This is a genomic window from Actinoplanes sp. NPDC051343, assembly GCF_044455125.1.
Classification (GTDB): domain Bacteria; phylum Actinomycetota; class Actinomycetes; order Mycobacteriales; family Micromonosporaceae; genus Actinoplanes.
In genome coordinates this window covers 111,511-168,234 of record NZ_JBITEL010000011.1, presented here as the reverse complement: position 1 = coordinate 168,234, position 56,724 = coordinate 111,511, and the positions used below count along the sequence as shown (strand labels likewise).

General features: G+C 70.9%; 50 protein-coding genes and 3 pseudogenes (2 of these 53 cut by a window edge). 28 read left to right on the top strand and 25 right to left on the bottom strand.

The genetic code is table 11. The annotated features are described in order from the left end of the window. The 6 genes from ACIA5C_RS32940 to ACIA5C_RS32915 all read right to left on the bottom strand — a co-directional run. Nucleotides 1-91, bottom strand: partial view of an HAD-IA family hydrolase gene (locus tag ACIA5C_RS32940; protein ID WP_396061956.1) — the beginning only. It extends 665 nt beyond the left edge of the window; only the first 91 of its 756 coding nucleotides appear in the window; its start codon is at nt 89-91; its stop codon lies beyond the left edge, outside the window. Continuing rightward, nucleotides 88-948 (bottom strand): class II fructose-bisphosphate aldolase, encoded by an 861-nt coding sequence (locus ACIA5C_RS32935; protein WP_396061954.1) that lies wholly within the window; start codon nt 946-948, stop codon nt 88-90. The genes ACIA5C_RS32940 and ACIA5C_RS32935 overlap by 4 nt, the downstream gene beginning before the upstream one ends. A 55-nt stretch (nt 949-1,003) precedes the next feature. Beyond that, the gene (locus ACIA5C_RS32930; RefSeq protein WP_396061952.1) at nt 1,004-2,179 is read right to left on the bottom strand and encodes a LuxR C-terminal-related transcriptional regulator; all 1,176 of its coding nucleotides are present in this window, start codon (nt 2,177-2,179) and stop codon (nt 1,004-1,006) included. A gap of 340 nt (nt 2,180-2,519) precedes the next feature. Then, the gene (locus ACIA5C_RS32925) at nt 2,520-3,320 is read right to left on the bottom strand and encodes an EamA family transporter (protein WP_396061950.1); all 801 of its coding nucleotides are present in this window, start codon (nt 3,318-3,320) and stop codon (nt 2,520-2,522) included. Between the two features lie 23 nt (nt 3,321-3,343). Continuing rightward, on the bottom strand, nt 3,344-3,877 hold the full coding sequence (locus tag ACIA5C_RS32920) for a hypothetical protein (protein WP_396061948.1): 534 nt from the start codon (nt 3,875-3,877) through the stop codon (nt 3,344-3,346). 39 nt (nt 3,878-3,916) lie between these two features. Then, on the bottom strand, nt 3,917-6,031 hold the full coding sequence (locus ACIA5C_RS32915) for a glycoside hydrolase family 3 C-terminal domain-containing protein (RefSeq protein ID WP_396061946.1): 2,115 nt from the start codon (nt 6,029-6,031) through the stop codon (nt 3,917-3,919). A 79-nt stretch (nt 6,032-6,110) separates the two neighbouring features. Here ACIA5C_RS32915 and ACIA5C_RS32910 point away from each other — a divergent pair, with 79 nt between their 5' ends. Then, complete coding sequence (locus ACIA5C_RS32910; protein ID WP_396061944.1) at nt 6,111-6,686, top strand: TetR/AcrR family transcriptional regulator; 576 nt, start codon at nt 6,111-6,113, stop codon at nt 6,684-6,686. A gap of 21 nt (nt 6,687-6,707) precedes the next feature. On the opposite strand, the gene ACIA5C_RS32905 is transcribed toward ACIA5C_RS32910, so the two are convergent. Further along, nucleotides 6,708-7,592, bottom strand: a complete 885-nt coding sequence (locus ACIA5C_RS32905; RefSeq protein ID WP_396061942.1) for a LysR family transcriptional regulator — start codon at nt 7,590-7,592, stop codon at nt 6,708-6,710. A gap of 74 nt (nt 7,593-7,666) precedes the next feature. On the opposite strand from ACIA5C_RS32905, the gene ACIA5C_RS32900 reads away from it, so the two are divergent. Both ACIA5C_RS32900 and ACIA5C_RS32895 read left to right on the top strand, forming a co-directional pair. Then, nucleotides 7,667-8,443 (top strand): inositol monophosphatase family protein, encoded by a 777-nt coding sequence (locus ACIA5C_RS32900; protein WP_396061940.1) that lies wholly within the window; start codon nt 7,667-7,669, stop codon nt 8,441-8,443. Beyond that, a complete protein-coding gene (locus ACIA5C_RS32895; RefSeq protein WP_396061938.1) occupies nt 8,440-9,114 on the top strand; it encodes an NAD(P)-dependent oxidoreductase in 675 nt (224 codons plus the stop codon). The genes ACIA5C_RS32900 and ACIA5C_RS32895 overlap by 4 nt, the downstream gene beginning before the upstream one ends. Nucleotides 9,115-9,123: 9 nt before the next feature. Here the strand turns inward: ACIA5C_RS32895 and ACIA5C_RS32890 are convergent, their stop codons facing one another. From ACIA5C_RS32890 to ACIA5C_RS32880, 3 genes are all read right to left on the bottom strand, one after another. Next, nucleotides 9,124-9,561 carry a GNAT family N-acetyltransferase gene (locus ACIA5C_RS32890; RefSeq protein ID WP_396061936.1) on the bottom strand — a complete coding sequence of 146 codons (438 nt, stop codon included), beginning with the start codon at nt 9,559-9,561 and terminating at the stop codon, nt 9,124-9,126. Between the two features lie 109 nt (nt 9,562-9,670). Then, on the bottom strand, nt 9,671-9,907 hold the full coding sequence (locus ACIA5C_RS32885) for a hypothetical protein (protein WP_396062286.1): 237 nt from the start codon (nt 9,905-9,907) through the stop codon (nt 9,671-9,673). 150 nt (nt 9,908-10,057) lie between these two features. After that, nucleotides 10,058-10,987: an NAD-dependent epimerase/dehydratase family protein gene (locus ACIA5C_RS32880; RefSeq protein WP_396061934.1), complete on the bottom strand. Its 930-nt coding sequence runs from the start codon at nt 10,985-10,987 to the stop codon at nt 10,058-10,060. Nucleotides 10,988-11,043: 56 nt separating this feature from the next. Here ACIA5C_RS32880 and ACIA5C_RS32875 point away from each other — a divergent pair, with 56 nt between their 5' ends. The 3 genes from ACIA5C_RS32875 (at nt 11,044) to ACIA5C_RS32865 (ending at nt 12,978) form a co-directional block, all read left to right on the top strand. Next, complete coding sequence (locus ACIA5C_RS32875) at nt 11,044-11,466, top strand: MarR family winged helix-turn-helix transcriptional regulator (protein ID WP_396061932.1); 423 nt, start codon at nt 11,044-11,046, stop codon at nt 11,464-11,466. Between the two features lie 91 nt (nt 11,467-11,557). Next, complete coding sequence (locus tag ACIA5C_RS32870; protein WP_396061930.1) at nt 11,558-11,761, top strand: hypothetical protein; 204 nt, start codon at nt 11,558-11,560, stop codon at nt 11,759-11,761. A 143-nt stretch (nt 11,762-11,904) separates the two neighbouring features. After that, nucleotides 11,905-12,978: a hypothetical protein gene (locus tag ACIA5C_RS32865; protein ID WP_396061928.1), complete on the top strand. Its 1,074-nt coding sequence runs from the start codon at nt 11,905-11,907 to the stop codon at nt 12,976-12,978. Between the two features lie 487 nt (nt 12,979-13,465). Here ACIA5C_RS32865 and ACIA5C_RS32860 read toward each other — a convergent pair whose 3' ends face one another. Both ACIA5C_RS32860 and ACIA5C_RS32855 read right to left on the bottom strand, forming a co-directional pair. Then, nucleotides 13,466-14,191 carry a TIGR03943 family putative permease subunit gene (locus ACIA5C_RS32860; protein ID WP_396061926.1) on the bottom strand — a complete coding sequence of 242 codons (726 nt, stop codon included), beginning with the start codon at nt 14,189-14,191 and terminating at the stop codon, nt 13,466-13,468. Further along, nucleotides 14,188-15,189, bottom strand: a complete 1,002-nt coding sequence (locus ACIA5C_RS32855) for a permease (RefSeq protein ID WP_396062284.1) — start codon at nt 15,187-15,189, stop codon at nt 14,188-14,190. Before ACIA5C_RS32855 ends, ACIA5C_RS32860 begins: the two co-directional genes overlap by 4 nt. Before the next feature lie 833 nt (nt 15,190-16,022). On the opposite strand from ACIA5C_RS32855, the gene ACIA5C_RS32850 reads away from it, so the two are divergent. The 5 genes and pseudogenes from ACIA5C_RS32850 to ACIA5C_RS32830 all read left to right on the top strand — a co-directional run. Further along, nucleotides 16,023-16,871: a class I SAM-dependent methyltransferase gene (locus tag ACIA5C_RS32850; protein ID WP_396061924.1), complete on the top strand. Its 849-nt coding sequence runs from the start codon at nt 16,023-16,025 to the stop codon at nt 16,869-16,871. A gap of 89 nt (nt 16,872-16,960) precedes the next feature. Further along, nucleotides 16,961-17,884 carry a metal ABC transporter substrate-binding protein gene (locus ACIA5C_RS32845; RefSeq protein WP_396062282.1) on the top strand — a complete coding sequence of 308 codons (924 nt, stop codon included), beginning with the start codon at nt 16,961-16,963 and terminating at the stop codon, nt 17,882-17,884. Between the two features lies 1 nt (nt 17,885). After that, the gene (locus tag ACIA5C_RS32840) at nt 17,886-18,584 is read left to right on the top strand and encodes a metal ABC transporter ATP-binding protein (protein ID WP_396061922.1); all 699 of its coding nucleotides are present in this window, start codon (nt 17,886-17,888) and stop codon (nt 18,582-18,584) included. Beyond that, nucleotides 18,581-19,417, top strand: a complete 837-nt coding sequence (locus ACIA5C_RS32835; protein WP_396061920.1) for a metal ABC transporter permease — start codon at nt 18,581-18,583, stop codon at nt 19,415-19,417. Before ACIA5C_RS32840 ends, ACIA5C_RS32835 begins: the two co-directional genes overlap by 4 nt. Further along, nucleotides 19,414-20,178, top strand: a pseudogene (locus tag ACIA5C_RS32830) (metal ABC transporter permease); the annotation flags it as partial. The gene ACIA5C_RS32835 and the pseudogene ACIA5C_RS32830, both read left to right, overlap by 4 nt. 60 nt (nt 20,179-20,238) lie before the next feature. Here the strand turns inward: ACIA5C_RS32830 and ACIA5C_RS32825 are convergent. Then, nucleotides 20,239-20,907 (bottom strand): MBL fold metallo-hydrolase, encoded by a 669-nt coding sequence (locus tag ACIA5C_RS32825; protein ID WP_396062280.1) that lies wholly within the window; start codon nt 20,905-20,907, stop codon nt 20,239-20,241. A gap of 193 nt (nt 20,908-21,100) precedes the next feature. Between ACIA5C_RS32825 and ACIA5C_RS32820 the strand changes: the two genes are divergently transcribed. Continuing rightward, nucleotides 21,101-21,337, top strand: a complete 237-nt coding sequence (locus ACIA5C_RS32820) for a CGNR zinc finger domain-containing protein (protein WP_396061918.1) — start codon at nt 21,101-21,103, stop codon at nt 21,335-21,337. A 28-nt stretch (nt 21,338-21,365) separates the two neighbouring features. Continuing rightward, nucleotides 21,366-21,595: pseudogene (locus tag ACIA5C_RS32815) on the top strand (transposase); the annotation flags it as partial. 124 nt (nt 21,596-21,719) lie between these two features. Here the strand turns inward: ACIA5C_RS32815 and ACIA5C_RS32810 are convergent. From ACIA5C_RS32810 to ACIA5C_RS32800, 3 genes are read right to left on the bottom strand one after another with little or no spacing between them, the layout of a single operon-like run. Beyond that, nucleotides 21,720-23,624: a potassium transporter Kup gene (locus tag ACIA5C_RS32810; RefSeq protein ID WP_396061916.1), complete on the bottom strand. Its 1,905-nt coding sequence runs from the start codon at nt 23,622-23,624 to the stop codon at nt 21,720-21,722. Nucleotides 23,625-23,673: 49 nt separating this feature from the next. Beyond that, nucleotides 23,674-24,420, bottom strand: coding sequence for an HpcH/HpaI aldolase/citrate lyase family protein (locus tag ACIA5C_RS32805; RefSeq protein ID WP_396061914.1), 747 nt, complete (start codon nt 24,418-24,420; stop codon nt 23,674-23,676). Beyond that, on the bottom strand, nt 24,417-25,304 hold the full coding sequence (locus tag ACIA5C_RS32800; protein ID WP_396061912.1) for a 2-hydroxy-3-oxopropionate reductase: 888 nt from the start codon (nt 25,302-25,304) through the stop codon (nt 24,417-24,419). Before ACIA5C_RS32800 ends, ACIA5C_RS32805 begins: the two co-directional genes overlap by 4 nt. A 162-nt stretch (nt 25,305-25,466) precedes the next feature. Between ACIA5C_RS32800 and ACIA5C_RS32795 the strand changes: the two genes are divergently transcribed. Continuing rightward, nucleotides 25,467-26,294 carry an NAD-dependent epimerase/dehydratase family protein gene (locus ACIA5C_RS32795; protein WP_396061910.1) on the top strand — a complete coding sequence of 276 codons (828 nt, stop codon included), beginning with the start codon at nt 25,467-25,469 and terminating at the stop codon, nt 26,292-26,294. Between the two features lie 32 nt (nt 26,295-26,326). Next, complete coding sequence (locus ACIA5C_RS32790; RefSeq protein ID WP_396061908.1) at nt 26,327-28,630, top strand: NACHT domain-containing protein; 2,304 nt, start codon at nt 26,327-26,329, stop codon at nt 28,628-28,630. Here the strand turns inward: ACIA5C_RS32790 and ACIA5C_RS32785 are convergent. Beyond that, a complete protein-coding gene (locus ACIA5C_RS32785) occupies nt 28,627-29,415 on the bottom strand; it encodes an IclR family transcriptional regulator (RefSeq protein WP_396061906.1) in 789 nt (262 codons plus the stop codon). The genes ACIA5C_RS32790 and ACIA5C_RS32785 overlap by 4 nt on opposite strands. 126 nt (nt 29,416-29,541) lie before the next feature. Between ACIA5C_RS32785 and ACIA5C_RS32780 the strand changes: the two genes are divergently transcribed. Genes ACIA5C_RS32780 through ACIA5C_RS32755 form a run of 6 tightly spaced genes read left to right on the top strand, consistent with a single transcriptional unit; the run spans nt 29,542 to nt 36,458 of the window. Continuing rightward, on the top strand, nt 29,542-30,867 hold the full coding sequence (locus ACIA5C_RS32780) for an extracellular solute-binding protein (RefSeq protein WP_396061904.1): 1,326 nt from the start codon (nt 29,542-29,544) through the stop codon (nt 30,865-30,867). Continuing rightward, entirely contained in the window at nt 30,867-31,805 is a 939-nt protein-coding gene (locus ACIA5C_RS32775; protein WP_396061902.1) for a carbohydrate ABC transporter permease, read from the top strand. The genes ACIA5C_RS32780 and ACIA5C_RS32775 overlap by 1 nt, the downstream gene beginning before the upstream one ends. Next, complete coding sequence (locus tag ACIA5C_RS32770) at nt 31,802-32,668, top strand: carbohydrate ABC transporter permease (protein ID WP_396061900.1); 867 nt, start codon at nt 31,802-31,804, stop codon at nt 32,666-32,668. The genes ACIA5C_RS32775 and ACIA5C_RS32770 overlap by 4 nt, the downstream gene beginning before the upstream one ends. Continuing rightward, nucleotides 32,665-33,918: a glucarate dehydratase family protein gene (locus ACIA5C_RS32765; RefSeq protein WP_396061898.1), complete on the top strand. Its 1,254-nt coding sequence runs from the start codon at nt 32,665-32,667 to the stop codon at nt 33,916-33,918. Before ACIA5C_RS32770 ends, ACIA5C_RS32765 begins: the two co-directional genes overlap by 4 nt. Continuing rightward, the gene (locus tag ACIA5C_RS32760) at nt 33,912-35,006 is read left to right on the top strand and encodes a hypothetical protein (RefSeq protein WP_396061896.1); all 1,095 of its coding nucleotides are present in this window, start codon (nt 33,912-33,914) and stop codon (nt 35,004-35,006) included. Before ACIA5C_RS32765 ends, ACIA5C_RS32760 begins: the two co-directional genes overlap by 7 nt. 9 nt (nt 35,007-35,015) lie before the next feature. Beyond that, nucleotides 35,016-36,458 carry a glycosyl hydrolase family 79 C-terminal domain-containing protein gene (locus tag ACIA5C_RS32755; RefSeq protein ID WP_396061894.1) on the top strand — a complete coding sequence of 481 codons (1,443 nt, stop codon included), beginning with the start codon at nt 35,016-35,018 and terminating at the stop codon, nt 36,456-36,458. On the opposite strand, the gene ACIA5C_RS32750 is transcribed toward ACIA5C_RS32755, so the two are convergent. Together ACIA5C_RS32750 and ACIA5C_RS32745 are read right to left on the bottom strand one after the other, a co-directional pair. Then, on the bottom strand, nt 36,455-37,270 hold the full coding sequence (locus tag ACIA5C_RS32750; protein ID WP_396061892.1) for an SAM-dependent methyltransferase: 816 nt from the start codon (nt 37,268-37,270) through the stop codon (nt 36,455-36,457). The two genes, ACIA5C_RS32755 and ACIA5C_RS32750, sit on opposite strands and share 4 nt — an antisense overlap. A gap of 27 nt (nt 37,271-37,297) precedes the next feature. After that, the gene (locus tag ACIA5C_RS32745; RefSeq protein WP_396061890.1) at nt 37,298-37,912 is read right to left on the bottom strand and encodes a LuxR family transcriptional regulator; all 615 of its coding nucleotides are present in this window, start codon (nt 37,910-37,912) and stop codon (nt 37,298-37,300) included. A gap of 153 nt (nt 37,913-38,065) precedes the next feature. Between ACIA5C_RS32745 and ACIA5C_RS32740 the strand changes: the two genes are divergently transcribed. Continuing rightward, a complete protein-coding gene (locus ACIA5C_RS32740) occupies nt 38,066-40,765 on the top strand; it encodes an AAA family ATPase (RefSeq protein WP_396061888.1) in 2,700 nt (899 codons plus the stop codon). A gap of 135 nt (nt 40,766-40,900) precedes the next feature. Continuing rightward, entirely contained in the window at nt 40,901-42,256 is a 1,356-nt protein-coding gene (locus tag ACIA5C_RS32735; RefSeq protein ID WP_396061886.1) for a beta-xylosidase, read from the top strand. Between the two features lie 3 nt (nt 42,257-42,259). On the opposite strand, the gene ACIA5C_RS32730 is transcribed toward ACIA5C_RS32735, so the two are convergent. Further along, complete coding sequence (locus ACIA5C_RS32730) at nt 42,260-42,679, bottom strand: MarR family winged helix-turn-helix transcriptional regulator (protein WP_396061884.1); 420 nt, start codon at nt 42,677-42,679, stop codon at nt 42,260-42,262. Nucleotides 42,680-42,696: 17 nt separating this feature from the next. Here ACIA5C_RS32730 and ACIA5C_RS32725 point away from each other — a divergent pair, with 17 nt between their 5' ends. Further along, nucleotides 42,697-44,373: an FUSC family protein gene (locus ACIA5C_RS32725; RefSeq protein WP_396061882.1), complete on the top strand. Its 1,677-nt coding sequence runs from the start codon at nt 42,697-42,699 to the stop codon at nt 44,371-44,373. A gap of 531 nt (nt 44,374-44,904) precedes the next feature. Here ACIA5C_RS32725 and ACIA5C_RS32720 read toward each other — a convergent pair. The 3 genes from ACIA5C_RS32720 to ACIA5C_RS32710 form a co-directional block, all read right to left on the bottom strand. After that, entirely contained in the window at nt 44,905-45,375 is a 471-nt protein-coding gene (locus ACIA5C_RS32720) for a DUF2157 domain-containing protein (RefSeq protein WP_396061880.1), read from the bottom strand. Next, entirely contained in the window at nt 45,372-48,116 is a 2,745-nt protein-coding gene (locus ACIA5C_RS32715) for an ATP-binding protein (protein WP_396061878.1), read from the bottom strand. The genes ACIA5C_RS32720 and ACIA5C_RS32715 overlap by 4 nt, the downstream gene beginning before the upstream one ends. A gap of 445 nt (nt 48,117-48,561) precedes the next feature. Further along, on the bottom strand, nt 48,562-50,172 hold the full coding sequence (locus tag ACIA5C_RS32710) for a methyl-accepting chemotaxis protein (RefSeq protein ID WP_396061876.1): 1,611 nt from the start codon (nt 50,170-50,172) through the stop codon (nt 48,562-48,564). A 139-nt stretch (nt 50,173-50,311) separates the two neighbouring features. On the opposite strand from ACIA5C_RS32710, the gene ACIA5C_RS32705 reads away from it, so the two are divergent. After that, the gene (locus tag ACIA5C_RS32705; protein ID WP_396061874.1) at nt 50,312-50,929 is read left to right on the top strand and encodes a VC0807 family protein; all 618 of its coding nucleotides are present in this window, start codon (nt 50,312-50,314) and stop codon (nt 50,927-50,929) included. Here ACIA5C_RS32705 and ACIA5C_RS32700 read toward each other — a convergent pair. Further along, the gene (locus ACIA5C_RS32700; protein ID WP_396061872.1) at nt 50,911-51,858 is read right to left on the bottom strand and encodes a hypothetical protein; all 948 of its coding nucleotides are present in this window, start codon (nt 51,856-51,858) and stop codon (nt 50,911-50,913) included. The genes ACIA5C_RS32705 and ACIA5C_RS32700 overlap by 19 nt on opposite strands. Before the next feature lie 44 nt (nt 51,859-51,902). Here ACIA5C_RS32700 and ACIA5C_RS32695 point away from each other — a divergent pair, with 44 nt between their 5' ends. Then, on the top strand, nt 51,903-52,487 hold the full coding sequence (locus tag ACIA5C_RS32695; protein ID WP_396061870.1) for an O-methyltransferase: 585 nt from the start codon (nt 51,903-51,905) through the stop codon (nt 52,485-52,487). A gap of 388 nt (nt 52,488-52,875) precedes the next feature. On the opposite strand, the pseudogene ACIA5C_RS32690 reads toward ACIA5C_RS32695, so the two are convergent. Further along, a pseudogene (locus ACIA5C_RS32690) lies at nt 52,876-53,249 on the bottom strand (IS5/IS1182 family transposase); the annotation flags it as partial. Nucleotides 53,250-53,511: 262 nt separating this feature from the next. Between ACIA5C_RS32690 and ACIA5C_RS32685 the strand changes: the two are divergent. Together ACIA5C_RS32685 and ACIA5C_RS32680 are read left to right on the top strand one after the other, a co-directional pair. Further along, a complete protein-coding gene (locus ACIA5C_RS32685; protein WP_396061868.1) occupies nt 53,512-54,462 on the top strand; it encodes a patatin-like phospholipase family protein in 951 nt (316 codons plus the stop codon). A gap of 45 nt (nt 54,463-54,507) precedes the next feature. Then, nucleotides 54,508-56,724 carry the 5' portion of an NACHT domain-containing protein gene (locus ACIA5C_RS32680; protein ID WP_396061866.1) on the top strand. 237 nt of this gene lie beyond the right edge of the window, so 2,217 of the gene's 2,454 nt are visible here — the first part of the coding sequence; its start codon is at nt 54,508-54,510; its stop codon lies beyond the right edge, outside the window.

Genomic DNA, 56,724 nt, shown 5'->3' with positions numbered 1-56,724 from the left:
ACTGGGCGAAGGTCGCGTTGAAAGCGGGGAGATGGCCATACCGTTCGGTATCGGCCAGCACCCCGTCGCAGTCGAAGATCAGGGCGCTCACCAGGCCCGCCCCGAACCGCCGAAGAGCCGGATGTGCCGCGCCGCCATGTCGGCGACCGCGGCCCGCTGATGCCGGAACAGCGACGGCGGATCCCACTTGTCGTTCTCGGCGGACGAACGCAGGAATTGCAGCCCCGACTTCATGAAGGTCTCCTTCAATGCGGTCGAGATGTTCACCTTGGCGCAGCCGCGCGCGATCAGGTCGGTGAACTGTTCGTCCGACAGCCCGGTGCCGCCGTGCAGGGCCATCGGAATGCCGGTCGCCTCGACCAGGTCGGTGACGCGCTGGGCGTTCAGAATGGGGGCCTGCTTGTATTGCCCGTGCGCGTTGCCGATCGCCGGCGCGAAACAGTCGACGCCGGTCGTGGTGATGAATTCGACCGCGGTTTCCAGGCTCTGAACGGTGGACGCGTCGTCCGATCCGATGTCGTCCTCGACGCCCTGAATGCCCTCGATCTCGCCTTCGACGTGCGCACCCGTCCGGCGCGCCTCGGCGACGACCTCGGTGGTCTGCCGCCGGTTCTCGGCGACGTCGAGTTCGTGGGCGTCGAAAAGGACCGAGTTCCAACCTCCGGCCAGGCAGTCGGAGATGACCGTCCGATCCGGGCAATGGTCCAGATGTAAGGTGACCGGCACATCGACGTCTTCGACCAACGCCTCGAAGATGCCGAAAAGCCGCGGCCGGCCGTACTGCCGCACGGTCTTGACCGACGTCTGCAGAATGACCGGCGCGCGCTCCTGCACGGCGGCCGCCAGCACCGCCTCGATCGACAGATCATTGATGATGTTGAAGGCGGCCACGCCGTAACGCTCAGCCAGCGCCCGGTCGAGCATCTCCTTCATCGCGACGACAGGCATGCTCCCCAGTGAAGCCATCCCGATCGCCCACCGGTATGGGGAAAATCCCCCGGCTTCACCAGTCGTTGCGCAGCGCGGTCATCACCGCGGCGGTCCGATTCGTCGTCCTGGTCTTTCGCATGATCGCCCCGACATGCTTTTCGACGGTCTTGGCCGACAAAACCAGCCGGGCGGCAATCTCGCGGTCGGTGAGTCCTTGGCTCAGAAAAGCCAGGACTTCGGTTTCTCGAGGCGTGAAGGGTCCCGCTTTCTTTTCGTACGCCGTGGAGCCGACCGTTTCAGCAGAGTGTCCCGCTTCCCAGCGCGTGCCCGGCCGGTCGTCCCGCTGCGTGCCCCGGCCCGCTCCTTTCTCGTCGCCCTCCTGGTTCCCATCGGGCGTGATCACGTCCGCTCCCAGTGCATAGGGAAGGTCGGCGCGGACGAGCACGCCCCACCCGCGTACCTCCTGAACCGTGACGCCGCCCCCGGCGGCGCGTCGCAGAAGCTCGTCCCAGCTTGCCGCGCCCATGCCCAGCGGGTCCGGCTCACCGGCGCCCTCGTCCTGGACCAGCACCCGCAGGCCACCGGGCCGATAGACGACCGCCACGCGCAGCCGCGGATGCGGCCGTCGCCGGGCCGCCGCATCGACCAGGCCGACGACGGCCCGGGTGAGTTCCGGGGAGACCGGCCGCACCAGGCCGACCTCGGTGACGACGACCTGCTGACCCCCGAACCGCCGGCGAACCTCCGCGGCCGGCGACGCCTCCCGCCGCCGCGACTCGATGATCGCGGCCGCGGCACTCTGCGTCAGCGCCTCGAGGTCGTCCACCTCCTGCGTCGAGAACCGCCCGCCCTGCCCGGTGAACGCGACGTTGACCGCAATGACGTCCCCGCGCCACCAGATCGGCACGGCCGCCGCCGGCCCTTTACGCCCCGGATGCCGGCCGTGGAGGTGATTGGTCCGCATCCGCCCGTAGTCCGCGATCACCACCGGCTGCCGCTCGCCGTACGCCTGCCCGGTCGCCCCCTGGTCGAGCGGAAACGAGTCACCGAGCCGGCAGAAGTCGCCGTATTCGGCCACTTTGACATAGCTGCCGTGCCCGGCGTCGACGAGCGAGACGCTCCCAGCGACCGACCCGGTCAGCCGCCGCGTGTGCCCGAGCAGCCGTTTCAGGACAGCGGCGAGCCGCAGGTCCCCGAACACGTCGGCGACCGCCTCTTCCAGCCGAAAGCCACCCACCAGCGGCGACATGACTCGAACCTATGGTCTCCAGGAGGCGGCGGCAACGGCTGAGCGCCCGGATTCAGGCCCCGCGGCGTGGTGAGCTCCAGCTCGAGAGCGAGGTAGCCGGCCGAGACGGGGGTGTCGGGTGGTTGTCGCCCGATGTGCAGTCGGCCGGGCTGATGCCGGGCTCGGTGAGCGTGCCGGCCGCTTGAGCCACCACCGCGACATCCGCACCACGAGTTGCCCGCGGCCCAGTCCCACCGCTCCAGCTCGACCGGGCCGGCATGCGAGACGAACGCCCGCATCCGTCACCCCGGCAGCATCCGCGCATCGCCTCGTGGCCGCAGCCTGGAGATCGACGCCCGTGCTAGCGGCCTTGCCGGGTGATGCCGACCCCGGCCGCGGTCACCAGCGCCAGCGCGACCAGTGGGGCCGGCCCGAGGCGCTGGCCCAGGAACAGGAAGCCGGCGATCGCCGCCCCGGCCGGCTGCAGGCTCATCAGCACCCCGAAGACGCGGGTCGAGAGGGCACGCAGGGCCACCAGTTCGAGCGCGTACGGCACGATCGACTGCAGCAGCGACACCACGATCCCGCCCGCCAGCAGCCGTGGGTGCTGGAAGGCGTGTCCCGCGCCGGCCGCTCCGAAGGGCAGCACCAGCAGTGTGGCGACGGCGAACGCGACCGCCAGCCCGCCAAGGCCCGGGACCGCCCCGCCGAGGCGGGCGGTGAACATGATGTAGCCGGCCCCGCACGCCCCGGCGGCCAGCGCGAGCAGCAGACCCTCCCAGGGGGCGTCCACGCCGGCCCGCAGCCCCAGCAGCACCACCCCGGCGCCCGCCGCCAGTGCCCACACCAGGTCGCCTACCCGCCGGGTCTGCACCAGCGCGAGCACGAGCGGCCCCACGAACGACAGCGTGACCACGATGCCCTGCGGGGCGCGGGCGAAGGCCAGGTACGACAGCAACGTCAGCCCGGCCGCGAAGCAGCCCAGCAGAACCGCCGCCCGCCAGGCCGCCGCCGGCCAGGTGCGGACCCGCGGCCGCACCACGACGATGAACACGACCGCGGCGACGCCCATCCGCAGCACCAGGACCCCGGGCGCGCCGAGCGAGTCGAACAGCGTCCGGGCGATGGCCGCGCCGGCCTGTGAGCACACGACCGACAGCACGACCAGCAGCGGCGCCGGGCGGCCTACAGCGCGGCCTTCGGGAACGACGAGCCGGGTGCGGCCGGGGCCGACGGCTGCTCCGGTACGCGGGTCATGAACAGCCACGCGCTGGTCAGCCCGCCGACGAAGGCCGTGATCACCGGGGCCACCAGCACGTACATGCCGGCCGGCACCCGGAAGACCAGCAGCAGGCCGCCGACGAGCAGCAGCACCGTGGTGACCGTGTCGGGCGAGACCATCTCGAGCACCCGCCCGATGATCTGCTGGCCGCGGTTGCGTCCGGCCCGCCAGTCGAGCAGGAACAGCCCTAGTCCGCCGAGCGCGGCCAGCACGACCACCTCGACCCCGAGCACCCGGTGCGGCTGCCCCGGGATCGCGAGCAGCAGGCCCAGCAGCAGCACGATCCCGAACAGCGTCAGCGTCCCGGCCGCGCGGTTGCGCAGTTCGACGTTGGAGGCGAACACGTTGAGGCGGATGGAGATGGCGATGAAGAGAAGGCCGAGCAGTGCGGCGGCGGCGCCGCCGACGATGACGGCAAAGGTGTCCCACGATTCCACGGCGATCCTCCGGGCGGGGGTAGCGAGAGCTACCGGAGGTTACAAGTGCAGCGGAACGGTGGCCGCAGCGGGATCGCCCGAATAGCCGGCCGCCTCCACAACGACCTCGGAGGCGGCCGGCGTGAAGCCGTCACCGGTCCAGCGCAGCAGCGGTCGCACCGAACCACGCACAGTTACCGTCGCCGACGTTCCGGCGGCCAGCGAAACCGGCGCGAATCCGAGCAGCACCCGGCGCGGGAAGTCGGCCGCGTCGACGACGCCGTAGAGCTGGACCACGTGCCGGCCGTCCCGCGACCCGGTGTTCGACACCGAGACCGTGGCCGTGAACGACTCGTCGGCGACCGTGCTCACCGACACCTCGGAAATGGCGAAGCTGGTGTAGGACAATCCGAATCCGAGCGGGAAGGCCGCTTCGATCCCGTCGCGGTCGAGCAGCCGCTGACCGAACCATTTGTCGTAGACGATCGACGTCGCGTCCCGGTCGAAGAACGGCAGGTGCGACTCGTCGACCGGAATTGAATAGGGCAGCCGTCCCGAGGCGTCGGCGAGACCGAGCAGCACGTCGGCCAGGGCCTGCCCGCCGGAGACGCCGCCGTACCAGCCGATCAGTACGGCCGGAACCGACGACCGCCATTCTTCGGTGATGACGGCGCCCGCGGTGACGATGACGACCACGGTTCGCGGATTGACCGCGGCCACCGCCCGGATCAGTTCGACATCCGACGGCAGGAGGCGCAAGCTCGCGCGGTCGCCGCCCATCGCCCCGACCATCACGCCGTTGGCCATCGACGGGTCTTCGGCCGACGGCGCCGGCGGATAGAGCGCCAGCAGGGCCGGGTCGGCGGTCGCGTCGTCGCCGACATATTCGCCCTCGTCGACCGCGGTGTAACCGACGACCACGATCGCGGCGTCCGCGTCACGCGCGGCATCGGCCGCGGCTTGCGCGCCGTCTTCGCTCGCGCGCTTGACGCGTACGCCCGGAAGCGCGGCCGAAAGGCCCTGGAATGCCGTCGTGACCTCGGGGGAGCGCACGTCGGACGACCCGTGGTCGCCGGTGTTCGGCACGTCGGCCAATCGTCCGACGACCGCGATCGACGACAGTTCGGACGCCTGCAGCGGCAGCACCGAATCGTTTTTCAGCAGCACGATCGAGGCGCGCGAGACCTCGCGCGCCAGGTCGCGATGTTCGGCCGAGAAAACCACCGACGGCGCCGGCTCGTCCTCCAGATCGGAGGCGTAGAACGCCAATTGGGTCCGCAGGATCCGTCGCCCGGCCCGGTCGACGTCGTCCCAGGACGCCTCGCCCGACCGCAGAAGGGCCGGCAGTTGTGCGGCCCGTTGCTGCCGGAACGGTTCCTCGACGTCGAGGCCGTTCCGCAGCGACTTCGCCGGATCGCGCAATCCCCAGATGAAGTCGGAGACGGTCACCCCTTCGAAGCCCCAGCGGCCGCGGAGGATCTCCTCCATGAGCACGGCGTTCTGCCCGGCCCATTCCCCGTTGACCGAGTTGTAGGACGTCATGATGCCGTCGACGCCTTCTTCGACCACCCGCCGGAAATGCGCCAGGAACACCTCGTGCAGCGTTTCGTCGGACGCCTGCACGTCGACCTTGAAACGCGCGTTTTCCATGCTGTTGAGCGCGTAGTGCTTGGCGACCGCCATCGCATTGCGGTGTACGCCGCGCACCAGGGCCGCCCCGAATTCGCCGAGCAGCAGCGGGTCCTCGCCGTACGTCTCCTGAATCCGGCCCCAGGCCGGGTGCCGCGGCAGATTGATGCAGACGCCGCCGAAGAAATTGGCGCCCTGGGCGCGCATTTCCCGCCCGATCGCCAGGCCGACCCGCTCCTCGAGCGTGACGTCCCAGGTGGCGCCCCGGGCCATCGACACCGGGAACGCCGTCGACTTGCCCATCACCACGCCGCGCGGCCCGTCGCTGAACCGCAGCCCGGGGATGCCGAGCCGGTCGACCGCGCCCATGAGCAGCGGCCGCAGGTTGTAGCCGGCCGACATCTCGGCCAGGCCGGGCCAGAAGTCGTCGTCGCCGTCGAGCAGCCAGAGCTTCTCCTCCGGCGTCAGCTCGGCGAGCAGGGCCTCGGCCTCCTTGCCCGGGTCGGCACCCGCGCGTACCCGGGCCAGAGCATCAGCGAACGCCATCGCGGTCATCCTTACTTACAGTGGTGTAGGTAGTAGCTTCACCATACGATCACTGTCCGGGCGCGGCAAGGAGATCGGCATGACAGGCAGAAGAGTGCGGCTGACCGCCGACGCGCGGCGCACCCAGCTGGTCGACGAGGCGACCGCCCTGATCGCGGCCAACGGCTACCACCGCTTCTCGATCAGCGCGCTCGCCGCGGCGACCGGGCTGACCCGGGCCGGCGTCCTGCACCACGTGGGCTCCAAGGAGCGGCTGCTGCTCGACGTGCTGGCCGGCCGCGACGACCGCGACAGCGCGGCCCTGCGCCACGAGCTGACCCGCGACCCGCGCCCCGACGCCCGCGAACTGCTGGACGCCGTGGTCCGGCGCAACCTGAGCCAGCCCGAGATCGTCCGGCTCTACACGGTGCTCGCGGCCGAGGCCCTGGACCCGTCGCACCCGGCCCACGACTTCTTCGCCCGGCGGCTGCGCACCGGCATGGCCGACATGGGCGCGCTGCTCGACGGCTTCGACCGGCCGGCCGCCCAGGTCGCGGCCGAGGTCTACTCCTTCATGGACGGCGTCCAGCTCAACTGGCTGCGTGACCCCGGCCTCGACATGTGGAAGCTCTGGACCGGCTACGCCGACGCCCTCTTCGCGACCCGCTCACGCTGAGTTTCTCGTACGCCGTCCCGGTCACGGTGCCAGCGCGGCCCGCACCTCGCCTCGCAGCCAGGCGTGCGCCGGATCGCTGTCGTGCCGGTGGTGCCACGTCATGACGACCTCGACCGGCGGCAGCTCGATCGGCGCCGGACGCGTCACCACCCCGAGCCGTGCCGCCAGCGGCGCGCAGACCCGCTCCGCCACGACCACCACCGCGTCCGACCCGGCGACCACGGTCAGGGCGGCCGCGCTGGTCGGCAGTGCGGCCAGGACACGCCGCTGCAGGCCGCGTTCCGCGAGGGCTTCGTCCAGGACGCCGCGGACCCGACCCCGGCGCGAGATCGTCACGTGGTCCATCTCGGACAGCCGCTGCAGGGTCAGCCGCCGGTCGGCCATCGGGTGGCCGCTCCGGAGGGCCAGCACCATCCGGTCCCGGCCGAGCACCTCGTACGAGATTTCGGTCCGATCGGGAACGCTCGAGCCGAGCTCCAGATCGACGTGCCCGCGGGTCAGGTCGGGACGATCCGTATCGGTCTCGGCGAGCAGGCCGACGGTGACCAGCGGCGCGGTCCTGCTCAGGTGCGACAGAAGGGGCGGCGCCAACGCCCCCAGCAGCGCGTCGTGCCCCCGCACGGTGAAGTGCCGGTCGAGCGTCGCCAGGTCCAGCTCCCGCGGCGGCGTCAGCACGTTCCGCGCGCGGCGCACCAGCTCCCGCGCCTCCTCACGCAGCTCCAGGGCCCGCGCGGTCGGCACCATCGAGCGCCCCGACCGCACCAGGATGTCGTCGCCCGTCGCCCGCCGGATCCGCGCGAGCGTGCGGCTCATCGCCGGCGCCGACAGGTTGAGCCGTTCGGCCGCCGCGGCCACGCTGTTCTCCTCGAGCAGCGCATCCACCGCCACCAGCAGATTCAGATCCACATGCACCACGGTAATGGATGCCCTACCAAACATGCACTGGACGTCATGTGCCACCCGCTCCTAGCGTCTTTCCCATGACGAATCTGCTGCCGGTGGTCACCGCCGTCGCCCGCGAGGCGGGCGCCCGGCTCCTCGCGATCTACTCACCCGACGCACGCCCTTCGGGCCGCGACGACATGTTCGCCGCCGCTCACCGCAACGAGGACGCCGCGAGCCAGGGGCTGCGGGCGGCGCTTTCCTCGGTACGCCCGGAAGCCCGCTGGATTTCCGACGACGACGAGACCCGGCCGCTCCCGGACGACGGCGAATGGTGGGTGGTCGACGCGGTCGAGGGCAACGTCAACCACGTACACGGGCTGCCGGAATGGTGCGTGAGCATCACCCTGCTCCGCGCCTTCGACCCGGTGCTGACCGTCGTCCACCAGCCGGTCGGCGACCACACCTGGACCGCGGAGCGCGGCGGCGGCGCGTTCCTGGACGGCCGGCCGCTCCACGCCTCGGCGAAGACGTCGCTCGATGCCGCCATCACGGTGACCGGCCAGGCCGAGGCCGCACAGACCGGCACCTACCACCGCCTGGGCGACTCGATCACGGCGATGCTGGCCGAGGCCCTGATGGTCAAGGCGACCGTTCCGTCCACGTTCCCGATGCTGCTGGTGGCGAGCGGCCAGAACGACGTCTTCTGGCAGTTCGCGCCGGTCATCCCCGGCGTGGCGGCGGGCGCCCTGCTGATCACCGAGGCGGGCGGCGTGGTCACCCGCGTAGACGGCAGCCCGTGGCGGCCCGGCGACCCCGACATACTGGCGACCGCGCCGGCTCTCCACAAGCCCGCCGTGGCAGTCCTGGCATGAACATCACTGTGCTCGGGGCGACCGGGCGGACCGGGCGCGAAGTCGTACGGCAGGCGCTCGCCCGCGGCCATCACGTGACCGCGGTCGCGCGCGACCCGTCCTCCCTTGCCCTGGACGGCGAACGCCTACGGGGCGTTGCCGGCGACGTACGCAATCCGTCGTCGCTTTCCCTTGACGGCCAACGCTTGCGGGGCGTTGCCGGAGAGGTACGCAATCCGGAAAGCATGACCCGCGCCCTCGCCGGCGCCGAAACGATCGTCTCCGCCCTGGGTGTCGCCGAAGGCGAACGCCCGGGCGTCCTCACCGACGGTGCCCGCGCCGTCGTCGCCTCGGGAGCCGGCCGGGTGGTCTGGCTGGGCGCCTTCGGCACCGGCCCGTCGGCCGCCGCGGCCGGCCGGCTGACCCGCACGATGCTGAAGGCGATGGCCGCCCGCCTGCCCGACAAGGTGGAAGCGGACGCGGCGATCCTGGCCTTCGGCGGCACCGTCTTCCACGCCGGGCCGCTGTCGACGGGACCTCTCAGCCCGGCCTATCGCGCCGCCGGGCTGGCCGAAGCGCCGCGCCGGCTGTTCCCGGCCCGGGTGAGCCGGGCAACGGTGGCGGCCGCCATGCTCGACGAGGCCGAAGCGCCGCGCTTCGCCGGTCAGGTGGCCCTTCCCCTGGAGCGGTGAGCGCCAAGCCTACAGATCCTTCCAGAAGCGGCCCGCCCGACCGCAGATGTCGGTGAACCCGAGCCGCCGATAGAACGCGTGCGCGCCCTCCCGCCTCCGCGAACTCGTCACCTCGACCGCGTGGCAGCCCCAGGAGCGGGCCAGTTCCTCGGCCGCCCCGATCAGGCGGCGGCCGGCGCCGGTCCCCTGGGCGCCGGCCGTCACGACAAGGCTCTCGATGCGCAGCCAGCGCCCGTTGCGCTCGAGGTGGGGCAGGGCGTGCACCGACATCGACCCGACCACCCGGTCGTCGTCGGTCGCGAGCAGGACCCGGCTGTACGGCTCGTCCATCCAGATCTCGAGCCGCTGCGAGACCTCCGCCGCGGTCGACGGGTAGCCCAGCTCACCGAGCAACCCGGCCACCGCTTCCGCGTCTCCCGCCGTCACTTCCCGCACACCGAAAGCCATGATCGGGATCCTAGTTGGAGGATCAAATGGTGAAGCCGCCGTCGACGTTGACGGTCTTCCGCGATGTCGGCCGGCTGCGCGTAATGGCCGAGCGCGGTCAGCCCGGCGATTACCGACGCGTCGGGCGAGGAAGCCGGATTGGAGTCGTGCCGGTCGGGCCGGGGCTTGCCGTGGTCGCGCGGGGCCCGAGCTCGCGACCCAGCGCCTTGGTCAGCCCGATCAGCGCCGTCTTGCTCATCTCGTAGAGCGAGAACCCCGGAAGACGGCCCGCTCGGCCATGTTGCTGCCGATGTTGATGATGTGCCCCGTCGGTGGCGGCCTGCGACGCGACGAACGGCACCCGGATGTTGACCGCGACGGTCCGCTCGAAATCCCGTCGGCTCCCATCCGCGCGAGTTCGAGCGCGACCGCCGCCCCGATGCCGCGGCTCCCGCCGGTGACCAGTGCGACCTTGGCCGCCACTGTGTGTTCGCTATGGCGATGAGCCGGTCGGCCCTCATGGTCGTCTGGCGGCAATCGGACCCCGCAGGCGCTCGAGGTAGTCGGCGGTCGCGCGCTCGACGTCGTACGCGGGCCGGAACCCGGTCGCCTCCCGGAGCCGGGCGATGTCGAGAAAGAGCGGCGGCCCGTTCTGTCCCTCGGGCAGGTCCACCCGCGCGCCCGGCACGACCTTCCGGATCGCGGCGATGACCTCGGCGTTGCTCGTCGGCCGTCCCGACCCGACGTTGTAGGTGCGGTGGTCGAGCCGATCGGCCAGGTGCAGCAGCGCGAGCGCCCGCCCGGCGTCCTCGACATAGCACAGGTCGCTCGCGTCCCCGGCCCGCGGAGCCACCGCCAGGCTGTCGAGATCCGGCGCGCGCCCCTCGGCGGCCGCCAGCACCAGATGCCCGGCGGCGGCGAACGGCCCGGGTCGCCGGCCCGGCCCCCAGATGCCGGCGATCCGGTAGTTGACGATCTCCAGCCCGGTCGTGCCGGCGAGGTAGGCGTTCAGCAACTCGCCGACCTTCTTGAACGCCGGGATGACGTGTGGTGCGTCCATCGTCAGCGGCATGTCCTCGGTCAGCGCGCCCCCGTTCGCGACCCCCGCATAGACCCCGATGGTGCTGGCCACGCCCACCCGGCGTACGCCCCAGGCCTGCGCCGCCTCCACGACGTTGAGCAGGCCGCCGAGCGCCCGCCGCGCGCCGCCGACCGGCGGTGCGGCGCCCGGCGGCCACGGCATCGAACCCGCCAGATGCAGGATCCCGGTGATGCGGTGACGTTTCCCGACGTCGAGCAGCGCGTCCAGGTCGCCGACGTCGGCCTGCTCCACGAGGGCCGACGCGGGCCGGCTGCGCTGCACGACGACACACTCCTCGCCGGCCTCCCGCAGCGCCCGCACCGTGTGCGTACCGATAAAGCCCAGACCACCGGTCACCAGAATCATCAGAACTCCAAATCGTCAGTAAGACTGACGATCAGGTTAGACGCTATGATGCGGGGGTGTCGAGTGCCAGCAGCCGCCTGGGCTACCTGTTCAAACACGCGCAGCAGCGCATGGCCCAGCTCAACAGCGCCGCGCTGGCGCCCTTCGACATCAACGGCCGCGAACTGGCCGTCCTGCTCGTACTCACCGACCACGAGCCGCCGTCGCAGCAGGAGGCGGCCGAGCGCCTGGGCGTCGACCGCACGACAATGGTGGCGTTGCTCGACGGCCTGGAGGCCAAAGGCCTGGTGACGCGGCGCCCGCAGACCGGCGACCGCCGCCGCAACGTGGTCGAACTGACGCCGAAGGGCCAACAGATCCTGGTCGACGCGACCGCCGCCAGCGACGAAGCGGAACGCACTCTGCTGGCGGGGCTGACCGAACAGCAGGCCCAGCAACTCCGCCAACTCCTCCAGACGATCGTCGCCGCCGGCGGATGACGACGTTCTCGGCCGGCTCCGGCTTCTCGGCGGGCTCCGGACCGCGCAGACCCGGGCGCTGCTCGACGACGCCCACCCGCACCGTGCGGTGATGCCGGCCCGCGACCTGCTGGCGGCCGGGGTCGGCGGCGATGCCGTGGTGGCGCTCGCGGTCTGCTGGCGGCCGGGGTCGGCGGCGATGCCGTGGTGGCGCTCGCGGTCTGCTGGCGGCCGGGGCCGGCGGCGATGCCGTGGTGACGCCTGCGGCCTGGCGGGGCGTCTCGAGGGCGACCCCGGCGGGCAGGCGGCTGCGTGAGCGGTCGCCGGGCGAACCAATGAGCGGCGGCCCACTTCGGTCCCTCTGCGCTTGTTGCGGCTCACCGCGTACCTCCGCAAGCGCAACCCGGCAGCGACCGTGACCGACCCAGTAGCATTCGTCGCGCTGAGGGGGAGGGGTCTGTGATTCAGTGGGGTGCGCTGCGGGGGCGGGTGTCGCTGCTGACTGCGCTGGCGGCGAGTGCCGCCCTGCTCGTCGCGCCGCTCGACCTGCACACGCCGCCGACGCCGCTGCAGACCGTCGCGCAGGTGTGGCCCGCCGCGAAACACGCCACGATCAACCAGACGCTGGCCGACGGCACCGACTACGAGCCGCTGATCTACTTGAGCGCCACCGAGTCGGTCGGTTCGGCGCGCACCAAGGACGGCAAGGCGCTGCGTCTGCTCCGCCTGCCGGCGGACGGCAAGCCCCGCGAAATCCGACGGGTAATGACCGAAAAGGATCCTTCGTTCCCGGCGGTCGCGCTCGACGACACGCTGCTCGTCTGGGTCGAGAGCACTACCCACGGCCACGAGGAGATCTGGGCGGCCGACGTGCGCGGGGGCCCGGCCCGGCGGCTGACCGCCGACACGGGGGACGCGCGGTTCTACCAGTCGCAATACGATCTGGTGACGGCGGCGGGCCGCGTCTACTGGGTGGCGGCCGGTCCGGACGACACCACGCAGGTGCGTTCGGTTGCGGTGGGTGGTGGGCCAATTGACGTACGCGTCGAGCCCGGCACCTGGTCCCTGGCCGGCTGGCCGTGGTTGTCGAACGGCGTGGTCAGCTCGGCCGGAACCACCACGCTGCGTAACCTGACGACAGGCCGGAACGTGCCGGTCCCGCAGGCGAGCCGCGGCGTGACCGCGTGCAGCCCGACTTGGTGTCAACTCGTGTCGATCACCAAGGCCGGCGACAGCCGCATCCAACTCGTCCACCCGGACGGCTCCGTTCCCCACGTCGTAGCCACCGGCAACGCCGAAACGGCAATCTCCGACGTGGCCGTGCTGGACAGGTTCGAGGTCTTCGCCGAGCTGACCCCCACCTCCGAGCTGACCGGAAACGTTCAGCTCTTGATGTATGAGATCAAGACCCGCCGCACAGTGGAGCTGAGCCCGGACTGCTTCGCTGTCGCGTACCGGGCGGGCGTCCTGTCGTGGTCGACGGGCACCCAGCAGTCCTTCCTCCGGCACGCCTTGGATTTGCGCACCCTGTGACGGGACCTGCGTTTGAGCGCGGTCCGCTGACCCGGCCGTGGGGGCCGCTTTGCCGGTGTTGGCCGCGTTTCGTTGCTGTCCGTGCCGATGCGCTCTGCCGTAACGACGCTGTCCACTGCAAGCACCGCCGCGCGCTCTCGCTGGTTGACGGTCATCGCTGTCGTCGGCGCCGCGCCCGTCGGCGGAGTTGCTGCGCCGCGCCGGGCGGCGTGCGCTCCCGGTCCGCGCGGTGGATGGCGTGCGGTTCGGGTCCGCGTGGTTGGCGGCGCGCGGTTCGGGTCCGCGTGGTTGGCGGCGCGCGGTTCGGGTCCGCGCGGCGGGCGGCGCGCGGTTCAGTTCCGCGTGGCGGGCGGCGTGCGGTTCGGGTTCAGGCCGTCGTCTGCTTTGAACCGGGCCGCCAGCGGATCCCTTCCGGGCCGGCGGCCGCGTCGACCACGGAACCTGGCCGGGCGTCTTGAGCGCGAGCCAGGCGTGTTACCTCAGCTGATCAGGCGTACGGCTGGGGCGGCTCCGCGATCTGCTGCCAGCTCTTGACCGTCACAAAGGCCACCTCCGACTTGCTTACCGGATCCTTGCCGACGTGCGTGCTGTATGTCCCGATCACCTGCACCCAACTGTTGGCCGCCGCGTCGACCGTGACCGGGCCGTCGAGCCCGATTTTGATCGGCCGCCCGTCGGCCGCACAGCATGTAAGCACGATTCGGGCCAGCATCGGATGCCCGTCCGATCCCTTGGTCAGGAATCCTGACATTTGCAGCGTCCGCCCGTTCAGGCTTTTCCCGCCGTCGAACACGGCCCGCGACGCATAGTCGAGCAGCCCGACCTGCGCCGGATCGCCTGGCGGCAGCGGCGGATAGTTTGAGTCGCCGGACTGCAGCGCCACACTGCCCGCCTGCCCGGCCGAGTAGGCCCCGAGGGCCGGCGGCGTCACCAACAGCAGCCCGAGCACCGGCAGGACCAGCAGCCAGCCGATTTTCGGCTCGTGATGCCCGTGGCCGTGCCCGTCGTCGTCGTGATCGTCGTGCGCATGCGCTGGGGGGCGCAACTCGTACCAGATGGTCATGACCGCGGCCGCGATCAGCAGCACCCCGGCGACGATCAGGTAGGGCTTGAGGCCGGCCTTCACATAGCGCAGGAAGACATCGGTGAGCGTCACCTTCAGCAGCGACCCGCCCAGCAGCAGCATCACGACCGCCTGGCTCAACCTGCTCACAGCAGCACCGCCCCGAACCCGGCACCGACCACGATCGCCGCGACCAGCGTGGCCGGCGCGAACCGGAACGCGAACCGCCGCCCGAACACCCCGGTCTGCATCGCGATCAGCTTGAGGTCGACCATCGGCCCCACGACCAGGAACACCAGCCGTGACGTCAGCGAGAACTGCGACAGCGACGCCGCCACGAACGCATCGGCCTCACTGCAGATCGACAGCAGCACCGCGAGCAGTGCCAGCCCGATCACCGAGATCACCGGCTGCCCGGCCACGCTCTGCAGCCACGCCCCAGGCACGAACACGTTGATCGTTGCGGCCGCCGCCGCTCCCGCGACCAGGAACCCGCCCGCGTGCAGGATGTCGTGCCGGCATGCCGACCAGAACGCCCGGCCGCGCGACAAATCGTCGAGATCGGGCCGATGAGGCAGCTTGATCCACTCATCGCGCCCGAGCCGCATCCACAGCCAACCCATGGCCACCGCGACGAATAGGCTGGCCACGCCCCGCCCGATCGCCATCTCGGGCCGCCCGGGGAACGCCACCACGGTCGCCGTCAGCACGATCGGGTTGATCGCCGGCGCCGCCAGCAGGAATGCCAACGCGGCGGCCGGAGTCACCCCGCGCCGGATCAGCGACCCGGCGATCGGCACACTCCCGCACTCGCAGCCCGGCAGCACGACCCCGGCCAGCCCCGCCGCCGGAACCGCGAGCGCCGGATGCCGGGGCAACGCCTTGGCCCAGAACGCCCGCGGCACGAACACCGCGATCACCGCCGACAGCACCACCCCGAAAACCAGGAACGGCGCCGCCTGCACCAGCACCGACACGAACACCGTGGTCCACGTCTGCGCCCGCTGCCCGGAAACCAGCCCGCCGAGCGGCCCCCGGAACAGCACCAGCACGACCAGCGCCGCCGCCAGCACCTCGAGCGACCCGATCCGCCGCCGACGCTTGGGCGCGACGGTCTGGGGCGCCTCGGGCAGCGCCACCCTCTCGATCACTTCCGGTGGGTTCACTCAGAGCTCCAGTCGGCTGGTATTCGCCGTTCCAAAATACCGGTCCGGCGGCGGGCGCCGCCTTTATCCACAGGCCGTTTTCCGTACGGCCTGCCGACGCGACCACATATCCACATGCGAATTATTGCGACTTGACATGGCCACAGCGTTTGTCGTGAACCCTCCGTGCCGATTCCGCTACATTCCGCAATAAGGTCGCGGACTGTGGATTTCGGCGCGAAGTTGTCGGACCGAAGCGCTTAGATCGACCCCTCCCGAAACAGGGTGGGGGAGGCGGCGCGGCGATCGGAAACCGGGCGCCGGCCGGAAACGGTGGGTGGCCGTCGCGCCGGCCGAAACCGTGGGAGAGGCGCGCCGGCCGGAGACCGTGGGCGAGGGGGCGCGGCGGTTGGAAGGCGTTAAGGGAGGCGGCGCGGCGGTTGGAAGGCGGTAAGGGAGGCGGCGCGGCGGTTGGAAGGCGGTAAGGGAGGCGGTGCGGCGGTTGGAAGGCGATGGGGATGTGGCGTCGGCCGGGAGGCGGTAAGGGAGGCGGTGCGGCGGTTGGAAGGCGATGGGAATGTCGCGTCGGCCGGAAGCCCGGGTGAGGCAGGTGGGCCGGAAACCGGGTGGGAGACGCCGTGGCGGGCCGAAACGGGCCGCGGACGGGGTGGCGGCGCTGGGCGGCGCATCGTCTGGGCCAAGTGGGAGAACGGCTACCCCGGCCCTTTCCGGCCGCGCCGCTCGGAGCCCTGACCCGGCCGGGCACGCCGCGACCACGTCCCGGCCGACGGGGACATCGGCCACGATCGTTGCCCTCACGACCTAGGGTCAACCATGTGAAACGGCCCGCCGCGGCGCAGACCGCCTTCGGTCCTATGGTGATTGCCGCCTGTGAGCACGCGCGGCCGCCCGGTCAGCGGTTGTTCGACGATCCCGACGCCGCCCGCATTCTGCCCGCCGGACCGCGCGTGATTGCCCGCCTCTGCCGGTGGAAGCCGGCCTACGCGCTGCTCAGGAACGCCACCGACCGGGAGGCGCCCGGCCTCTGGGCGAGCATGCTGTGCCGCAAGCGGTACGCCGACGACCAGGTCCGCGCCGCGCTGCGGGACGGGATCCGGCAGTTCTTGTTCCTCGGGGCCGGGCTCGACACGCGGCCCTACCGGCTGGTGCTGCCGGCCGGTGCCCGCGCGTTCGAGGTGGACCTGCCGGCCAACATTGACCTCAAGCGCCGCCGCCTGGCCGCGGCCTACGGCGGGGCGCCGAGTGGTACGACGCTGATCGGGGCCGACCTCGAAGAGGGTGATCTTGCCGCGAAGCTGAACGGGATGAGCAGCGAACCGACGATGGTCGTCTGGGAAGCCGTCACCCAGTACCTGACCGAGGAGGGCGTACGCGGAACGCTGGCTTCCTTGGCCGGGCAGGCGGCCGGAAGCCGGCTCATTTTCACCTACATCCGGCGTGATTTCCTCGACGGCACCGACGAGTTCGGCGCCGGGGCCATGCGCCGGCGGTTCGTCACCGAGCAGCGGATCTGGCATTTCGGGCTCCGGCCGGGCGAGGTTGCCGGCTTTCTGCGCGACTACGGCTGGACCGAGCGCGAACAGGCGGGCCCGGCCGAATACGCCGAGCGCTATCAGGCGAACGATGTTTCGCCGGTCGAACGGTTCGTCTACGCCGACCGGTAGCGATATGTGAATAGGTGCTGAATAACGCGCCCACATAGTTATCTCGCCATTAGACGATAATTTTGTAAACGATTATCGTCCCCACCGTGATGCACGCCGGCACCAAACGAAAAATCATCCTGAGCGCGGCTCTGTTATTGGGCCTGGCCGCTTGCGGCCACCCCGCAAACAGCGCCGCCGCCACAACGCTCGCGGTCGTCGCCACCACCCCGCAGGTCGCCGACTTCGTCCGCAACATCGGGGGCGCCGACGTGGCCGTTACCCAGATCATCAAGGCGGGCGTCGACCCGCACGAATACGAGCCGACCCCGGCCGACATCCGGGCGATCAGCCAGGCGAAGCTGGTCGTGAAGAGCGGTGTCGGCCTCGAACGCTGGCTCGACCAGACGATTCAGTCGGCCGGTTTCAGTGGTCCGGTCGTCGATTCCAGCCTCGGTGTGCCGCTGCGTAAAGGCGACGACGAGACCACGGACGGCGACCCGCACATCTGGCACAACCCCCGGAACGCCAAGATCATGGTCACCGACATCGAGAAGGGTCTCGCGAGCGCCGATCCGGGGCACGCCGATGCGTACGCCAGGAACCTGGCCGCCTATGCGGCCCAGCTCGACCACCTCGATGCCGATAACGTCGCGGCTTTCGCCCGGCTCCCCGCCGACGACCGGAAGCTGGTCACCAATCACGACGCATTCGGCTACTACGTCGACCGTTACCACCTGCAGTTCGTCGGATCCGTGATCCCCAGCATGGACACCTCGGCCGAACTGTCGGCGAAGCAGCTCGACGATCTGGTCGCGAAGATCAAGGCGACCGGCGCCAAGGCCATTTTCACCGAGAGCTCGCTGCCGCCGAAAACCGCCGACGCGATCGCCCGGCAGGCCGCGGTCAAGGTGATCGGGGGCGACGACGCCCTGTACGGCGACAGCCTCGGCCCGGCCGGCAGCCCCGGCGCGACCTATCTCGGCGCCGAGGAGCACAACACCCAGGTGATCGTGTCGGCGCTGGGAGGCTGAGATGCGCTACGCGGACGTGACCGTCGGCTATCGCGGCACCCGGGTGCTCACCGGCGTCGATCTGACGCTCGGGAAAGGTGAGCGTCTGGTGCTGGTCGGCCCGAACGGCGCCGGCAAGTCCACCCTGATCAAGTCGATGGTCGGGCTGGCCGACGTGCTCGGGGGCACCGCCGTGGTGCCGCGCCGGGAAGAATGCGGCTACGTCCCCCAGGTCGGGGAACTCGACGCGAGTTTCCCGGTCACCGCCCGGCAGGTGGTGCTGATGGGACGCTACCGGCGGATCGGCTGGTGGCGGCCCACCGGCCCGGCCGACCGACAGGCGGCGCGGGAGGCGCTCGACCGGGTCGGGCTGGGCGACCAGGGCGGACGCCCGTTCGGGGTGCTCTCGGGCGGGCAGCGGCAGCGGGTTCTGCTCGCCCGGGCCCTGGCCGCCGAGCCGCGGCTGCTGCTGCTCGACGAGCCGTTCAACGGCATCGACGTGGTCAGCCAGGAGACGATCCTCGGGGTGCTCCGGGCGGTGACCGAGGCCGGCACGGCACTCGTGCTGAGCACCCACGACCTCGCGCTCGCCCGCGAACTGGCCGACGTGGTCTGCCTCGTCAACGGCCGCCAATGGGCGGCCGGCCCACCGGGGGTCACCCTCACCGCGGAAACGCTTTCCCGGGCGTACGGCGTGCCACCCGTGCCGGTGCAGACGTGATCACACCTTTCGCCGTACCGTTCATGGCCCGGGCCCTCGCCGAGCTGACCCTTCTCGCCCTGGTCGGCGGCCCGGTCGGGGTTTTCGTCTTCGTCCGCCGGCTGTCGTTCGTCTCCGACGCGCTGACCCACACGGTGTTTCCGGGCGTGGTCGTCGGGTTCCTGGCCGGCGGCCTCCACGGGGTGGTCCTCGGAGCCCTGGTCGCGGCGCTGGCCACCGCGGTCGTGCTGACGGCGCTCAGCCGCGGGCGGGGGCTCTCCGACGACGCGTCCACGGCCGTCGTCCTGACGGCGATGTTCTCGATCGGTGTTGCGCTGGTGTCACGCCGGGCGACGTACACGTCGGACCTGACGGCCTTCCTGTTCGGGCGCCTCCTGACCGTGACCCCGCAGCAGCTGGCCGAGACCGCCGCCCTGGCGGCGGTCATCCTGGGCATGCTGGCGTTCGCCGCCCGCGCGTTGCTGTTCCGAGCGTTCGACCCGGCCGGGGCCCGGGCGGCCGGCTTCCGGATCGGATTGCTCGACCTCTGGCTCAACGTGATCGTCGCGCTCGTGGTCGTCGCCGCGGTGCGCGCGGTCGGCACGTTCCTGGTCGTCGCCCTCCTCATCGTGCCGGCCGCCGCGGCCCGCTCGGTGACCCGCCACCCGGCCGCGATGGCCGTGGTCGGCAGCGTGCTGATTCTGCTCGCCGGCTACGGCGGCCTGCTGATCAGCTGGATCGCCTCGGTCGACCACGGCATCGCGCTGACCTCGGCGTCGGCGGTCGTGCTGCTGCTCGTGGCGGCCTACCTCGTTCTGCTCCCGGTGCGCCTGACCTCCAGGGGCGCCCGGTGAGCTGGTGGGATGACGCGGTTCACCGGGCGATGGCCGAGGTCGTGCTGGCCGGTGCGCTGGCCGGGTCCGTCGGGGTGCAGGTCGTGCTGCGCCGGTTGTCGTTCTTCACGATGGCGCTGACCCACGCGACGTTCCCCGGGGTGGTCGCCGCCACCCTGATCGGGGTCGACGTGCTGGCCGGCGGCATCGTGGCCGGGGCGGTGGTGGCGCTCGGTGTTGCCGCACTGAGCCGCCGCCCCGGTCAGAACGCCTCGGCCGCGACCGGGGTCCTGCTGTCGGCCGGGTTCGCGCTCGGCGCCGGCCTGGTCGCCACCCGCAGCGGCTTCAGCCGCGACCTGTCCTCGCTGCTGGTCGGCTCGATCCTGACCGTGAGCGGCCCCGACCTGATCGTCACCGCGATCGTCGTGGTCGCGGTGGCCGGAGTCCTGGCCGGGTGCGCCCGCCCGCTGGCCTTCGTGGGCTTCGACCCGACCGGCGCCCGCGCGGCGGGCTTCCGCACCGGCATCTGGGACGTCGTTCTCCTGCTGACCATCGAGGTCGCGGTGGTCACGGTGGTGCCGGCGGTCGGCACGATCCTCGCGATCGCGCTGATCGTCGCCCCGGCGGCCGCCGCCCGGCAGTGGACCTCACGCCGGCCGGCGATGACCGGCTTGGCGGTCCTCCTCGCCGTCACCGGCGGGCTTTTCGGCCTGTACGCGTCGGCACGCTGGAACATCGCCGCCGGAGCCGCCATCGCCCTAACGGTCACCGCGATCCTGCTCGTGTCGTCGGCCGCGCGCTGGGCCGTGAGTCCATCCGGCATCGGCCGGACGCGGAACACGCTACGACGCCGCGACGTCCTGAGTGGGCCGGAGGCGCAACGAGGAGAGCCACGTCGTCGTGGGGTTCACGCGGCCGGGGAAGCGCTCCACCATGCGGGTGAAGAACTCGAACCGGGTCCCGGACGACTCGAGAATCCGCATGGCCTCGTCGAGGTAGCGGCGGGTCTCGTCGATGTCGGCCGGGTCGTCGGGGCGGGTGGCGTCCTTGTGGCCGGCCACGACGTGGCGGGGGTGGAGGGCGGCGACGCGGTCGAGGGCGTCGCGCCAGGCGGCGGCACCACCGTCCGCGGCGTCGGCCAGGTAGAGGTGGACGTTGTTGCAGACGACGTCGCCGGCCACGACCAGGCCGAGTTCGGGCACGTGCAGGACGCTGATGTCGCCGGTGTCGCTGTGACCGACCTCGATCGGGACGACCGGTGAGCCGTCGATGGTGAACGGGTCCGGGTCGATCTCGAAGTCGAGCGGCGATGCCGGAAGCTGACCCGGGAACAGGGCCGCCCAGAGCGGGCCGGGGGAGCCCGCGCCGAAATGCGGGCGGCGGTCGCCGGGGTGGCGTGGCCGCGCGCCGACGGGAACCGCTCCAGCAGCCGGACCGTGGCGAGCCAGTGATCGGCGTGCCCGTGCGTCAGGTAGACGGCCTTCAGGCGTACGCCGAAGGTCGCAAGCCAATCGGCCAGCGCGTCGCCCTGGGCCCGACGGGCCGGGCGCCGAGCGGGCTGGGGCCGACGGGCCGGATGCCGAGCGGGCTGGGGCCGACGGGCCGGATGCCGAGCGGGCTGGGGCCGATCCGAGCGAAGGTGAGCCGACGGCTGGGTTCGGTTACAGCGGCGAACTGAAACTGAAGGCCGGCCCCGACGGCCAAATGCAATACCGGCCGGCCGGTGAGGACGGCCGGGCGATCGCCGAACTCGTTGCCGCCGAGATCCTCCTCGCTCAGGCCCGCGGCACCTGGCCCCACCTCAAGACCTGCGCCAACCTGGCCTGCGGGGTGTGCTTCTACGACACCTCGCCCAACCGCTCCCGCGTCTGGCACGACACCAAGACCTGCGGCAACGTCAGCAATCTGCGGGCGTCCCGGGCCCGCCGCCGAACCGGCTAGGCCAAGTCCGGACGATGAGTTCTGGTCGATGTCCCGGAGTGGTCGGCGGGGTGAATTGACGGACAAGGCGCGGGCCGTGACCGAACTGCTGCTGCCGGAACGGCCGGTGGCGCAATCACCGCCAGGTGATCAACGGGAGCCTCTGGAAGCTGCGCACGGGACCTGCCGAGAGGGTGTGGGCGGTGGAAGACCTGCCACGAACGATTGCGGCGGTGGAACGATGATGGGATCTGGGCGCAGGTTGACGACGGGCGGCCTCGCGGTCGAGGTGGGCCGTTGTCGGTGCTGCCCTACCGCGGTTCAGTGCCGGGGACAATCCAATCTGCCGGGTTCGACAAAGCTCAAGCAATGGACGCGCTATGCCGAACGCGCTGTCCCCGGGTCAGACCTCGATGTGCGAGCCCATGATGACCGTACGTTCGCGGGGCAGGCCGAAGTGCTCGGCCGCGTCGGCGGTGATGTGGGAGGTGGCGATGAACAGGCGTTTGCGCCAGTCGGCCATGGTTGAGGCCTCGCCGCGGCGTAGTTCGATCTTGGACAGGAAGTATGAGGCGTGTTCCAGGTCGAGGCGGCCCTCGGTCGAGCCGGGGTCGAGGGCGCGCAGCACCGCGGGCAGGTTCGGCGTTTCGATGTAGCCGAAGCGGACCGTCACGTGGCTGATCCCGTCGTCGGCGTAGCCGAGGTCGTCGGCCACGATGCGCTCGTCGGACGGCACCCGGGGCACCGGATCGGTCTGGATCGCGATGATCAGCACGTGCTCGTGGCGTACGTGATTGTGTTCGACGTTGGCCCGCATGGCCAGCGGCGCCGTCTCCTTGCCCCGGTTGAGGAAGACCGCGGTGCCCGGCACCCGGACCGTCGCCGACGGGTTGTCGCGCAGCTCCTCGATGAACTCGCGCAGCGAACCCTCGCGCTTCTTGCGCTCGGCGGTGACGATCGCCCGGCCGCGCTGCCACGTGATCATGACCGTGAACGCGGTGAGGCCGATCAGCAGCGGCAGCCAGCCGCCGTGTACCAGCTTCGTCAGGTTGGCGGCCAGGAAGATCAGGTCGACCAGCAGCAGCGGGGTCGCGCCGGCGATCAGCACCCACTTCGGGGTGTGCCAGCGCTGGCGGGCGACGAAGAAGAACAGCAGGGTGGCGATGGTGATCGTGCCGGTCACCGCCATGCCGTACGCGGCGGCCAGCGCGGCCGAGGTGCGGAACGCGAACACCAGCGTGAGCACCGAGACGAGCAGCAGCCAGTTGATCCACGGTACGTAGATCTGGCCCATCGTCGCCTCGGACGTGTGCTGCACGCGCAGGCGGGGCAGGTAGCCGAGCTGGGCCGCCTGCGCCGTCACCGAGTAGGCGCCGGTGATGACCGCCTGGGCCGCGATGACCGTCGCGGCGGTGGCCAGGAAGACCATCGGCAGCCGGCCCCAGGCGGGCAGCAGCAGGAAGAACGGGCTGCTCAGCTTGGCCGGGTCCTGCAGCACGATCGCGCCCTGCCCGAAGTAGCTGAGCGTGCAGGCCGGCAGGACCAGGAGCAGCCAGCCGCGGACGATCGCCCTGCGGCCGAAGTGGCCCATGTCGGCGTACAGGGCCTCGGCGCCGGTGATCGACAGGACGACGGCGGCGAGGGCGAAGAACGCGATGTCGAAGTGTCCGACCAGGAAGCCGACCGCGTATGTCGGGGACAGCGCCTTGAGGATGGCCGGGTGCTTCAGGATGCCGCCGATCCCGGCCGCCCCGATGCTGGCGAACCACACGATCATGACGGGCCCGAACAGCCGGCCGACCGCGGCGGTGCCCCGGCGCTGGACCAGGAACAGCCAGATGATGATGACGGCGGTGATCGGGACGACGAGTTCGCCCAGCCTCGGCGCGACGACCTTCACGCCCTCGATCGCGGAGAGCACCGAGATGGCCGGTGTGATCATGCTGTCGCCGAGGAACAGCGAGGCACCGAAGATGCCCAGTCCGGCCATGATCAGGGCGAGTTTGCCGTTCCGCGCGCCGGACCGGCGCAGCAGCGTGATGAGGGCCATGATGCCGCCCTCGCCCTCGTTGTCGAGGCGGGTGATGAGCAGGACGTAGGTGCCGGTAACGACGATCATCACCGACCAGAAGATCAGCGAGACGACGCCGTACACGTTGTCGGCGTTGACCGGCACCGGATGCGGATCCGCCGGGCTGAACACCGTCTGCAGCGTGTAGATCGGGCTGGTGCCGATGTCGCCGAAGACGACGCCGAGCGCGCCCACCACCACCGCGAGTTTTGCCCCTTGGGGGGCGTGCCCTGTCACCGGCTGATCATAGGAGTAACAGACACACCCCAGGTCACGGACGTCGCTCTCAGCGGAGTCGTGTCACCGCATCGGCCGCCGCCCGGGCCAGGAGCGAGGCGTCCGAGCCCACGCCGACGAAGCGGAAGCCCAGGTCACGGTAGGCCGCGGCCTGTACAGCGTCGCCGGCCAGGATCCCGGCCGCGATGCCCGCATCCTTGGCCGCGGCGAGCACCTGGTCGAGCGCGGCCACGAAGTCCGGATGATCGAAGCGTCCCGGGCACCCGAGATCGGTCGACAGGTCGCGGGGCCCGACGAACAGCACGTCGACCCCGGGCACGGCGGCGATCCCGGCCACCACGTCGGCCGCGCGCCGGCTCTCGATCTGCACGACTCCGGCGATGCCGTCGTTGGCGGTGGCCAGGCGCTCGGGGCGCAGCCCGAAGTCGTACACCCGGTTGTAGGTGGCGACGCCGCGATCGCCCTCGGGCGGGTAACGCAGGTGCCGGACCGCCGCCCGGACCTCCTCGACCGACTCCAGCCGCGGGAACATGATGCCGGCGACCCCGGTGTCGAGCAGGCGCCCGGTGCGGATGCGCTCGGCCGACTCGACCCGCGCGAGCATCGGCACCCGGCGCGCCTCGGCCGCCAGTTGCTGCTGGAGCAGTGCGCGCTCGTCGCCGCCGCCGTGTTCGAGATCGACCAGCAGCCAGTCGAAGCCGGCGACCGCGCACGCCTCGGCGGCCAGTGACGAACCGAGCCCGAGGAACGTACCGAAAAGGGTTTCTCCGGCGGAAAGCCGGTCGCGGATGTTCATCGGGCGTCCACCTTTCCGGACAGCCGTTCCACCCCTCGGAGCAGTGCCCCGTGGTCGAGCCCGCCGTCGCCCTGTGCTCGCAGGGCCGCCATGAGCTGGGCGACCACCGCACCGAGCGGGACGATCGTGCCGCTCGCCCGGGCGGCGTCGAGCATGATGCCGAGGTCTTTGTGATGGAGGTCGACCCGGAAGCCCGGGGTGAACCGCCGCTCGAGCATCGCCGCGCCTTTCCGGTCGAGCACGGTGCTGCCGGCCAGCCCGCCGCCGAGCACCCGCAGCCCGGCTTCCGGGTCGACGCCGCTGGCCTCGAGCAGCACGATCGCCTCGGCGACGAGCTCGATCGTGCCGGCCACGACCAGCTGGTTGGCCGCCTTGACGAGCTGGCCCGAACCGGCCGGTCCGACGTGCACGATCGTGGTGCCGAGGTGCTCGAGCAGCGGCCGGGCCCGGGTGACGGCCGCCGCCGGACCGCCGACCATGATCGAGAGGACACCCTCGATCGCGCCCTGCTCGCCGCCCGAGACGGGCGCGTCCAGCGCGTCGACCTGCAGCTCGGCCGCGGCCGCCGCGATCTCCTGCGCGGTCTGCGGGCGGATGGTGCTCATGTCGATCAGGATGGTGCCGGCGGTCGCGTTGGCGAGCACGCCGTCCGCCCCGAGCGCCACCTCGGCCACGTCCGGGGAGTCGGGCAGCATCGTGATCACGGCGTCGGCGCCGTGGACCGCCTCGGCGATGCTGCTCGCCGGGTGCCCGCCCGCCGCGGCCAGCCGGTCGAGCCCGGCCGGCCGGCGCGTGTGGCCGGTGACCTCGAAGCCGGCCTTGATCAGGCGCTCCGCCATCGGCGCACCCATCACGCCGAGCCCGATGAACCCGATCCTCCGCATGAGCACCCCGTCCAGATATGTGGATCTAGTCTTGATGATGGATTCGATTCACGCTAGGGGAGAGCGGCGTCGTCGGTCAAGTCCAAGTATGTGGACGACTGTTACGTACGCGGATCCCTGCTATGCTCGCTGCCCGTCGGGTCCGAGCATCGGGAGGCATCGATGGCGCAGCGCATTCTCATCACCGGCGGGGCGGGCAAGGTCGCCACGTCGTTGCGGCCGCGGCTGGCCGCCGAAGGGCGCACACTGCGCCTGTTCGACGTGGTGCGGCCGTCCGGCCTCGACGGCACGGGTCCGGAAGAGGTGGTGCTGGCGTCCCTCGCCGACCACGACGCGGTGCTCGCCGCATGCGAGGGCGTCGACGCGATCGTGCACCTGGGCGGCCAGAGCAAGGAGGCCGACGCCGGCGAGGTGCTGCGCGCCAACGCCCTCGGCACGTACAACCTGCTCGAGGCGGCCCGCAAGCACGGCATCACCCGGGTGATGATCGCGTCGTCGACCCACGCCGCCGGCTTCCACGCCCGTGACGACGCCCGCTACCCGGACGGCCTGCCCGCCGACCTGCCGCCGCGCCCCGACACCCTGTACGGCTGGAGCAAGGCCTCCATCGAGGCGCTGGCCAGGCTCTACGTCGACCGTTTCGGCCTCGACATCATCTGTGTCCGGGTCGGCCTGTGGTTCCCGGTCCCGCCGGCCAACCGCGGCCTGGCCACCTGGCTCTCCCCGGACGACGGCGCTCGCCTGGTCGAGGCGTGCCTGTCGGCGCCCAGCCCGGGTTTCCGCCTGGTGTGGGGCGTCAGCCGCAACACCCGCCGCTGGTGGTCGCTGGCCGAGGGCGAGGCGATCGGCTACTACCCGAAGGACGACGCCGAGATCTTCGCCGCCGAGCGCATCGCCGAGCTGGGCGAGCCCGACTTCCGGAACGACCCCGAACTCAACCGCGTCGGCGGCTGGTGGTGCGACTGGCCGCTCTCCCAGCGCATGGGCTAGCTGCCCCGCAATCTGGGTCATAATGGACAGCTGTGACCTCGTCGGTGCGAAAACTGTTGATCGTGGTGGCGCTGGCCGCATGCGCCGCGGCAGTGGGGTGGATGTACTGCGGCAAGGACCTGGTCGGCAGCGCGAACGTCATCGGCGGCCTGGCCGGCGTGGCCGCGTTGATGCTGGCCGTGGCGGCTCTGTGGCCGAAACGTCTCCCGTCGGCGGAGACCGCCGACGGGCGTCTGGGCCGGGCCGCCGAATATCTGGCCCGCGAGACCTTGTCGGTGTGGCGGAAACAAGCCAAAGCCCGCCGGGTCACGACGCCGGCGCCGGCTCTGGTGGCGTGGCGCTGGGCCGGCTCGGAGGTGGCGGCACCGGCGGCCGAACTGATCACTGGTCAGGGCCGGCCGGCGCTGCTCACCCAGGGCGAGGTGACGAGGCTTCGCGAGCTGTATACGGGGTTGCCGGCGCCGGGCCGGGTGGTGATCCTGGGCGGCCCCGGAGCGGGTAAGACCACGGCGATGCTGCTGCTGTTGATCGACGTGTTGTCCCATCGATCGGCGGGGGACGCCGAACCGGTTCCGATGTGGCTGACCATGGGCAGCTGGAAGCCGGAGGTGGCACTGCCGGACTGGATCGCGACGGTGCTCAACCGCGATTTTCCCGGTCTGGCCGGCTATGCCGGCCGGGACACCGCCGCGACACTGCTGCGCACCGGCCGGATCGCGTTGTTCCTGGACGGCCTGGACGAGCTGCCCGAAGACCTGCGCGGCCCGGCGCTGCACGCGATCGACGAGGCCGCGCTGGGACTGCCGATCGTGCTGACGAGCCGGCCCGGCGAATACCGGGCGGCGACCGGTTCGCACCGTCTGTGGAACGCCGCGGTCGTCGACCTGCTGCCCGTCGACATCGAGGACGCCTGCACGTTCCTGCTCAACCAGCAGGTCGGTGCCCGCCGCGAAGCGTGGGAGAAGGTCACCGACCATCTCCGGCAGCACCCCGAGAGCGTGGCCGCACGGACTCTGCGCGACCCTCTCGCCCTGAATCTGGCCCGGGACACCTACACCACCACTGAGGCCACTCCCACCGACCTGCTTCACTACCCCAACCCGCAGGCCTTGCGACGGCATCTGCTGATCCGCGTGCTCACCCTCGCCTACCCCGACCCCGACGAGCACGCATACGCCGTTTACTGGCTGACCTGGATCGCTGCCCGCATGGCTCACAACCGGGACATCTACTGGTGGGAGCTCCCGGCCTGGATGCCGCATGTTCGCCGTGTGCCGGAGACAGTGCTCTGCTTCGCGAGCGGATTGGTCGGCGGCCTCGCGGGCGGCCTGTCGGCCGGGCTCGAGAGCGGTCTCGTCGGCGGAACCGCCTTCACGTTCGCGGTCGCGTTCGCGGGGCGGCGAGGGAGCGAGCCGCAAGCGATGACCGCGTGCCGGCCGACCCGGCGGGCACTCGCCGGCGGTGTCGCCGTCGGGCTGGTCGGGACGGTTGTCGGCACTTACCTGGGCGCCGTTGCGTCGGAACACCTGAACGGACCGATGTTCGGGCTGGTGGTCGCGGTCGTCTGCGTTCTCGTCGGTTCCCTGGCCGGCCGGCTCGCCGGCGGGCTGGCCGGCCGGCGAGGAAACGAACCCCAGACGGTCACGGTGCGCCGGCCGACGCGCCCGGAATTTCACACGATCGTGCGCATCGCTCTCACGAGCGGTCTCGTGAGCGGACTCGCGATGGGACTACTGGGCGGGCTCGTGATCGGGCTCGTGATCGCGTCTGCGGACGGGCCTTCGGACGGACTCGTGCAGGGCCTCCTGTTCGGTTTCCGGATCGGAGCTGCGTTCGGGCTCCTGGGCACGCTGGTGGTCGGGCTCACGTTGGTCTTGAACCTCTGGCGCAAGCCCGTGCCGACCGCGGACGCCGTCAACCCGGCCCACTCCCACCGCGTTGATCGTCGCCGCAGCATTGTGTTCGGAGTGGCCGGCGGCATGGTCATCGGGCTCATGACCGGGGCCGCGTGCGGTGCGCCGTTCGGGCTGATGGCCGCCTTGGCGTCCGGGCTCGTGATCGGGCATGGGCCGGCCTATGCCCTGGCCGTCGCCGAGATGCGATCGGCGTTGCGCGGCCGGTCGGTCCGCTTCATGTCGCTGCTGCGGATCGCCTCGGAGCGTCAGGTGCTGCGGCAGGCCGGAACGGTCTACCAGTTTCGGCACGCGGCCCTGCAGGACCTGCTCTCCACCGGCGAGAGTGCCCTGGCCGCGTCGCGCCGGCTGAATCGCACCAGGGTCGGCGGGCGCGTCCTCGCCCGCGGCGTCCGCCGGCGCCGGAAAGTCCGGGCGGACTAGCGGATGCCGTCGCGGCGGAGGGTTCGGGCCAGGGCCTCGGTGTGTTTGGTGACCGCTGCCACGACCTGCTCGACGTGGTCGCCGGTGGCCAGGTGGGCCGGCATCGAGCAGGAGATCGCGTCCGAGGCCGGGATGCGGTAACCCACGGCCACGGCCACGCACGCGACGCCCTCGGTGTTCTGCTCGCGCTCGAAGGCCCAGCCCCTCTTGCGTACGGCATCAAGCTCGGCGTGCAGCGCCGAGCGATCCGTGATGCTGTGCGGTGTCAGCCCCTCGAGGTCGGCCGGGAGCAGGGCGTCGATCTCGGCCTCGGTCAGGTCGGCCAGCAGGGCCTGGCCAAGCGCTGTCACATTGGCGGGCAGGCGGCGGCCGACCCGCTGGACCAGCCGGACCGTGTCGCGCGACTCGCGGCTCGCCAGGTAGAGAACGTGGGCCTCGTCGCGGCGGGCGTAGTGGATCGTGTAGCCGATCTCGCTGCGCAGGTCCTCGAGGGTCTCGTAGGCGAAGCGCAGCGCCGGGTCGCGGTCGAGGTAGGCCGTGCCCGAGAGCAGCGCGTGCGGTCCGACGCCGAAGGCCGAGCCGCTCTCGTCGGCCTCGACCCATTTGAGCTCGCGCAGCGTGCGGACCAGCGCGTGCAGGCTGGAGCGCGGGTAGCCCATGCGCTCCTGCAGCTCGGACAGGGTGAGCCGGGTCGGTGAGGCGGCCAGCGTCTCCAGGATCTTCACGGTGCGCTCGGCCGACTTGACCGGGGACACGTCATTTACGGCCAGTGATACCTCAGACATGGATCCCAACCATCGTGGTCGATTGTTTCGGGACTGTTGACGGTCATCATACCGGCGGTTAGCTTGTGCGTACTCAGGTTCCACAAACGCAAATTACGTCCACATACTTAGACGGGAGGCAGGCACGTGGCTGGGAGGAGAGCGCTCGCGGTGGCGGTGGCCGCCGTCGTCGCGGCCGGCGGCCTGGTGGCGTGCGGCAGCGACAAGCCGAAGGCCGACGCCAGGGCCGAGCTTCAGATCTGGGTGCGTAAGCCCCCCGGGTCGAACACCGAGAAGACCGACGTCCAGCTGGCCGCGAAGTTCACCGCCGAGACCGGCATCCCGGCCAAGGTCACCGCGCTGTTCGACGACTTCGAGACCAAGCTGCAGCAGGCGGCGGCCCAGAAGCACCTGCCCGACATCGTCATCAACGACACCGACCAGGTCGGCACGCTGGTGAAGCAGGGCATCGTCACGCCGGTCGACAAGAGCACCTTCACCGGCGCGGCCGACCTGACCGCGTCGTCGTGGCAGGCGGCGACCGCCTCGGACGGCAAGATCTACGGCGTACCGTTCTCGCAGCAGTCGTACGCCCTGCTGATCCGCAAGGACTGGCGCACCAGGGTCGGCCTGCCCGAACCCCAAAGCTGGGCCGATCTCGACGCGCTGGCCAAGGCGTTCACGACCAAGGATCCGGACGGCGACGGCAAGGCCGACACGTACGGCTACGTCATCCCCGGCTCGACCAAGCGCGGGTACATGTCGTGGTACTTCTCGACCTGGCTGTGGTCCAACGGCGGCGACTTCCTCAGCGGCAAGCCCGGGGCGTACACGCCGGCGATCAACAGTCCGCAGTCGGTGGCCGCGGTCGACGAGCTGAAGAAACAGTTCTGCACCGACAAGACCGTGGTGCCGGGCTCGATCACCGCGCAGACGACCGACGCGCACCCGCTGTTCGAGTCGGGCAAGGGCGGCATCTATCTGACCGGGCCCTACAACATGGCCCGCTTCGACAAGAATTTGGGCAAGGACAAGTACGAGGTGGTCGCCCTGCCGGCCGGACCGCAGGGCACGTCGCCGGCCACGCTCGGCGAGGGCGAGAACGTCTATCTGATGGCCGGCTCGAAGAACCCGGCCGGGCAGCTGAAGTTCGCCGAGTTCGCGACCTCGGTCGAGGGCCAGACGATCGGCATGGCGGGCACCACCGACGGCAACGTGGTCCGGTCGCCGGTCAACAGCAAGGTCAACACCGATGACGTACGGCACGACCCGCGCTGGACGCTCTACGGTCAGCTGCTCCAGCAGCACGCACACTATGCACCGGCCGTGCCGGACTGGGCGCCGTTCCGCCAGGACTCGGCCGACACCCTGAACGCGATCGCGTCCAACTGCTCCCTGGACGTGAAGTCGCAGCTCGACAAGCTCGCCGGCACCTTCAACGACGAGCTTTCCAAGCAAGGGGCGAAGGCGTAATGACGCTGACGTCGACCGCGCCGGCCACTTCGGACGCCCCGGCGTCCGGAAGGCCGGCGCGGCCGCATTTTTCTTCGGTACGCCGCCACTACTCGGCCTGGCTGTTCCTGGCGCCGGCGCTGATCCTGTTCGCGGTCTTCAAGTTCGTGCCGATGATCCGGGCGATCAGCATGAGCTTCAAGAACGTCCGCCCCTACCTCGGCGACCAGTGGGTCGGCCTGGACAACTACCGCTCCGTTCTTACGGACGGCTCATTCCTGTCCGCCTGCTGGCACACCGCGGTGATCGCGGTCGCGCAGACCGGTGGCTCGATGCTGGTCGGCCTGATCCTGGCCCTGCTGCTCGAGGGCACGGCGCGTCACCTGTGGATCGTCCGGACGGCCGTCTTCCTGCCCACGGTCACCGCGATGGCCGTGGTCGCGGCTCTGTGGCGGATCATCTACTACCCGGCGGCCGACGGCGCGCTCAACTCCGTCATCGGCTGGCTCGGGCTGGGCCCGTCGCAGTACCTCGACTCGCCGCACACCGCGTTGCTGAGCGTGCTCGGCGTCGGCATCTGGCGCAGCGCCCCCTACGACATGATGATTTTCCTGGCCGGGCTGGCCGGGGTCGACCGCACGCTCTACGAGGCGGCCGAGGTCGACGGCGCGTCCATCCGGCAGCGGCTGACCAGCGTCACCTTCCCCGCGCTGCGCCCGGTGTTCGGGATCGTGCTCACGTTGGCGGCAATCCGCGGGCTGCGCGTCTTCACCGAGATCTACCTGCTCACCAACGGCGGCCCGAACGGCTCGACCGAGGTCGTCATGACGTTGGTCTACAAGCTCGGCCTGGAACGCAACGAGCTCGGCGTCGCCTCGGCCGGTGCCATGCTCCTGCTGGTCGCGACCGTCGTGCTGACGCTTCTGACGCAATACCGGCGCCGGAGGGCGGTCCGATGAACCGGCGGATGGACACCGCCCTCGGCCTCGGCGGGGTGCGCGGGCCGCTCGGCGCGGCCGTGAAGACGGTCGTTTACGTTGTCGTCGTCTTCGTTTTCGCCGGCCCGCTGCTCGCCCTGCTCGTCAGCGCGTTCGGCAAGATCACCGACCCGACGAAGCTCTCGCTGGTCCCGCACGGCTTCACGATCGACAACTTCACCGAGGCGTTCCACCAGGGCGTCCTGCGCTATCTCGCGAACTCGCTGATCGTGGTGGGTGGCGGGTTGCTGCTGCAGATCCTGGTGAGCATCTCGGCCGCGTACGCCCTGGCCCGCAAGCAATTCCCCGGAATGCGCCTCGTCGTTCTCCTGATTCTGTCGACCATGATGCTGCCCGAGGAGATCCTGGCGATCCCGCTCTCGCTGGTGCTCGCCGACGTGCCGGTCATTCACATCAACCTGATCGGCACGCTGGCCGGCATGATCGTGCCGCTCGGCGCGTGGGCGTTCTCGATCCTGGTGATGACCGAGTTCATGAAGGAGGTGCCGGTCGAGCTGGAGGAGGCGGCCCGCCTCGACGGCGCCGGTGACCTGCGGATCTTCTTCTCGGTCGTGCTGCCGCTGTGCCGGCCTGCGCTCGGCGTCATCGGCATCTTCGGCTTCAACATGATCTGGGACCAGTACGTGCTGCCGCTGCTGGTGGCCACGGACTCGTCGAAGTTCACGCTCGTCCTCGCGCTGCGCAGCCTTCGAGCGGATGACACCGTCGGCACCGGTGTCGTGATCGCGTCGGCACTGCTGGCCCTGCTGCCGTCGGTCATCGCCTTCCTCGCGCTGCAACGCCAGTTCATGCGGGGCCTCACCTCGGGAGCCGTCAAGGGATGAAGATTCGCGACGTTGTGGTCACGCCGATCGCCTTTCCCGATCCGCCTCTGCTGAACTCGGCCGGGGTGCACGAGCCGTGGGCGCTGCGGACCGTGGTGCAGGTCTTCGCCGATTCGTGCACCGGTCTGGGGGAGACCTACGGGGATGCGCCGCACCTCGCCCTGGTGGAATCGGCCGCGGCCGCTCTGCGCGGGCTCGACATCTACGACCTGTCCGAGTTGCGACGGCGGATCGGTGTCGTGCTCGGCGCCACCGACGCGCCGGACAAACACGGCTTGACGGGCGACTCCACGGCCGAGAAGACGCTTGCTCGGGTGGTGTCACCCTTCGAGGTCGCCCTTCTCGATCTTCAGGGGCAAGCCGTCGGCCGCCCGATCCATGACCTGCTCGGCGGCAAGGTCCGCGACCGCGTCCCGTTCTCGGCCTACCTGTTCTACAAATGGGCCGGCCATCCCGACGCCTCACCCGATGAGTGGGGACCGGCCCTCGACGAGGAGGGCATCGTCGCCCAGGCCGGCAAGATGATCTCCGAGTACGGGTTCGGCTCGATCAAGCTCAAGGGCGGCGTCTTCCCGCCCGACCAGGAGATCGCCGCGATCCGGGCGCTGCGCGAGGCGTTCCCCTCCCATCCGCTGCGCCTCGATCCCAACGCGGCCTGGACCGTCGGCACGTCGATCAGGGTGGCGACCGAGACCGCCGGACTCCTCGAATATCTCGAGGACCCGACCGGCGGCCGCCACGGCATGGCCGAGGTGGCGGCCAAGTCGCCGCTGCCCCTGGCCACCAACATGTGCGTGGTCGCCTTCGGCGATCTCCCGGAAGCGGTGGAACTCGGCTCGGTCGGCATCGTGCTCGCCGACCACCACTACTGGGGCGGCCTGCGCGCGTCGGCCGAGTTGGCCGCGATCTGCCGCACCTGGGGAATCGGCCTGTCCATGCACTCCAACAGCCACCTCGGCATCAGCCTCGCCGCGATGACCCACCTGGCCGCCGCGACCCCCAACCTCGACTACGCCGTCGACACCCACACGCCGTGGCAGTCCGGGGTGGACGTCGTCGCCGACCCACTGGTGATCACCGGGGGGGGTGCGCGCGTGCCGGACACCCCCGGGCTCGGGGTGACGCTCGACGAGGACGCGCTGGCCCGCCTCCACGAGAACTGGGTGCGCTGCGGCATCCGGGAACGCGACGACACCGGCTATCGGCAACGGGTCGAGCCCGGGTACGTGAAGCGGAGGCCGCGATGGTGAGCGGGCACGCCTACCCGTGGGACGTGGTGGGCGACCCCGGGTTCGCCGAGCGCGCGCCGGAGCGGGTCACCCTCGCGGCGAGCTATCACTCGACCCGGGCCGCCACCCCGCAGCACCCCGAGCACCAGATCGTCGAGGCGCGCTGGGCCGCCCTCTACCGGCCCACCCGGTCGGCGGCCTGGAAGGGCCAGGACCTCCGCCCGCTCGAACCGGACTGGGTGGCCTCGCCGGACGCCTTCGGCGACGCGGCGGCCATCCTGAAACGGGCCGGGAAGAAGGTGACGGCCTGGATCGTGCTGACGCACAACACCCGGCTGGGCACGCGACGACCGGACGTCGCGGTGGTCAATTGCTTCGGCGAGGTCTATCCGTACGCGTTGTGCCCGGCGCACACCGAGGTGCGCGACTACGCGGCCACGCTGGCCGCCGAGGCGGTACGCGACGTCGAGCTGGACGGCGTCTCGCTGGAGAGCTGCGGCCAGCTGGGCCTGTCCCACCTGGGCCACCACGAGAAGACCGACGGCGCGTGGACTCCGGCCGTGGCCGCCCTGCTGTCGATCTGCTGCTGCACGGCCTGCCAGTCCGCGTGGTCCGCGGAGGGCCTCGACCCGCCGTCGGTGGTGGCGGTCCTCCGCGAGGCCGTCCGCAACCCGGCCGCCGAGGCGTCGCCGTCCGTGCTTGCGACCCTGCTGACGATCCGGCACCGCCACACCGATCTCCTGCGGCGCCAGGTGCTGGCCGCGCTGCCGCGGCGGCTGCCGGTGACCCTGCACGCCCAGCCCGACCCGTGGGCCACCGGCCCGTCGCCCGGCCTGACCCCGACCGCCGAGGACGACGTCGACGCGCTCCTGGTGCCCTGCTGGCCGCTGAACGAGGGCAGCGTCGAAGCGGTCCGGCAGGCGTCGACCACGGGACTGCCGGTCGACGCGTACGTCACTCTGCTGTCACCCGCCCAGCCGTCCGACCTCCCGGCCCACGTCCGGCGGCTGCGCGACGCCGGCGCCGGCCGGCTGAGCCTCTACCACCTGGGTCTTGTTCCCGCCTGGCGTCAGGAACTGTTCGCCACTCTCGCCGAAGCGTTCGGTTAAGGAGTCATCGTGTATCGGAAAGCAGCGGCGCTGTTCGCCGCGGGATTCATCGTGCTCGCCTCGGGCGCGCAGGCCAGCGCGGCCAACACCGGCACCGCAACAGTGAGCATCGACGCGGCGCACCCCGGCAGCCGGCTGGCGGCCGACGCGGTCGGGCTGTCGTTCGAGGAACGTGAGCTCGGCATCGGCAACCTCGATGCGAGCAAGGGCAACATGGTCCAGCTGTTCAGGACGCTCGGCGCGAGCAATGTGCGGATCGGCGGCAACACGCTCGACCGCGACACCCTCTGGGTGCCCGCCGGGCAGCAGCCGCCCGACCCGAAGCCGGACTGGGTGCAGGACCTTGTCACGCCCAACGACATCAAGCGGCTCAAGGGCTTCCTCGACGCCACCAGCTGGCGGGCCGAGGTCGGCATCAACGTCGGCCGCTGGGATCCGGCACTCGGCCGGGACCAGGCCCGCACCCTGCAGAAGGTGCTCGGACCGAAGCTGAACTCGATCGAGTGCGGCAACGAGCCCGACCAGTGGTCCGGCAAGGGTATGGCGCCGCAGGGCTTCGACTACGCGCAGTACCACCCGCGCTGGGCCGCCTGCGCCGATGTGGTCGGCAACGGCCGGATCGCCGGCCCCGACACCGCCGGCACGTCCTCGTCGTGGGCCGCCTCGCTCGCGGCCGACGAGGGCAGCCGGATGAACATGCTGACCGTCCACCAGTACGCGTCCGGCCCCGACATCACGATCGACAAGATGCTGGCGCCCGGGCAGATCACGAGCCAGCTCGGCTCGGTGGCGAGCAATCTGGCCGCGGCGAAGGCGGCCGGCCTGCCGATGCGGGTGGACGAGGCGAACTCGGCCTACAGCGGCGGCGTCGACGGGGTCAGCAACGTCTACGCGTCGGCGCTCTGGGTGGTCGACTACGGGCTGTCGATGGCGCAGGCCGGGCTCGAAGGGGTCAACATCCACGGCGGGCTCGGCGTCTGCAACGACCCGATCTGGAACGGCAAGTTCCAGCGCTACACGCCGATCTGCGCCTCGAACACCGCCTACGAACTGGCCCAGGTCTACCGGGTGATGCCGATCTACTACGGCATCTGGATGGCCCGCCAGATGGGTCCGGGTCGCTTCCTTCCGGTCACGGTCTCGTCTCAGACCAACCTTTCCGCGTACGCCGTCGCCGGCAACGACGGGCACACCCGGATCGCCCTGGTGCAGAAGGACGCGACCACAAACGCCCCGGTCCATGTGACGCTCAGCGTCGGCAAAGGCAGCGGGACCGCGAAGGTGCTGCACATGACCGGCGATGCCCTGAGCGGCACCGCGACGACGATTCAGGGATCCACCGTCGACGGCAGCGGCAGGCTCACCCCCGGCAAGCCGGACACCGCCCGGGTCTCGAAGGGGACGCTCTCGCTCGACGTCCCCTCCGGCAGCGCGACGATCGTGACGTTCTAAGGCTTACGGCCGACCGCCACCAGCGCCGTCGGCTGCAGTGGCACCTCGTCCTCCTCCGGGTCGGGGTGCCACTCGTTCGCGATGACGACGCCCGGCGGGACCAGCTCGAACCCGGTCTCCACCAGAGCCGCCAGCTCCTCCGGCGTACGCATGACGACCGGGGTGGGCGTCTTCTCGTACAGCTTGATGGCGGCCTTCAGGCCGGCCTGGCTCTCCGGTGTCCGTTCCGGTCCGGCGTGCGAAACCACGAGGTGGCTGCCCCGGGCGAGCGTGTCGCCGACCCGCTTGACGATCGAGCCGGGGTCGTCGCTGTCGGGCAGGAAATGCAGCACCGCCACCATGAGCACGGCCACCGGCTCGGCGAAGTCGAGGAAGTCGAGCACCTCCGGGTGGAACAGGATGCTCTCGGGGTCGCGCAGGTCGCCCCGCACCGCCCGGGCCCGCGGGTTGCCGGCCAGCAGGCTGCGGCTCTGCTCGACCGCGATCGGGTCGATGTCGACGTACATGATTCTGGCCGTCGGGTCGACGCCCTGGGCCATCTCGTGCACGTTGCCGACGGTCGGGATGCCCGAGCCGATGTCGAGGAACTGCCGGATGCCCTGCTGCGCCAGCCGCCGCACGGCCCGGCCGAGGAACGCCCGGTTGGCCCGGCCCACCAGCCCCGCGTTCGGGAAGACCTGCAGCGCGTTGTCCCAGAATTCCCGGTCCACCGCGAAGTTGTGCACGCCGCCCAGCGCATAGTCGTAGATCCGGGCCGCGTTGGGCACCGTGATGTCGACGCCCTCCGGCACCCACCCGTCCGATTCGGTCACCGTCAACCCCCGCTCGATCGATCGTCCTCAGTCGACCGTCAACCCTAGTGCCGATCGGCGATCCAGGGCACCACGCAGAGCGGCCCGGGATCCGACGCCGAGCTTGGGGAAGACGCGGCCGAGGTGCGAGCCGACCGTACGCGGCGACAGCAGCAGACGTTCCCCGATCTGCCGGTTGGTCAGTCCCCGCGCGGCGAGTTCGGCGACGGCCGACTCCTGCGGGGTGAGGCGTTCCGGGTCTCCGGGGCGGGTGACGCCGGTGGCGGCCAGTTCGCCTCGGGCGCGTTCGGCCCAGCGGTCGGCGCCCGTCGCCTGGAAGCCGGCCAGGGCCGACTGCAACACCGGGCGGGCGTCGCGGGGCCGTCGGTGGCGGCGCAACCATTGCCCGTACGCGAGTTCGGCCCGCGCCGGGTGCGCCGGATTCGTCTCCTGGGCGTCGTCCGCGCCGGCCGGCCCTTGCAGGGCATCCGCCAGACCGGCCCGGGAGGACACTCCGAGCTTGGGGAAGACGCCGTAGAGGTAGGTGCCGACGGTGCGGCCGGACAGGAACAGCCGGTTGCCGATCTCCTTGTTGGTCAGGCCGGTCGCGGCGAGCATGGCGATGCGCCGCTCCACCGGACCGAGGTCAGCCGCGTTGTGCATCCCGTCAGCCTGCGAACCTGGCCCGGTGCGGGGAATGCGCCGATCGACGCTCGTTTTCCCGCGCCGCCGGGTTTCGCTTAAGTCAAAATACGCTGGCCCGCGCGTTGCCAGTCCAAGATCATGAGAGCAGGATCGCCTACAAGGAGGCCCTATGTGACCGAGTTGCCCCAGCATGCCGCGCCGCACCTCGTCGGGCGGGCGCGAGAGCTGGGTGCGCTCGATGACACCCTGGCCGCGGCGGCCGCCGGGGGAGCGGCGCTGCTGGTCGCCGGCGAAGCGGGCATCGGCAAGACCGTGCTGCTCGACGAGGCGGCCGCCCGCGCGGCGGCGGCCGGCATGCGGGTGCTGCGGGCGGCCGGGGTCGAGTTCGAGGCCGGCATCAGCTTCGCCGGGCTCAACCAGCTGCTGCTGCCGGTGCTGCGCCAGGTGCCGCACCCGCCGGCGCTGCGCGTCGCGCTCGGGCTGCAGGCCGGGCCGGCACCCGACCACCTCGCGGTCTCCAACGCGGTCCTCGACGTACTGGCCTCGTCGCAGCCGGTGCTGCTGATCGTCGATGACCTGCCGTGGCTCGACCGGTCGAGCGCGCTGGTCCTCGGGCTGGTCGCGCGCCGGCTCACCGGGCTGTCCGCGGGCCTGCTGGTCGCCCAGCGCACCGGGTCGAGCAGCTTCTTCGAACAGGGCGGGCTGCCCCGGCTCGAGGTACCGCCCCTCTCGGCCGAGGCCGGCGGCGAACTGCTGCACGAACGCCACCCGCGGCTGCCGGCCCGCACCCGGCAGCGGATCCTCGACGAGGCGCAGGGCAATCCGCTGGCGCTGGTCGAGCTGCCCGCCTCGCCGGACGGCCCGGGCGGGCGGCCGGCCGCGATCGCGCAGCGGCTGCAGGAGGTGTTCGCCTCCCGGATCGCCTCGCTGCCGGCGCGCACCCGGGAGCTGCTGCTGCTCGCCGCCCTCTCCGGCCCGGCCGACCTGCACACGGTGGCCGGCACCGCGGACGCCCTCGGCGATCTCGACCCCGCGCTCTGGCACGGCCTGATCAGCATCGACCGCGTCACCGGCCGCATCAGCTTCCGGCACCCGCTCAGCCGTCTCGCCGTCGTCGAGTGCTCCACCCTGGTCGAGCGCCACCACGCACACCGGCTCCTGGCGACCCGCACGCCCGACCCGGTGCGCCGCGCCTGGCACCTGGCCGAGGCCACGGTCCAGCCCGACGAGACGGTCGCGGCCGAGTTGCAGACCGCTGCCCGCCTGGTCATCCGGCGCGGCGACGCGGTCACCGGGGTCGAGCTGCTCACCCGGGCGGCCGAGCTGACCCCCGATCACCGCACCCGCGCCGTCCGGCTCGCCGAGGCGGCAATGATCGGCTCCGAGGTGACCGGCGAACTGGACAGCGCCGAGGAACTCGTCGCCGCCGCGGGCGACTCGTCCGGGTCGATACAGCTGTCGATGGCCGCGGCCAGCCTGCTGTTCAATCGCGATTGTGCGGTCGACACCCCGCACCGGCTGCTCACGCTGGCTCTCGCGGCCCACGCCGGCCGGATCGACCCGTCGCTGGAAGCCGAGGCGCTGCACCTGCTGCTGATGGTCTGCTACTTCGGCGGGCGGCCCGAACTCTGGGAGCCGTTGCACGCCGGGCTCCGGCGGCTCGGCGCCGGCACGCCCGCCGCCTTGCGCATTCTGGAGGGTACGTTCGCCGACCCGGTACACCGCGCCCTTCCGGTACTCGACCTCCTCGACGACGAGATCCGCCGCCTCGACCAGACCGACGACCCGTTGCTGATCATGCGGCTGGGCGTGGCCGCCGTCCACGTCGACCGGGTCGCCGGCTGCCGCGAGGCCCTCTGGCGGGTCGTCGAGGACGGCCGCCGGGGCGGCGCGGTCTCGGCCGCGATCAACGCGCTGACCACGCTGGCCACCGAGGCCTGGAGCGGCGGCCGGTGGGACGAGGTCGAAGACCTGGTGGCCGAGGGCGTCACGCTGGCGCGCACCCACGGCTACCGGCGCTACTCGTGGATCCTGGCCGGCTACGTCGCCGGGCTGGTCCGCGTCGCACGCGGCATCGACCCGGGCGGCGAGGCGGCCGAGGAGCTCGACCGGTGGGCGGGCCCGCGCGGCGCCATGATCGCACACGCCTTCGCCTGCCAGATCCGCTGCCTGGCGGCCCTGTCGCGGGGCGACTACGAGGCCGCCTACCGGGAGGCCGCGGACCTGACCCCGCCCGGTGACCTGCCGACCCACCGGCCCAACGCGGTGTGGACGGTCCTCGAACTGGTCGAGGCGGCCGTCCGCACCGGCCGCGTCGACGAGGCCCGGGCCCACGTGGCCGCGCTCGACGCCGCCCGCCTCGGCGAGGTCTCGTCCCGGCTGGCGCTGGTGGTCGGGGCGGCCCGGGCGCTGGCCGACCGCCGGCTCGACCTGTTCGAGGCCGCGGTGTCCGAGCCGTCGGCTGTTGCGTGGCCGTTCGACCTGGCCCGCGTCCGGTTGCTCTACGGCGAGGCGCTCCGCCGGCGCCGCCGCATCACCGAGGCCCGTCGCCAACTCACCGCGGCCCGGTCCGTCTTCGACTCGCTGGCCGCCGCCCCGTGGTCGGCCCGCGCCGCCAACGAGTTGCGGGCAACCGGCGTGCCCCGCGCCGCCGCGGCCGGCCCGGCTCTGCTCACCGCCCAGGAGTGGGAGATCGCCCAGCTGGCGGCGACCGGCCTGACCAACCGGGACATCGGCGAGCGCCTGGCCCTCTCCCCGCGCACGGTGGCCGCTCACCTCTACCGCACGTTCCCGAAGCTGGGCATCACCTCCCGGGCCGCGCTGCGGGACGCCCTGTCCGCCCTGACCGCTGGACCCGGCCCACGCTCGTGAGGCACCCGGAAACACCGGAAATTTGTTTCTCCTGATTTCTCGGCGGCAATCCTCCAGGCGCGATTGACATCGAGACGGGTCGATTCCTAGGCTCGTGAAAACGGTTTCCTTCCCCCGCTCCGAAGGAGAATGCCGATGTTGCAACGCATGCGCCTCCTGGCGGCCGTTGCCGCGGTCGCCGTCGTCGCGCTGGTCGCGCAGCCCGCGACCCCCGCCCTCGCGGCCGCCGACAGCATGACCGTCGACATGTCGACCTACGGCGGGACGCCGACCTACCGGGCGTCCGGCTTCATCTACGGCCTCTCGACGAACGGATCCACCCCGTCCGCGTCGCTGCAGAGCCAGCTCAAGGTCAAGACCATGCGGGCCGGCGGCTCGCAGATCGGCTGCCCGAACGGCGGCTACGTCAACGGCGGCTACCCGGCCCGCTGGAACTTCATCAAGGCCTACTACGCCCGGGCGCGCGGCACCGGCGCCCACTTCAGCCTGCTCGTCTCCGGCATGTGGGGATCGGACGGCGTCTGCACCGTGCCACGCTGGCCCGGCGACAACGGCAACTGGACCGAATACACCGCGTTCCTCAACCAGCTGATCGCCGACGCCAAGGCGAACGGCATGACCGGCCCGGACGTGCGCTGGGACCTCTGGAACGAGCCGAATATCTTCTTCTGGGGGCGCACCCAGAGCCAGTACCTCGAGATGATCAAGCGGGGCACGCAGCAGGTGCGGGCGGCGATCCCGGGCGCGGTCATCGAGGGTCCCAGCTACGCCGGCGTGCCGGCCAGCGGCAACGCGTGGTGGAACACCTACCTCGACTACGTGAAGGCCAACAACGTCGTACCCGACATCATGAGCTGGCACGACCTGCCCGGCGATCCGGCGACCGACAGCGCCAACCTCGCCGGCATGCTGTCCGCACGCGGCCTGAGCGTCGCCGGCGAGTCGGTCAACGAGTACGGCGCCTTCGGCGACGAGCAGCAACCCGGCCCGTCCGCCTGGTACATCGCCCGGCTGGAACGCTGCAACTGCGACGGTGCCCGCGCCAACTGGGGCATGGTCGGCCAGACGCCGTCGCTCTACGACACGATGGGCTGGCTGGTCACCGCGAACGCCAACCAGCCGATGGGCCAGTGGTGGGTCTACCAGCGTTACGCGTCGCAGACCGGCCGGCGCACCAAAATCACGGCCGGCTCCAGCCACGACGGCACGGTCTTCCAGGACTCCGCGGCCCGCCGATCGGTGAGCGTGCTGGGGGCGAAGGCCGGGGGCGCGCAGGGCGCCATCGACATCCGGTACGCGAACCTGCCGTCCTGGCTCGTCAGCGCCGGCTCGGTCAACGTGCTGGTCGAGCGAATGCCGTCGACCAACGCGTACGTGAACGCCCCGACCGTCGTCTCCGACGGCCGCGCCACCGTCTCCGGTAACGCGATCACGGTCAGCGTCAACTGGGCGAGCGCGAAGGACGCGTACGCCATCACCCTGACGCCGTAGGCGTCAGCTCTCGCCCAACCGAGCCAGAAGGTCGGCTGCTTCGAGCAGCGTCGCCCGCTCGGCGTGGCTAAGCGAGGCCATCGCGCCGGCCAGCCACTCGTCGCGTTGACGCATGTCGGCGCCGAGGGTGGCCCGGCCGGTGACGGTGAGCCGGATGCGATGGGTGCGCTTGTCCGCCGGGTCGGGGTAGCGCTGGACCAGCCGGTCACGCTCCATCTCGGCCAGCACCCGGGTCACCGACTGGGGCTGGAGCCGGTCGGCAGCGGCCAGTTCGCCGGGGGAGAGGTCGCCGCGGCGGGCGAGATGCCCGAGCAGGCTCGTCTTGGTCAGGCTGAGCCCGGCCGGCGACCGCTCGCCCTGCAGCCGCCGCGACAGCCGTTGCACTCCCGCCCGCACGGCGGCGGCCTCGGCCAGAGCGTCCATCCAGATATATTACGCAGGTGCGTAAGACTTTCGTGATGGTGGTGCCGCTCGCCGCGACCGTCGGCACGCTGGCACTGCTGGTCCACCTCGGTTTCGGCGACGCGAGCATGCTCGTTCTCGGCGGCGCGCTCTGCGTGACGCAGGCCCGCCGCCCGGCCGAGGGGTCGGTGGCCGCCACGCTGGTCCGGCTCCCGCTGATGGTGCTGGCCACCTGCGGTCTCGGGCTGATCTTCGCCCATTCGACGGTCGGCGCCGACGTCGTCTACCTCGCCGTCTTCCTGGCCGCACGCCTGGCGTGGCGGCTCGGGCCGGCCTTCGACACGGCGGGCCGGGCGGTGCTGCTGCCGCTGATCTCACTGTTCCTGGCGCCGCAGGTCGAGCTGGCCCGGCATCCGGCGACCGGGATCGCCCAGGTCGTGGTCGCCACGGTCGTCGCGGCGGCCTGGGGTCTGCTGATTGCGCACCTCTGGAAGCCTGGGCCGCCCTCGCTCGCGCCCTTGGCCGCCGCGGTCCGGTCGGGTCGCCGGGCCAGGGCCGCCGCGATCGGGTCCGGCCGCGACATTCGGGCGGGAGTGTCGGGGTCTGGTGGCGGCGGTGTCCGGGCGGGGCTGTCCGGGTCGGGCGGTCGCGTTCGGCTGGCTGCGCTCGAGCTCGATGCCCGGTTGCCGCCCGACGCGACCGATGCCCGGCTGGCGGTCCTCGCGGTCGAGCGAGCGGCCGAGCGAGCGGCCGACCGCGCCGCCGACCGCGCCGCCGACCGCGCCGCCGACCGCGCCGCCGACCGCGCCGCCGACCGCGCCGCCGACCGCGCCGCCGATCGCGTCCCGGCCCTCGCGGCGGCTCTCGCGGCGGCCGACGTCGCCGTGCAGAATCTGCCGCCGGCCGGGGCTCGGGAGACCCCGGAGCCGGACGAACGCTCCGCTTCCGTCCGGCGCCACGTCCGTACGCGGCTGGCGCTGCAAAGCACCACCGCGGTGGCCCTGGCCTTCCTCGCCGGTCAGCAGCTGTTCGGCAGTCACTGGCCCTGGACGGTGATCACGGTCCTCACGGTCAGCCTCCGCGCCACCTCCCGCGGCGAGGTAGCCGTCACCGCGGCCGAACGCCTCCTCGGCGCCGTCGCGGGCACCGTCGTCGCCACGGTGATCGGCGTGCTGGCCACGCCGTCCCCGTTCCCCGGCACCTTGCTGATCCTGGCCGTTCTCGGCGTGGGCCTGGTGCTGCGGCAGCACAACTACGCCTGGTGGGCGGTCGCGATGACCGCGTCGCTGAGCCTGCTCTACGGCCTGCTCGGCGAACCCGCCGGCCTCGACCGCCTGGGCGAACGCCTGCTGGCCATCCTGGTCGGCGGCGCCTGCGCGGTCCTCCCGTTCGCCGTGCTGTCCCCGATCCGCACCCGCGACGCGGTCCGCCGCCGCCTCGGCGTGACCCTGCGGTTGCTCGGCACGACGCTGCGCGAGGGCCCGACCGTCCAGAACGTCCGCGCGGCCGACCATTCCATTGAAGAGCTGCGGCTGCGCTCCCGCCCCTTGCGGCTGACGGCCCGGCTGCGCCCGACCGAGGAGGCTTCCTGGGCAACCAGCCTGATCACCGGCGTGCCCGCGTTGCACGCAGCACTCCTCGACCCGGCCGCCGGCACCCGCACCACCCTGGCCGGCGACGTCCGCGCAGTCGCCGCCGGCCTCAAAAGCAGCTGATTCGGTGCTTGGGCCGCGCGTTCCGCACCACTCAACCCACGGAGGATCCAACCGAAGTCATCCTCGTTGACGTGCCGTTCAAGGATGCGAAATGACCCCGGTCCGCAACCGGATGATCGCGTCGACCTCGACGGCAGCCGTGCGGCACCGAGGGTCCGATGCCGTGTAGGTCCATCGGCGTGGTGCCGGTGGTGGCGGCCAGGTTCTTTGAGCTCTTTGTCGGCCTGTTCGGAACGCTGAAGAGGCGCTTGAGGTCCGCGATCACCTCGACACCTACCCGGCGGCGGATCCTGCCGGCCGTGTCCCGCGGTCGGACCGTGGCCAGCAGGGCCTTCGGCCTGGGCGGCGGACAGGCCTCTCTTGGGCCTCCCTGCCCGGTAGCGATGCCCGGGAATGCGCACGCCGAATGAGCGCTCTGGATCGAAGCCTGGCCTGGCCGCGGTCCTGGAGCAATGAGACAAGCAGCCGATGTCGGTGCAGTCGATCAAGGAAAGACGGTGTTTCGATTTCTATCACGGCAGTCGCCGTTTGCTAACCGATCGCAGGGAGGAAATAGGTGTAGGCGATCAGCCACATCAGCGCGACCGAAGCCACGATGAATCCCGCAATGTAAGTTTCGTACCACCGGATAAAGTTGCGCGGCCGCGGAGGATCCCGGAAATGTGGGCCGATGATCTCTTCGGTCAGCTGACATTCCTCGCGGCGATAGTCCAGCCACGTCAGAACCCCGACCAGGAGCAGAAGCAGCGTGAATGCTGCCACCAGCGTCACGATCCACAGGACGGCCACGATGCCCGCGCGGGCCACCCCAGGAGCGATGTTCCATTTGTGGTATCCGACGAAAAGCGCCACCGCGGCGCCGGCGAGTGCCGTCGCAAGGGTCTGGTAGATGGCGAGGAAGCGGTGCACATTGTCGTTCGCCGCCTGCAGCTGCTGCAGAATGAACCTGTAGCGCTCGAGGTAGAAGTCGTTCGGCGTGGGCCCTGGGGGGTCGGCGGTCACGAGCGCACCTCGGCCAGCCGACGTAACCGGATCATGTTCATCCGGAACGTCCCGCCTTCGGCGGTCGGTAGCTCCGGACGCCGATCGATGTTCGGTTCGGCGTACATCGGCTCCATCCCGTCGAGCACCTGGTCGAGGGTCATGTTCCAGCTCGTGCGGATCGTTCGCACAACCAGTGCGATCGATCCGAACGCTCCATTGTCGTACCACCAACTTGGCGCGTGCCAGACGCCGTCCTCCGGCTCTACCGCGTCGGCGAGGGTCTCCACCCGGGGATGGGACAGGATCTCCTCCGGGTAAAGCCACAGGCTGTACAGGTTCGTGATGAGGCAGTGTTGATCAATCAGCACTTCGGTACCGCCGAAACTGAAGAAGCGGCGCGTCCCGGCGCCGCGGTCGAAGATGTGAAAATGGGGATTCGCGATGAATATTTCGTCGCGGTCAGCCAACCACTTCGCCAGGTTCGCCACATCGAGCGGGCCGTCGAGGCTCTCGGCGCAGGGCAGGCCGAGCGCCTCCGCGCCCAGGCCGCGCGCCACTGTTCCGGTGAAGGCGAGATGGCCATGGTCGCCGATAGGGTTACGTCGGGCCAGCTCGGCCTGGTTCTCCACCCAGCCGCGGAGAACTTCCGGCGACGCCGAGGGGAAGGCCTTGAGCCGGTCTGCCGTCAACGGCATGCCGACGAACGCGCCCATGCACCAGTCCAACGTGCCGGCCAGTAACCCTCCCACGTACACCTGAGCCTCCGGCTGCAGCCATCGTCGCACCTCCTCGTCGACGGGTTCCCAGCCCGAGGCGATCATTGCCCGCCCCACGACCCGTCCCTCGTCATCGAGAACATCTTGTGCTCGCTCCACGAACAGCGTTTCGAATGCGTCGAAATGTCGGCGGCCGTAGTAGTCGGCCTCGTCTCGCGGGTAAATCCGGGTGAAGAGCTCGGATGCCGAGATGCTCGTCCAGTCGTTGGCGGTCACCACACGCCGCGGCGCGGGATCCGCCGGCCCCTGTACATCGACATTGACGTCCACCAAGGCGCAGGTGCGCCGGACCAGCGAATGAAACAGCCGGGTGTGCTGCAGGCGCCTGCTGCTGGTACGGAAGAGTCCCTTCTCGGATCGCGGGTCGTCCCGCAGCCGGGCGCGTACCCGTGTGCCTGGACGGCGCAACCGTTCCGACTGGTCGGCCTCCCGCAACAGCGGTCTGCTGGAGAGACCGCCGGAAAACTCCAGTACGTGGGTGGAACGGGGCGCATCCTCGTGCGAGAGGCTGGTCACCTGGACGTCGTCCGCCACCATGAAGACTGCAAAGAAACCGATGCCGAAACGCCCGATCGGCTGGAAGCCTTTCGACAGCAGGCCCGGATACTGCTGGCTGGCAGCGTCGGACCGCCAGCGGGAGTATCCGAAATCGGTCAGCGCCCGCACCATCGTGGTGGAATCCATGCCGACGCCGGTGTCTTCCACCTCCAGCCACCACTGCCCCTGGTCTTCCGACAGCCGCACGGTGACGGTGCCGGTCGGGCGGTCCTCCACGATGGCTCGGGCCCGCATGGCGTCGGCTGCGTTGGCGACCAGTTCGCGCAGTGCGACGTCCGGCCGGTTCCCGTAGAGGTCGTGACCCCCGAGCGTCGCGACGAGCCGGTTCACGTCGCTGACCCGCAGCGTCGCGTCAATGGGGCGCCAGCCGTCGGTCCGTAGGTACACCGCCAACCGCTCGGGGGAATCAGCGCCTGCGACGGACCGGACGGCGAAACGATTACGGCGGAGGTCGGCGCAGAGTGCGTCTACCTTGCGCAGTTCGCCGTCTATATCCTTCACCATCTCGCAGGCAAGCCACCATGACTCGACATCCTCAAGGCGAAACGGGCGGGTCGCCGTGTACTCCAGCCGATCGCCCACCACGAGCGGACGGGTGAGCCTCTCCTGGAACCGCCAATGGTGCTCCGACGCCCCGCTGACCCCGCGGAACACTCTCAGGTAGACCGGTGCCCTTCGCTGGTCGATCTGCGCCACATCCGCCAACCGGAGGATGCACGCCAACTTCAGAGGATCGACGTCCCAGTCGGCCGGGTGGTCGGCGCATGATCCTTGCTTATGCTCAAAACATCGGAGATCGTCCACCTCCCACCAGTGGCTGGCCGCTATCCGTCCGATCAGGGCACCGAAATGGTGGCGGAGCGCCATGTCCTGCAGCAGGTAGAGATGGCCTCCGTCAGGCGCCCGGAACTGCGTCGAAACCAGCCGTTCCGCCTGACTCGCGTGTCGCAGCCGGAGTAACTCCACGATCGTCTGCTCACGTGCCACGCGGAGCAGTTCCTCCTGCTGTATCGACGGGCTGACGGCCGCCAAGCGGGCCTGATTTCCGGCCAGCAGGTCCGGATATTGCGGATCCGACTCCAGGGCCGCCTCGCCCAGCGGGTAGGCCACGAGGCCCATTCCGAGATCGTGCAGCAGGAAGGCCCCACCGAGAACGAACGCCTCCGCCGGATTGACCGGCACGTTCGCTCCGCAGATCATGGAGGCCGTGTCCCACAGGGCGTCGATGTGCGCGATGGAATGATCCGTGAACATCGGCATCGACATCGCGATCTCGCTCGCGAGGGGCTCCACCGTTTTCCGGAATTGCAGATATGCGGCTCGAAGGACCTCGCGCTGGGCCGAATGGGGATCATCGTCGCGGGCTGCCAAAGCCTGCCACAAGGGCGTCCGCTCGAAAGCGTGCTGCATCGGCGAGGTCTCCATGGTGAAGGGCTGTTCTCACAGACCCTAACAATGTGATAGCGGCGAGGTAAGGCCCTGTTAGGCCCGGTCGTGACTACTTGTATTTCGAGCCATGATGTGGTAATCGCAGCCATCGCCCACCATCGAAAGCAGGGCCTAACTTGCGGGTTGTATGTTCAGGTCCTACGCGGTGCGCTTAGTAAAATCGAGTTGTTCACCGTCGACGAGCGCCGTCGCGATTGTCGATCGCGCGCCCGGGTCGGGGATTGACCTTGCCGAATCCAGATCTGGCCGACCTGGGCGACCGTCTCAAGGCGGCGTCGCCGTTGTTGCGAGTGAAGAATCCCGAAATCGCTGACCCTCGGCAGCGAGCCTTTCGGCTTGACGTTGGGCGTCGTGCGAGGCGTCCGGATCGCCCTCCCGATTTCGAAGCCCCTAATGGGACGACGCGCCGGCGGACCGTCGATCAGTGCCGGAAAGTCGCCACCACCTTGTGCAGCTGGTCGCTCATCGCGGCGAGTTCGTGTGTCGCGTCGATGGCGCGGGTGACGCTCGACTCGGTCGACTCGGTTGCCGTCGCTACCGCCGAGACGGTCTGGGCGATCCGGTCGGTGCCGGCGGCCGCATCGCCCACGCTCCGGCTGATCTCGGCGGTGGTCGCCGTCTGCTCCTCGACCGCCGACGCGATGGTGTGCTGCATCGCGCTGATCTCGGAGATCACCTCGGTGATCCGCTCGATCGAGGCGATCGCTTCGCTGCTCTCCTGCTGGATCGCCGTGACCTGGTCGGCGATCTGCCGCGTCGCCTGGGCGGTCTCCTGAGCGAGGTCCTTCACCTCGCCCGCCACCACCGCGAAGCCCTTACCGGCCTCCCCGGCGCGGGCCGCCTCGATCGTCGCGTTGAGTGCGAGCAGGTTGGTCTGAGCGGCGATCGAGTTGATCGTGGCGATCACCGAGCCGATCTCCTCCGACGCCTTGCCGAGCCGCGCCACCGTGGTCGACGTCGCCTGGACCGCCTGTACGCCCGAGGTCGCGACTCCGGCCGCGTGCTCGGCGTTCCGGGCGATCTCCCGGATCGACGCGCTCATCTGTTCGGTGCCCGCCGCCACCGTCTGCACGTGCCGCGACACCTCGCCCGCGCCGTCCGCCGCCGAACCGCTGTCCCGGCTGCTCTCCACCGCCTGCCGTCCGATCTCGGTCATCAGGCCGGTCAGCGCGGTCCCCGACGCACCGACCGAGCCGGCGACCGTCGTCATCTCGCCCAGCAGCCGGCGGATCCTGCCGATCGCGATGTCCAGGCCGGCGGCCATCGCCCCCAGTTCGTCCCGGCCGTGCACGTCGGCGCTGCGGGTCAGGTCGCCGGCGGCCACCGCGTCGAGCACGTCGCGGACCCGGCGCAGCGGCCGCACGATCGCCCGGGCGATCACCATGACCAGCGCGGCCGCGAGCAGGACACCCACGACCAGGGCGATCAGCATGCTCCGGCGGGCCGCCGACGCGGCGTCGGCGGCTTCCGTACGCTGCGTGGCCGAGCGTTTCATCACCGAGTCGGCGAGCTTGCCCGTCACCTTGACGATGGCGAAGTAGACGTCGTATTGCGGGCCCTGGATCATCTTGCGGGCCTTGGCGAGGGCGCCCGGGGCGTTCTGGCGGTAGATCGCGACGATCTGCTCGTCGATGGCGAAGAAGTCGTTCCAGTCCTTGCGCATCTCGTCGAAGACCGCTCGCTCGCCGGCCGTCATCGTGGTCACGTCGACGCTGTCGAGCAGGGCGCCCAGCTGCTTCTTGTCGGCCAGGAAGCCGGCCCGGTCGACGGCGTCGTCCTGCACCGCGGCCGGTCCGCCCAGGAAGTCGGCGTCCCAGGCGTACGAGGCGAGCCAGCCCGACAGGTCCGCGTTGAAGTAGTTGATCTGGTCGACCTGATGCGTCAGCGCGGCCAGCCGGGCGACGCCGGTGGTGGCGTTCTCGAGCCGGCTGTTGGCCCGCAGGCCCACGACGGCCACGGTGGTGACCGCGACCACACACACCAGGAGAATCGAGCCCAGCTTGGTGATCATTTTCCAGTTACGCAGCGCCATGGTCCCCTCTTCTGTTCGCCTTCCTTCCCATCGGCTGTCCGGCCGTAATGGCTTAGCGGCTGTGTCCATCGACCGGTGGACATCGGGGTCGGCGGGGCGGTCGTCCCGGCGCGGGTCCCCGCCCGGCGACCATCAAGCCATGACTTCCGATCTCGGCGCGATGATCCGTTCGACCCTCTGGGACCTGGGCCTGCCCACGGTGACCTATTACGGCCTGCACCTCGCGGGTGTCGGCGACACCGCGGCCCTGATGGCCGGCACCGGCGCGGCCGGCGTACGGCTGGCCTTTGTGGCCCTCCGGAGTCGCCGGCTGAGCCCGTTCAGTCTGCTGATGGGCGCCGTCTTCGGCGTCGGCCTGCTCTTCACCGTGCTGACCGGCGACCCCCGCATGATGCTGGTGAAGCACTCGGCGATGTCGGCCGCGGTCGGGCTGGCCTTCCTGATCACCGCGTACCGCGGGCGCCCCCTGACGCTGGCCGCCCAGCAGAGCGTGCAGCCGGGTCGCGCCGCGGAGCTGGCCGCCGCGTACGCCGCGAACCCGCTGGTCCGCCGCGGTCACCGGGTGGCGTCGCAGGTGTGGGGCGTCGGGCTGCTGGCCGAGGCGCTGGTCCGCGTCGTCCTGGTGTACGCGCTGCCGGTCCCGGTGATGGTCGGCCTGTCGACGGTGCTGACCGTGGTGACGGTCGGGGCGCTGTTCGCGTGGAACGCACGGTACGTCGCCGCCCGTACGCGGGAAGCTCACGCCCTTGTGGCGTGAGCTTCCCGACCAAGATCGACCGCGTCCTGGAGGTCGTCGACCGCCTCGGCGATCTGCCGGGCCTGCGTCAGGTGGGTGACCAGCCCGCCGAGCCCGGAGCGGAGTTCCTCCAGCTGCTTCGGACGGGGGAGTGGCAGCGGAAGGTCGGGGTGGTCGAGGCCGGCCCGGGCCGCATCGGGTTCCGGCAGCAGCGCGGCCAGCTGCGTCGCCGGGAACGCGTCGAGCAGCCGCTCGATCGTGGCCACCGGCGAAGCGGCGTCGCTGAGCAGGCTGACGTGCCGCAGCGTCCGGGTGTACGCCTCGGCCGGCCACCGGCCGCCGAGCCGGACGACCGCCGGCTGCACGTGGTCCTGCAGGAACGCGGCCTCGGACCGGATCCGCTCGAGGGCCGGCGCCGGGGCTCCCAGGCCGGTCGACGCATATGCCTTCAGCGCCTGCCGCGCCGCCTCGTGCACCGTCAGCACCTGCCGCAGGTAGGCGCGCTGATACATGCTCGCGCGCAGCCGTCGCGGCCGGACCTTGGCCGCGAACGCCGGCCCAGCCCACTCCTGCGCCTCGGCGACGGCGACATCGCACCGCGCGACCAGGAGGGGCAGGTCGTCGTCCGAGGCCGGGCCGGCCAGCGTCAGGGCCGCGACACGCATGTGTTGGACAGACCGCACGAGCAGGCGCGACGCCTCGGCGCGGTCGTTCGCCGCGGTCTGCGTGTCCAGCAGGCGTTGGACGACCACGAGTGCCACGGGCAGCCCGAACAGCGCACCGGTCAGCGACGAGGCGACGTTGGTCAGGAAGGGAACGTGCGACCAGACGCCGGTCGCGTCTCCCACGACGCCGAGGACGAGAAGTGTGGTGCCGGCGCCCACCATCACGGTGACCGCACGCCGGAGCAGTGGATGCAGCCTCGTCCACTCACGCCGGAGAGCCCGCATGCCCGGGCACTCTACGCGCCGGGCGGATGCGGCACGATCAACCCATGTCGATCGGCGGGACCGCGCAGTACGAGAACGAAACCGACCTGCCCCCGCCGGTGACGGCCGCGGTGCGGGCGGCCCGCCGGGCCGGTTTCGACCAGTCGTGCCGGCCCGCGCAGGGCCGGCTGCTGCAGGCACTCGCCGGCGGTGCCCGGCGGATCGGTGAGACCGGGACCGGGTACGGTGTCGGGCTGGCCTGGATGGCGAGCGGGGCCGGCCCCGGCGCGGAACTGTTCAGCGTCGACCGCACCACCGCGGTTCAGCCCCTCTTCGCCGACGACACGCGCGTGCGGATCCGCCGGGACGACTGGCGCGTCCTGGGCCGCGACGGGCCGTTCGACCTGCTCGTGCTGGACGGCGGCGGCCACGGCAAGGGCGACGAGCCACCCCTCGACCCGGCCGACTGGCTGACACCCGGCGGCCTGGTCGTGATCGACGACTTCACGCCGATGACCGGCTGGCCGCCGCGGCACGACGGCCGGCCGGACGAGGCGCGGCTCTACTGGTTGGAGCACCCGAGGCTGCGGACGGCGGAGATCCGGATCGCGCCGGATGCAGCCACTCTGGTCGGGATCTACATCGGTTAGTTGCCCACTGCGAAACTTCGGTGCGGCGGCTGGTTGTACGCCGCGTTGCACCTGCGCCTGATCGTGGCCTTCCAGCCAGAGCCGGAGAGATTTCGACTGCCAGTAAGCCTCGTCCATGGTCACCGACGCTGCCGGCACCCCGGCAGCGGATGCCCGGGCGGCATGTCACGGCCAACTCGACTTTCGTGGCGAACCCCATCATGTCGGAAGTCCCGAGGCCCGGCACCGGTCGCGGTCGTCGGTCCAGCGCGGCAACCGCTGCATTCCGTCCGGCGGCACATCGCCGGCCCCGCTCCTGCCAGCATCCAGCCATTGCTGCGGTCAGCCTCGCCAACCAGCCTTGCCACATACTGCCGCGCCCGCCGGCGCGACTCCCAGCGAGTGAACCAGCCTGCAAATCGCGGGTGGTGCAGGCCTTGTCGGCGAGCACCAGCACCGGACGGACCGGAGCCCACCGACACCCAACCTGCCCACCCGGATCCAGCGCCGGACCGCGATGAACTGCGGGCTGTCCCCGCGATGCCTGGCGGTGCCGATCATCGACAACGCTTTCTGACCCTGCTCGCAGGCCAGGTGTGTCTTGATCGTCAGCCCTCCGCGGGAGCGGCCCATCCCTGATCGGCTGGCTCGTCATGCATCCCAGCGGGTGATTCCTTTCTGCAGGTTCCCGTCGGTGTGAGCACCCGCGGCGTGCCGGCGAGCGCGACTGGTCATCAAGTCCACGCTGACCGTCGAATCGATGCGGCCCTGCGCGTCGCCCCGGCTTGCAGCGCCGGCCGGATCCAATCCGAGGTCCGTCCCAGCGATTACCGAAGCGGTAAACGTTTCCTCTCGCGGAACAGCCGAGCGACACGGCCGATCCCGTTCCGGGACGCGCCACGCGATCGTTGGCACAGGTGCGAGCTGCGAGGAGGCTGCTTGGTGGACATGCGGGTCGGCGTCGCCTTCTGCTTGCCTGCCGCCGTACGTATGGGCGAGGGTGGAGGCCGTGAGTCACTTGAACGGTCGGTCAGTCCCTGGTGTCTTGGAACTGATCGAGCGCCGGGCGGCCGGCGAGACCGACGATTGCGTGCTGGGGCTTGCGCTCGAGGGTGGCGGGATGCGCGGCGTGGTATCGGGAGCCATGCTGATCGCCCTGCGCGACCTGGGCATCGCTCCGCTGTTCGACCGCCTGTACGGCACCTCGTCCGGCTCAATCAATTTGGCCTATTTCGCGGCCGGTGGCGGCTGGGACTCATTGTCGATCTATTACGACTATCTGCCTCAGGGCTTCGTCAACCCGCCATGGCCGCCGCATCGGCCCCGGCTGAACATGGCGTACGTCTTCGAGGAGGTCATGCGCACGGAGGTTCCGCTCGACGTCGAAGCGCTAACGAAATCCACGGCCGACGTGCGGCTCGTGCTGTCGAACGTCGACACGCTCAAACCGGAGATGGTCCGCGCCCGCGACGTGGCGACCGAAATTCACCGCTACCTGATGGCCGGCTCGTGGCTGCCCATCCTCGCCGGACGGCCGTACCGGCTGAACGGCAAACGGTACCTCGACGGCGGACTGCTGTGGCCGGACCCGCTATACCCGGCCCTGGCCGACGGCTGCACCCATGTCCTGATGATCAACACAGCGCCGGTGGGCACGGCGACCGACGCCAACTGGGCCACGACCTTCGTCCTGCACCAGACCCTCAACCGCTGGTCGCGAGGGCTCGGTGAAGCGACGGCCGAGGCGCGGCGCCAATGGGCAGCCGACAAGCAGGTGCTCCGCATGGGTACGACCGTCGACCTGCGCGGCGCCTCGGTGCTGCGGTTCCAGCCGCCGGCCGGCTCCCATCGCGTACGGCGGCTCACGCTCGACCGGGCCGAGCTGCTCGACGGCGCCCGCGCCGGCTATCGCAGCATCCGGGAGCTGTTCGGCCGCCCGCTCGACGGCAACTATTTCGCGATTGTCGGTCGGGACCGGACGGGCCCAGCCGATTGACGATGCCGGATGAGGGCGCGGCGCTGGACGATCTTGGTGTCGGTCGTGTCGTCCATCGTGGTGCCGGTGCTGATCAATCTGGCCACGAGCGGTCTGCCCAATGGTTGGCACCGCACCCAGTGGATGCAGGCCGCGGCCATGACCGCGGTCGCGCTCGTCCTGGTCGTCCTCGTCCAGGCGCCGTCCGGGCGCTCCGAGCCGCGCACCGAGGACGACGTGATCAGGGAACTGGCCACCGCCGTACGGATACAGTGGTCCGAAGAGCTCAAGGTCCGCGAGCTCGAGGATCCGGTCCCGATCCCGGTCAGCTGGACTGCGGCGGACGCGGCCCTGACCGTACCCCTGGAGCAGTTGATCCTCCTGGCCCGCCGATGGTGGCCTGACCGGCCACCCCCGACCCTGGACCGGCTCAGCGGGTCGGGGCAGCTCGTGGATGTCCTCGCCGGCGTGCCGACCGGTCGCCTGGTTGTGCTCGGCGGTCCGGGCACCGGCAAGACCGTGCTGCTGGTCAACCTGGTGTTGCGCCTGCTGGACCGGCGCGACGATGCCACCGGCGGCGCGACCCGGCCGGTGCCCGTGCTGTTCTCCCTCGCCTCGTGGGATCCGAGCCGCGCGGGTCTGTGGGAGTGGTTGGAGGCTCGGCTGATCGCCGACCACACCGCGCTGCGCGAACCGGCCCACGGCACACAGACCTGGGCCCGGAAGCTGATCGACGAAGGTGTGTTGTTCCCGGTGCTGGACGGCTTCGACGAGCTGCCCGGCCACCTGCGGGCGGAGGCCTTTTACGGCATCAACAACGCGCTGCGGGACCGGGCCGGGTTCGTGTTGTCCAGCCGTACGACGGATTTCGCAGACGCCGTTCAAGCACCCGGCCGGACACCGGTGCATCTGGCTGGTTTCGCCGCGGTTGAGCTCGCCCCGCTGGACATCCAGGACGCGCACCGCTACCTCGCCGAGGACGCGCGCGGCACCGAGGACCGCTGGACACAGGTGTTCGAAGCGCGGACCGACGTGGTCGATGCGATTCTCCGCACACCACTGCGGATCAGCCTGGCCCGGCGGATCTACAACCCGCGGCCGGGCGAGTCCGTCACCGACCTGGCCGACCCGAGGGAGCTGTGCGACCGCACGCTCAACCCGGACGTGGCCGCGGCCGACCGCCGCCTGTTCGCCGCCTTCGTGGCCGCCTGCTACCGCCGGTTCCCGGGCCAGCGAAAACCTCCGTTCTGTACGGCCTTCAGCGCCGAGAAGTGGTTGCGCTACCTGGCCGGGTGGATGTCCCGCGACGACCCCTCGACACCTGTCATCGATCTTGCTTGGTGGGAGTTGCGGGACGCGGTGGGCGCGCCGGCCATCGGACTCGTCGCAGGCCTGCTGCCCGCGCTGGCCGTCGGCCTGGTTGCTGCGCTGACCGGGACGCTCGGCTGCGGCCTCGGTCTCGGCATCCTCGTTGCGCTGGCCGTGGTGTTCGCCCCGCTCCGGCTGCAGGGCGGGCGGGTCAGGGTCGCGGCGCCGTCATTCCGAGTAAGCGACGAGGCCGGGACACCGGTCACCCGGGGCCCCAGCATCGTGCGGGGGATGGCCGGTGGCTTCGTCGGCGGCTTCCTTGGCGGGCTGATCGGTGGCTTGGTCGGTCACCTGGTGCGGGGAACGAGCGCCGCGGCCGGAATCATGGGTGGCTTAGGCGCCGGCATCGGCGCCGGTGCGATCGGCGGCCCGCGCCGCGGCCTGGCCGGGGGCTTCGCCGGGGGTGTCGCGGTCGGACTGTGCGCCGGATCGGGCACCGGCGTACCGGCCGGCCTCATCGACGGGGGCGGGGCCTGGCTCGCGGCGGCGGCGACGGTCGGGCTGACCGGTATCCGCCGTCCCGCCCGCGAGTTGCAGGCACTGCACTACTCCAAGGTGGGCATGATCGTCGGCGGCACGGTTGCGATCGCGGTCGGCGCTCAGGTGTGGTTGCGCCTCGGCTGGCAGACTGGCGTACTAGCCGGCTTGGCGGTGGGCATCCTCGGCGGCCTGGCCGCCGGTTTGGAGGGGGTAACGGTCGAGCCGACCAAGGTCGCCGAGCCGGCGACCGTGCTGACCCGGGATCGGGGTACATTCATGACGGTCGGCGTGCTGGGCGGGCTCTCATTTGGGTTGGGTGCGGGTTTTGGCGTACGCCCTAGCGTCGGCGCGGCGGCCGGGTTGACCGTCGGGTTGGTGGCTGCGTGCATCCAAGCGTCATTCGGGCCGTACCTGATCGCGGCGTCCTGGCTGGCC

What these genes read in the sequence shown, in the direction of transcription:
- ACIA5C_RS32705 (WP_396061874.1), top strand. Translation starts at nt 50,312, where the DNA reads ATGACTTCCGATCTCGGCGCGATGATCCGTTCGACCCTCTGGGACCTG.
- ACIA5C_RS32820 (WP_396061918.1), top strand. Translation starts at nt 21,101, where the DNA reads ATGCAATACCGGCCGGCCGGTGAGGACGGCCGGGCGATCGCCGAACTC.
- ACIA5C_RS32845 (WP_396062282.1), top strand. Translation starts at nt 16,961, where the DNA reads ATGCACGCCGGCACCAAACGAAAAATCATCCTGAGCGCGGCTCTGTTA.
- ACIA5C_RS32785 (WP_396061906.1), bottom strand. Translation starts at nt 29,415, where the DNA reads ATGTCTGAGGTATCACTGGCCGTAAATGACGTGTCCCCGGTCAAGTCG.
- ACIA5C_RS32795 (WP_396061910.1), top strand. Translation starts at nt 25,467, where the DNA reads ATGGCGCAGCGCATTCTCATCACCGGCGGGGCGGGCAAGGTCGCCACG.
- ACIA5C_RS32695 (WP_396061870.1), top strand. Translation starts at nt 51,903, where the DNA reads ATGTCGATCGGCGGGACCGCGCAGTACGAGAACGAAACCGACCTGCCC.
- ACIA5C_RS32900 (WP_396061940.1), top strand. Translation starts at nt 7,667, where the DNA reads ATGACGAATCTGCTGCCGGTGGTCACCGCCGTCGCCCGCGAGGCGGGC.
- ACIA5C_RS32890 (WP_396061936.1), bottom strand. Translation starts at nt 9,561, where the DNA reads ATGGCTTTCGGTGTGCGGGAAGTGACGGCGGGAGACGCGGAAGCGGTG.
- ACIA5C_RS32895 (WP_396061938.1), top strand. Translation starts at nt 8,440, where the DNA reads ATGAACATCACTGTGCTCGGGGCGACCGGGCGGACCGGGCGCGAAGTC.
- ACIA5C_RS32915 (WP_396061946.1), bottom strand. Translation starts at nt 6,031, where the DNA reads ATGGCGTTCGCTGATGCTCTGGCCCGGGTACGCGCGGGTGCCGACCCG.
- ACIA5C_RS32805 (WP_396061914.1), bottom strand. Translation starts at nt 24,420, where the DNA reads ATGAACATCCGCGACCGGCTTTCCGCCGGAGAAACCCTTTTCGGTACG.
- ACIA5C_RS32765 (WP_396061898.1), top strand. Translation starts at nt 32,665, where the DNA reads ATGAAGATTCGCGACGTTGTGGTCACGCCGATCGCCTTTCCCGATCCG.
- ACIA5C_RS32930 (WP_396061952.1), bottom strand. Translation starts at nt 2,179, where the DNA reads ATGTCGCCGCTGGTGGGTGGCTTTCGGCTGGAAGAGGCGGTCGCCGAC.
- ACIA5C_RS32840 (WP_396061922.1), top strand. Translation starts at nt 17,886, where the DNA reads ATGCGCTACGCGGACGTGACCGTCGGCTATCGCGGCACCCGGGTGCTC.
- ACIA5C_RS32715 (WP_396061878.1), bottom strand. Translation starts at nt 48,116, where the DNA reads ATGGAGACCTCGCCGATGCAGCACGCTTTCGAGCGGACGCCCTTGTGG.
- ACIA5C_RS32730 (WP_396061884.1), bottom strand. Translation starts at nt 42,679, where the DNA reads ATGGACGCTCTGGCCGAGGCCGCCGCCGTGCGGGCGGGAGTGCAACGG.
- ACIA5C_RS32775 (WP_396061902.1), top strand. Translation starts at nt 30,867, where the DNA reads ATGACGCTGACGTCGACCGCGCCGGCCACTTCGGACGCCCCGGCGTCC.
- ACIA5C_RS32700 (WP_396061872.1), bottom strand. Translation starts at nt 51,858, where the DNA reads ATGCGGGCTCTCCGGCGTGAGTGGACGAGGCTGCATCCACTGCTCCGG.
- ACIA5C_RS32910 (WP_396061944.1), top strand. Translation starts at nt 6,111, where the DNA reads ATGACAGGCAGAAGAGTGCGGCTGACCGCCGACGCGCGGCGCACCCAG.
- ACIA5C_RS32870 (WP_396061930.1), top strand. Translation starts at nt 11,558, where the DNA reads ATGCCGGCCCGCGACCTGCTGGCGGCCGGGGTCGGCGGCGATGCCGTG.
- ACIA5C_RS32935 (WP_396061954.1), bottom strand. Translation starts at nt 948, where the DNA reads ATGCCTGTCGTCGCGATGAAGGAGATGCTCGACCGGGCGCTGGCTGAG.
- ACIA5C_RS32760 (WP_396061896.1), top strand. Translation starts at nt 33,912, where the DNA reads ATGGTGAGCGGGCACGCCTACCCGTGGGACGTGGTGGGCGACCCCGGG.
- ACIA5C_RS32735 (WP_396061886.1), top strand. Translation starts at nt 40,901, where the DNA reads ATGTTGCAACGCATGCGCCTCCTGGCGGCCGTTGCCGCGGTCGCCGTC.
- ACIA5C_RS32800 (WP_396061912.1), bottom strand. Translation starts at nt 25,304, where the DNA reads ATGCGGAGGATCGGGTTCATCGGGCTCGGCGTGATGGGTGCGCCGATG.
- ACIA5C_RS32770 (WP_396061900.1), top strand. Translation starts at nt 31,802, where the DNA reads ATGAACCGGCGGATGGACACCGCCCTCGGCCTCGGCGGGGTGCGCGGG.
- ACIA5C_RS32710 (WP_396061876.1), bottom strand. Translation starts at nt 50,172, where the DNA reads ATGGCGCTGCGTAACTGGAAAATGATCACCAAGCTGGGCTCGATTCTC.
- ACIA5C_RS32880 (WP_396061934.1), bottom strand. Translation starts at nt 10,987, where the DNA reads ATGATTCTGGTGACCGGTGGTCTGGGCTTTATCGGTACGCACACGGTG.
- ACIA5C_RS32745 (WP_396061890.1), bottom strand. Translation starts at nt 37,912, where the DNA reads ATGCACAACGCGGCTGACCTCGGTCCGGTGGAGCGGCGCATCGCCATG.